The sequence below is a fragment of the Sphingomonas sp. MM-1 genome (assembly GCF_000347675.2).
Taxonomy (GTDB): domain Bacteria; phylum Pseudomonadota; class Alphaproteobacteria; order Sphingomonadales; family Sphingomonadaceae; genus Sphingomonas_E; species Sphingomonas_E fennica.
The window spans coordinates 114,785-170,891 of sequence record NC_020561.1; the positions used below are offsets into that span (position 1 = coordinate 114,785).

The 56,107-nt window shown below is 66.6% G+C and carries 57 protein-coding genes and 2 tRNA genes (1 of these 59 only partly in view); 35 read left to right on the forward strand and 24 right to left on the reverse strand.

Features of this window, described 5'->3' with window-relative positions; all coding sequences use genetic code 11:
* From G432_RS00575 to G432_RS00590, 4 genes are all read right to left on the reverse strand, one after another.
* Nucleotides 1–897 carry the 5' portion of a quinone oxidoreductase family protein gene (locus tag G432_RS00575; protein ID WP_015456859.1) on the reverse strand. It extends 78 nt beyond the left edge of the window, so 897 of the gene's 975 nt are visible here — the first part of the coding sequence; the start codon lies at nt 895–897; its stop codon lies off the left edge, out of view.
* Nucleotides 898–911: 14 nt separating this feature from the next.
* Entirely contained in the window at nt 912–1,217 is a 306-nt protein-coding gene (locus tag G432_RS00580; RefSeq protein ID WP_015456860.1) for a YciI family protein, read from the reverse strand.
* A gap of 39 nt (nt 1,218–1,256) precedes the next feature.
* Nucleotides 1,257–1,562 carry a DUF1330 domain-containing protein gene (locus G432_RS00585; protein ID WP_015456861.1) on the reverse strand — a complete coding sequence of 102 codons (306 nt, stop codon included), beginning with the start codon at nt 1,560–1,562 and terminating at the stop codon, nt 1,257–1,259.
* Nucleotides 1,563–1,643: 81 nt separating this feature from the next.
* Complete coding sequence (locus G432_RS00590; protein WP_084673609.1) at nt 1,644–2,546, reverse strand: TonB-dependent receptor domain-containing protein; 903 nt, start codon at nt 2,544–2,546, stop codon at nt 1,644–1,646.
* Nucleotides 2,547–2,609: 63 nt separating this feature from the next.
* Between G432_RS00590 and istA the strand changes: the two genes are divergently transcribed.
* The 6 genes from istA (at nt 2,610) to G432_RS23070 (ending at nt 7,174) form a co-directional block, all read left to right on the forward strand.
* On the forward strand, nt 2,610–4,127 hold the full coding sequence (gene istA / locus G432_RS00595; protein WP_015449228.1) for an IS21 family transposase: 1,518 nt from the start codon (nt 2,610–2,612) through the stop codon (nt 4,125–4,127).
* Nucleotides 4,114–4,842: an IS21-like element helper ATPase IstB gene (gene istB, locus G432_RS00600; protein WP_015449229.1), complete on the forward strand. Its 729-nt coding sequence runs from the start codon at nt 4,114–4,116 to the stop codon at nt 4,840–4,842. The genes istA and istB overlap by 14 nt, the downstream gene beginning before the upstream one ends.
* A 286-nt stretch (nt 4,843–5,128) precedes the next feature.
* Nucleotides 5,129–5,638: a DUF5681 domain-containing protein gene (locus G432_RS23980; protein ID WP_015456863.1), complete on the forward strand. Its 510-nt coding sequence runs from the start codon at nt 5,129–5,131 to the stop codon at nt 5,636–5,638.
* A gap of 87 nt (nt 5,639–5,725) precedes the next feature.
* Nucleotides 5,726–5,923: a hypothetical protein gene (locus tag G432_RS00610; protein WP_015456864.1), complete on the forward strand. Its 198-nt coding sequence runs from the start codon at nt 5,726–5,728 to the stop codon at nt 5,921–5,923.
* Nucleotides 5,924–5,955: 32 nt separating this feature from the next.
* Nucleotides 5,956–6,150 carry a hypothetical protein gene (locus tag G432_RS23065; RefSeq protein ID WP_144061958.1) on the forward strand — a complete coding sequence of 65 codons (195 nt, stop codon included), beginning with the start codon at nt 5,956–5,958 and terminating at the stop codon, nt 6,148–6,150.
* A gap of 283 nt (nt 6,151–6,433) precedes the next feature.
* A complete protein-coding gene (locus G432_RS23070; RefSeq protein WP_144061959.1) occupies nt 6,434–7,174 on the forward strand; it encodes a hypothetical protein in 741 nt (246 codons plus the stop codon).
* A gap of 77 nt (nt 7,175–7,251) precedes the next feature.
* On the opposite strand, the gene G432_RS00620 is transcribed toward G432_RS23070, so the two are convergent.
* Nucleotides 7,252–7,341: transfer RNA gene (locus G432_RS00620), tRNA-Ser, on the reverse strand.
* Between the two features lie 309 nt (nt 7,342–7,650).
* On the opposite strand from G432_RS00620, the gene G432_RS00625 reads away from it, so the two are divergent.
* The 9 genes from G432_RS00625 to G432_RS00665 all read left to right on the forward strand — a co-directional run bounded on the left by G432_RS00625 (nt 7,651) and on the right by G432_RS00665 (nt 15,812).
* Complete coding sequence (locus tag G432_RS00625; RefSeq protein WP_041864741.1) at nt 7,651–8,721, forward strand: lytic murein transglycosylase; 1,071 nt, start codon at nt 7,651–7,653, stop codon at nt 8,719–8,721.
* Nucleotides 8,705–9,193: a septal ring lytic transglycosylase RlpA family protein gene (locus G432_RS00630; RefSeq protein ID WP_015456867.1), complete on the forward strand. Its 489-nt coding sequence runs from the start codon at nt 8,705–8,707 to the stop codon at nt 9,191–9,193. The genes G432_RS00625 and G432_RS00630 overlap by 17 nt, the downstream gene beginning before the upstream one ends.
* An 88-nt stretch (nt 9,194–9,281) precedes the next feature.
* Nucleotides 9,282–10,457 (forward strand): D-alanyl-D-alanine carboxypeptidase family protein, encoded by a 1,176-nt coding sequence (locus G432_RS00635; RefSeq protein ID WP_015456868.1) that lies wholly within the window; start codon nt 9,282–9,284, stop codon nt 10,455–10,457.
* Between the two features lie 11 nt (nt 10,458–10,468).
* Nucleotides 10,469–11,092, forward strand: coding sequence for a dTMP kinase (gene tmk, locus G432_RS00640; protein ID WP_015456869.1), 624 nt, complete (start codon nt 10,469–10,471; stop codon nt 11,090–11,092).
* Nucleotides 11,089–12,066, forward strand: coding sequence for an AAA family ATPase (locus G432_RS00645; protein ID WP_015456870.1), 978 nt, complete (start codon nt 11,089–11,091; stop codon nt 12,064–12,066). Before tmk ends, G432_RS00645 begins: the two co-directional genes overlap by 4 nt.
* Nucleotides 12,067–12,156: 90 nt before the next feature.
* Nucleotides 12,157–13,677: a methionine--tRNA ligase gene (gene metG / locus G432_RS00650; protein WP_015456871.1), complete on the forward strand. Its 1,521-nt coding sequence runs from the start codon at nt 12,157–12,159 to the stop codon at nt 13,675–13,677.
* Nucleotides 13,677–14,453, forward strand: a complete 777-nt coding sequence (locus tag G432_RS00655) for a TatD family hydrolase (RefSeq protein ID WP_015456872.1) — start codon at nt 13,677–13,679, stop codon at nt 14,451–14,453. Before metG ends, G432_RS00655 begins: the two co-directional genes overlap by 1 nt.
* A 10-nt stretch (nt 14,454–14,463) precedes the next feature.
* The gene (locus tag G432_RS00660; RefSeq protein WP_015456873.1) at nt 14,464–15,228 is read left to right on the forward strand and encodes an MBL fold metallo-hydrolase; all 765 of its coding nucleotides are present in this window, start codon (nt 14,464–14,466) and stop codon (nt 15,226–15,228) included.
* On the forward strand, nt 15,225–15,812 hold the full coding sequence (locus tag G432_RS00665; RefSeq protein WP_015456874.1) for a TIGR02281 family clan AA aspartic protease: 588 nt from the start codon (nt 15,225–15,227) through the stop codon (nt 15,810–15,812). Before G432_RS00660 ends, G432_RS00665 begins: the two co-directional genes overlap by 4 nt.
* A 7-nt stretch (nt 15,813–15,819) precedes the next feature.
* Here the strand turns inward: G432_RS00665 and G432_RS00670 are convergent, their stop codons facing one another.
* From G432_RS00670 to G432_RS00690, 5 genes are all read right to left on the reverse strand, one after another.
* Nucleotides 15,820–16,476 (reverse strand): DUF6975 family protein, encoded by a 657-nt coding sequence (locus tag G432_RS00670; protein WP_015456875.1) that lies wholly within the window; start codon nt 16,474–16,476, stop codon nt 15,820–15,822.
* 192 nt (nt 16,477–16,668) lie between these two features.
* The gene (gene rpoD / locus G432_RS00675; RefSeq protein WP_015456876.1) at nt 16,669–18,693 is read right to left on the reverse strand and encodes an RNA polymerase sigma factor RpoD; all 2,025 of its coding nucleotides are present in this window, start codon (nt 18,691–18,693) and stop codon (nt 16,669–16,671) included.
* A 10-nt stretch (nt 18,694–18,703) separates the two neighbouring features.
* Complete coding sequence (gene dnaG, locus G432_RS00680) at nt 18,704–20,590, reverse strand: DNA primase (protein ID WP_015456877.1); 1,887 nt, start codon at nt 20,588–20,590, stop codon at nt 18,704–18,706.
* Entirely contained in the window at nt 20,587–20,901 is a 315-nt protein-coding gene (locus G432_RS00685; RefSeq protein WP_015456878.1) for a GIY-YIG nuclease family protein, read from the reverse strand. Before G432_RS00685 ends, dnaG begins: the two co-directional genes overlap by 4 nt.
* Before the next feature lie 129 nt (nt 20,902–21,030).
* A complete protein-coding gene (locus tag G432_RS00690; protein ID WP_015456879.1) occupies nt 21,031–21,483 on the reverse strand; it encodes a GatB/YqeY domain-containing protein in 453 nt (150 codons plus the stop codon).
* Between the two features lie 135 nt (nt 21,484–21,618).
* On the opposite strand from G432_RS00690, the gene carA reads away from it, so the two are divergent.
* The 5 genes from carA to G432_RS00715 all read left to right on the forward strand — a co-directional run bounded on the left by carA (nt 21,619) and on the right by G432_RS00715 (nt 27,712).
* Complete coding sequence (carA, locus tag G432_RS00695) at nt 21,619–22,788, forward strand: glutamine-hydrolyzing carbamoyl-phosphate synthase small subunit (protein ID WP_015456881.1); 1,170 nt, start codon at nt 21,619–21,621, stop codon at nt 22,786–22,788.
* On the forward strand, nt 22,785–23,147 hold the full coding sequence (locus G432_RS00700; protein WP_015456882.1) for a ribonuclease E inhibitor RraB: 363 nt from the start codon (nt 22,785–22,787) through the stop codon (nt 23,145–23,147). The genes carA and G432_RS00700 overlap by 4 nt, the downstream gene beginning before the upstream one ends.
* Nucleotides 23,147–26,479 carry a carbamoyl-phosphate synthase large subunit gene (gene carB, locus G432_RS00705; RefSeq protein ID WP_015456883.1) on the forward strand — a complete coding sequence of 1,111 codons (3,333 nt, stop codon included), beginning with the start codon at nt 23,147–23,149 and terminating at the stop codon, nt 26,477–26,479. Before G432_RS00700 ends, carB begins: the two co-directional genes overlap by 1 nt.
* A gap of 80 nt (nt 26,480–26,559) precedes the next feature.
* Nucleotides 26,560–27,036, forward strand: a complete 477-nt coding sequence (gene greA / locus G432_RS00710; protein ID WP_015456884.1) for a transcription elongation factor GreA — start codon at nt 26,560–26,562, stop codon at nt 27,034–27,036.
* A gap of 13 nt (nt 27,037–27,049) precedes the next feature.
* Nucleotides 27,050–27,712: a rhomboid family intramembrane serine protease gene (locus G432_RS00715; RefSeq protein WP_015456885.1), complete on the forward strand. Its 663-nt coding sequence runs from the start codon at nt 27,050–27,052 to the stop codon at nt 27,710–27,712.
* Between the two features lie 5 nt (nt 27,713–27,717).
* Here the strand turns inward: G432_RS00715 and G432_RS00720 are convergent, their stop codons facing one another.
* The 10 genes from G432_RS00720 to G432_RS00765 form a co-directional block, all read right to left on the reverse strand.
* Nucleotides 27,718–28,944, reverse strand: a complete 1,227-nt coding sequence (locus G432_RS00720) for a dihydroorotase (RefSeq protein ID WP_015456886.1) — start codon at nt 28,942–28,944, stop codon at nt 27,718–27,720.
* A complete protein-coding gene (locus tag G432_RS00725) occupies nt 28,935–29,894 on the reverse strand; it encodes an aspartate carbamoyltransferase catalytic subunit (RefSeq protein WP_015456887.1) in 960 nt (319 codons plus the stop codon). The genes G432_RS00720 and G432_RS00725 overlap by 10 nt, the downstream gene beginning before the upstream one ends.
* 55 nt (nt 29,895–29,949) lie before the next feature.
* Nucleotides 29,950–32,052, reverse strand: coding sequence for a transglycosylase domain-containing protein (locus tag G432_RS00730; protein ID WP_015456888.1), 2,103 nt, complete (start codon nt 32,050–32,052; stop codon nt 29,950–29,952).
* A 69-nt stretch (nt 32,053–32,121) separates the two neighbouring features.
* Nucleotides 32,122–33,939 carry a DUF885 domain-containing protein gene (locus tag G432_RS00735; protein ID WP_015456889.1) on the reverse strand — a complete coding sequence of 606 codons (1,818 nt, stop codon included), beginning with the start codon at nt 33,937–33,939 and terminating at the stop codon, nt 32,122–32,124.
* Between the two features lie 116 nt (nt 33,940–34,055).
* A complete protein-coding gene (locus G432_RS00740; protein WP_015456890.1) occupies nt 34,056–34,520 on the reverse strand; it encodes a nuclear transport factor 2 family protein in 465 nt (154 codons plus the stop codon).
* A 35-nt stretch (nt 34,521–34,555) separates the two neighbouring features.
* Complete coding sequence (locus G432_RS00745; RefSeq protein ID WP_015456891.1) at nt 34,556–35,557, reverse strand: quinone oxidoreductase family protein; 1,002 nt, start codon at nt 35,555–35,557, stop codon at nt 34,556–34,558.
* 118 nt (nt 35,558–35,675) lie between these two features.
* Nucleotides 35,676–36,647: an alpha/beta hydrolase gene (locus G432_RS00750; RefSeq protein WP_015456892.1), complete on the reverse strand. Its 972-nt coding sequence runs from the start codon at nt 36,645–36,647 to the stop codon at nt 35,676–35,678.
* 16 nt (nt 36,648–36,663) lie between these two features.
* Nucleotides 36,664–38,271, reverse strand: coding sequence for an acyl-CoA carboxylase subunit beta (locus G432_RS00755; protein ID WP_041865032.1), 1,608 nt, complete (start codon nt 38,269–38,271; stop codon nt 36,664–36,666).
* Nucleotides 38,271–38,693, reverse strand: coding sequence for an acetyl-CoA carboxylase biotin carboxyl carrier protein subunit (locus tag G432_RS00760; RefSeq protein ID WP_015456894.1), 423 nt, complete (start codon nt 38,691–38,693; stop codon nt 38,271–38,273). Before G432_RS00760 ends, G432_RS00755 begins: the two co-directional genes overlap by 1 nt.
* Nucleotides 38,693–40,168, reverse strand: coding sequence for an acetyl-CoA carboxylase biotin carboxylase subunit (locus tag G432_RS00765; protein WP_015456895.1), 1,476 nt, complete (start codon nt 40,166–40,168; stop codon nt 38,693–38,695). Before G432_RS00765 ends, G432_RS00760 begins: the two co-directional genes overlap by 1 nt.
* Before the next feature lie 137 nt (nt 40,169–40,305).
* On the opposite strand from G432_RS00765, the gene G432_RS00770 reads away from it, so the two are divergent.
* Entirely contained in the window at nt 40,306–41,490 is a 1,185-nt protein-coding gene (locus G432_RS00770; RefSeq protein ID WP_015456896.1) for an acyl-CoA dehydrogenase family protein, read from the forward strand.
* Nucleotides 41,490–42,338: an SDR family oxidoreductase gene (locus G432_RS00775; protein WP_015456897.1), complete on the forward strand. Its 849-nt coding sequence runs from the start codon at nt 41,490–41,492 to the stop codon at nt 42,336–42,338. Before G432_RS00770 ends, G432_RS00775 begins: the two co-directional genes overlap by 1 nt.
* 375 nt (nt 42,339–42,713) lie before the next feature.
* Here the strand turns inward: G432_RS00775 and G432_RS00780 are convergent, their stop codons facing one another.
* Nucleotides 42,714–43,187 carry an Lrp/AsnC family transcriptional regulator gene (locus G432_RS00780; RefSeq protein ID WP_015456898.1) on the reverse strand — a complete coding sequence of 158 codons (474 nt, stop codon included), beginning with the start codon at nt 43,185–43,187 and terminating at the stop codon, nt 42,714–42,716.
* A gap of 595 nt (nt 43,188–43,782) precedes the next feature.
* On the opposite strand from G432_RS00780, the gene G432_RS00785 reads away from it, so the two are divergent.
* Genes G432_RS00785 through G432_RS00795 form a run of 3 tightly spaced genes read left to right on the forward strand, consistent with a single transcriptional unit; the run spans nt 43,783 to nt 46,693 of the window.
* Entirely contained in the window at nt 43,783–44,655 is an 873-nt protein-coding gene (locus G432_RS00785) for a helix-turn-helix transcriptional regulator (protein WP_015456899.1), read from the forward strand.
* Nucleotides 44,656–44,702: 47 nt separating this feature from the next.
* The gene (locus G432_RS00790; RefSeq protein ID WP_015456900.1) at nt 44,703–45,950 is read left to right on the forward strand and encodes an MFS transporter; all 1,248 of its coding nucleotides are present in this window, start codon (nt 44,703–44,705) and stop codon (nt 45,948–45,950) included.
* Entirely contained in the window at nt 45,947–46,693 is a 747-nt protein-coding gene (locus G432_RS00795; RefSeq protein ID WP_015456901.1) for an SDR family NAD(P)-dependent oxidoreductase, read from the forward strand. The genes G432_RS00790 and G432_RS00795 overlap by 4 nt, the downstream gene beginning before the upstream one ends.
* Here G432_RS00795 and G432_RS00800 read toward each other — a convergent pair.
* A complete protein-coding gene (locus G432_RS00800; RefSeq protein WP_015456902.1) occupies nt 46,678–47,265 on the reverse strand; it encodes an EthD domain-containing protein in 588 nt (195 codons plus the stop codon). The two genes, G432_RS00795 and G432_RS00800, sit on opposite strands and share 16 nt — an antisense overlap.
* Before the next feature lie 133 nt (nt 47,266–47,398).
* Nucleotides 47,399–47,812, reverse strand: coding sequence for an RrF2 family transcriptional regulator (locus tag G432_RS00805; protein WP_015456903.1), 414 nt, complete (start codon nt 47,810–47,812; stop codon nt 47,399–47,401).
* Between the two features lie 119 nt (nt 47,813–47,931).
* Between G432_RS00805 and G432_RS00810 the strand changes: the two genes are divergently transcribed.
* From G432_RS00810 to G432_RS23985, 3 genes are all read left to right on the forward strand, one after another.
* Nucleotides 47,932–48,008, forward strand: a tRNA-His gene (locus G432_RS00810).
* Between the two features lie 100 nt (nt 48,009–48,108).
* Entirely contained in the window at nt 48,109–49,158 is a 1,050-nt protein-coding gene (locus G432_RS00815) for a Leu/Phe/Val dehydrogenase (protein WP_015456904.1), read from the forward strand.
* 239 nt (nt 49,159–49,397) lie between these two features.
* Nucleotides 49,398–50,210: a nidogen-like domain-containing protein gene (locus G432_RS23985; RefSeq protein WP_015456905.1), complete on the forward strand. Its 813-nt coding sequence runs from the start codon at nt 49,398–49,400 to the stop codon at nt 50,208–50,210.
* A gap of 57 nt (nt 50,211–50,267) precedes the next feature.
* Here G432_RS23985 and G432_RS00825 read toward each other — a convergent pair whose 3' ends face one another.
* Nucleotides 50,268–51,194, reverse strand: coding sequence for a DMT family transporter (locus G432_RS00825; protein WP_015456906.1), 927 nt, complete (start codon nt 51,192–51,194; stop codon nt 50,268–50,270).
* 124 nt (nt 51,195–51,318) lie between these two features.
* Between G432_RS00825 and ccmC the strand changes: the two genes are divergently transcribed.
* Genes ccmC through G432_RS00855 form a run of 7 tightly spaced genes read left to right on the forward strand, consistent with a single transcriptional unit; the run spans nt 51,319 to nt 56,103 of the window.
* Nucleotides 51,319–52,035 carry a heme ABC transporter permease CcmC gene (gene ccmC / locus G432_RS00830; protein WP_015456907.1) on the forward strand — a complete coding sequence of 239 codons (717 nt, stop codon included), beginning with the start codon at nt 51,319–51,321 and terminating at the stop codon, nt 52,033–52,035.
* Entirely contained in the window at nt 52,032–52,163 is a 132-nt protein-coding gene (ccmD, locus tag G432_RS23075) for a heme exporter protein CcmD (RefSeq protein WP_144061961.1), read from the forward strand. Before ccmC ends, ccmD begins: the two co-directional genes overlap by 4 nt.
* Entirely contained in the window at nt 52,160–52,612 is a 453-nt protein-coding gene (gene ccmE / locus G432_RS00835; RefSeq protein WP_015456908.1) for a cytochrome c maturation protein CcmE, read from the forward strand. The genes ccmD and ccmE overlap by 4 nt, the downstream gene beginning before the upstream one ends.
* Nucleotides 52,609–54,534 (forward strand): heme lyase CcmF/NrfE family subunit, encoded by a 1,926-nt coding sequence (locus G432_RS00840; RefSeq protein ID WP_015456909.1) that lies wholly within the window; start codon nt 52,609–52,611, stop codon nt 54,532–54,534. The genes ccmE and G432_RS00840 overlap by 4 nt, the downstream gene beginning before the upstream one ends.
* On the forward strand, nt 54,531–55,070 hold the full coding sequence (locus G432_RS00845) for a DsbE family thiol:disulfide interchange protein (protein ID WP_015456910.1): 540 nt from the start codon (nt 54,531–54,533) through the stop codon (nt 55,068–55,070). The genes G432_RS00840 and G432_RS00845 overlap by 4 nt, the downstream gene beginning before the upstream one ends.
* Nucleotides 55,067–55,474 (forward strand): cytochrome c-type biogenesis protein, encoded by a 408-nt coding sequence (locus G432_RS00850; protein WP_015456911.1) that lies wholly within the window; start codon nt 55,067–55,069, stop codon nt 55,472–55,474. Before G432_RS00845 ends, G432_RS00850 begins: the two co-directional genes overlap by 4 nt.
* Nucleotides 55,474–56,103 (forward strand): cytochrome c biogenesis factor-like protein, encoded by a 630-nt coding sequence (locus tag G432_RS00855; RefSeq protein WP_015456912.1) that lies wholly within the window; start codon nt 55,474–55,476, stop codon nt 56,101–56,103. Before G432_RS00850 ends, G432_RS00855 begins: the two co-directional genes overlap by 1 nt.
* Nucleotides 56,104–56,107 lie beyond the last annotated feature (4 nt).

Genomic DNA, 56,107 nt, shown 5'->3' on the forward strand with positions numbered 1-56,107 from the left:
GTAGCGCTGGCCGATCGTCACCTTCACGCGGCCGCTGCGCAGCATATCCCATAGCCGGGCGACGCCGGCGGCGCGCTCGTCGGGCCGGGCATAATAATGGTAGAGCATCGGCCGCGAATTATAGAGCGAGCCCTTCATCGCCAGCACGCCCAGGTTGACGCCGCCCACCGGCGCATCGGCATTGCCATAATTGACGATGAGCCCGCGCAGCCCGCAACTGTCGAGCGACGCTTCCCACGTCGCCATGCCGACGCCGTCGAATACCACGCGCACGCCCGCGCCGCCGGTGAGTTCCCGAACGCGGGCGGCCGTGTCCTCGGTGCGGTAGAGGATGACATGATCGCAGCCGGCGGCCCGCGCCTCGGCGGCCTTGTCCTCGCTGCCGACGGTGCCGATCACGGTGGCGCCGATCGCCTTCAGCCACTGCACCAGTATCAGGCCGACGCCGCCGGCAGCGGCATGCACCAATACCGGCCAGCCGGCCTCCACCTTCGCGCAGCGTTCCGCCAGGAATTCGGCGGTGCAGCCCTTCAGCAGCACGGCCGCCGCCGTCTCGTCATCGATATCGTCGGGAATGGCGAACAGCGATGCGGCGGCGATGTTGCGTTCGGTGGCATAGGCGCCGCGTTCCGGCCCGAAATAGGCCACGCGATCGCCGGGGGCGAAGTTGGCAACGCCATCGCCCACGGCTTCCACCACGCCCGCCGCCTCGACGCCGAGCGTCGCCGGCAGATCGACCGGATAGATGCCGCGCCGGTGATAGGTGTCGATGAAGTTCAGGCCCACGGCCGTATGGCGGACGCGGGCTTCGCCCGCGCCCGGCGGAGGCAGGGGCTGATCGTGCCAGATGATCGCTTCCGGGCCGCCCGTGGCGTCGATGCGTGCGATGCGTGCCATCTCGCTCCTCCCGCCTACCAGGTCTTGCCGCCGACCCATTCGCCGGCTGCCGCACCGAAGGCGTGGATCTCGATATCGGACCAGATATCCGCCCGATAATAGGGATCCTGCTCCAGCAGGGCGCGGGCTTCGGCTTCGCTTTCCGCCTTTACGATCAGCAGCGATCCGGTGAAGTTGCCCGCCGCGTCGCGCAACGGTCCGGCCACGGCCAGCCTGTCCAGCCCGGCCTCGACATGGGCGAGATGCTCCTTCAGCTTCTCCATCCGCGTGGGCGTGGCGCCGGGCCGATCATGGGTGATGATGGCATAGAATTTCGACATTGTCCGATCCTCGTCTGTCGGGGAGTGGGGAAGGGTGGTTCAGCCGCCGATCGCGGGTGCCTCGATCAACAGCACCTGGCAGTGGGCCACTCCCTGGCGCAGCGCGCGCGCCTCGCCATATTCGGGGGAGTTCCAGAAGTTGAGCGCGGCTTCCCGGCTGGGCCATTCCGAGATCACGACCGATCCGCCGTCGCCGAAATCGCCTTCGAGCAGCACCGCGCCCGGTGTCCGCATCAGATATTTCCCGCCGAATTTCTCGACGAGCGACGCGGCCCTGGCGGCATAGCCGGCCAGGAAAGCCTCGCGATCGGCAATGGTGGCGGTGACGATCAGATAAGCGGGCACTGTGAACTCCGATGATCGAGGAACGTAAAAGGCGGCAGGCGGACGGCCGCAAGGCCGCCCGCCGCCGCGATCGGGCAAGGATCAGAAGGATTTGCTGATCGTGAGGCCATATTCCGCCTTGCGCGCAGGCGTGATGCCGAACGCGCGGGCATAATCGCCGGTTGGCGTGCGCGGTGCCGGGAAATCCAGATAGCGCAGGATGCCGGCAGGCGAATCGTCGCCCAGCATGTTCTTGCCGTATAGCGTGATCCTGAGGCCATCATCGTCGTGCACGCCCACCTGCAGGTTCAGCTTGGTGGAATTGCCGCTTTCCGCCAGGTTCAGGACCTGATCGAAATAGCTGCTGCGGTAGATCACATCGAGGCCGGAGAAGAAGGTCCAGCCATCGGTCACGTCATGCTGGAAACGCAGGCCCACCGAGCCGGTATGCTTGGAAACCAGCGGCGGGCGATTGCCGGCAATGGATGCGGCGTTCCGGCATCCCGGCAGGTCCAGGTTCACGGCACTGCCCGTCTTGCAGGCCGATCCCATCAGTTCCAGCGCCCGTTCGGCCTCGATCCCCTTGCGGATTTCGCTGTCGAGGAAGGTGTAGTTGAACTGCAGCTTCAGCGTGCGGCCGATGATGGGCAGGCCGCCTTCCACCTCGATACCGCGAATACGGGTGCGGCCGATGTTGACGCTGTAGGAATCGACAATGTTGTTCGCCACATAGGTGTTGGTGAGCACCTGATTCTTATAATCCTGCCAGAAGGCGGAGACGTTCAGATAATCGAACCCGAATTTCGACGTTTTCAGGCCGATTTCGTAATTGATCAGCTTTTCCTCGTCATAGGTCGATTCCGGCGCCCGCACCGGGTTGAACCCACCCGGCGAATTGCCCTGCGAATATTGGGCGTAGAAGGAAAGATCGTCCGCCGCCTTCCAGTTGACTGTGGAGCGGCGTGCAAAATTGACCCCCTTAGCGGGGTGATCGGCGTCTAAAATTGACCCCCATCATTCCAGAGTGTGAGGCGTCGCGGCTTGGGCTTCCAGGCGGCGAGGACGGGGATGTTGATTGTGGAGACTATTGCCAAGATACGCAGGGAGCACAGGGACGGTAAGCCGATCAAAGAGATTGCGCGTGATTTACGGTTGTCGCGCAACACGGTGCGCAAGGCGATCCGTGCTCCGGAGGCGGATTTCAGCTACGAGAGGAAGGAGCAGCATCGTCCGCAGACCGGTCCATTTCGCGAACGGTTAGATGAGTTGCTGGCGGAGAACGAAGAGCGCCCCCGGCGCGAGCGACTGCGGCTGACGCGGATTCATGATCTGCTGGAACGTGAGGGGTTCACCGGCTCCTACGATGCGGTGCGGCGCTATGCGGCCCGCTGGAAGCAGGAGCGCCACGCCGGTGGCAGCGGGGATATGAGCAAGGTGTTCATCCCGCTCATGTTCCGGCCTGGCGAGGCCTACCAGTTTGATTGGAGCCACGAGGACGTGGAGATCGCCGGCAAGCCGATGCGGGTTAAGGTGGCGCATATGCGGCTATGCTGGTCGCGGGCGCCCTTTGTGCGGGCTTATCCGCGTGAGACCCAGGAGATGGTGTTTGACGCCCATGCCAGGGGCTTTGCTTTTCTCGGCGGGGTGCCGACGCGCGGCATCTACGACAACATGAAGACCGCGGTGACGACGGTGTTCACTGGCAAGGAGCGGGTGTTCAACCGGCGCTTCCTGATCATGACGGATCATTATGGCGTTGAGCCGGTGGCCTGTAGCCCGGCGGCAGGCTGGGAGAAGGGACAGGTCGAGAACCAGGTCCAGACCGGCAGGGAACGGCTGTTCAAGCCACGTCTGCGGTTTGCCAGCATGGAAGAGTTGAACGCATGGCTGGAGGCCGAGTGTCGCCGATGGGCCGAGCGCTATGCCCATCCGGATATGGAAGATATGACCATCGCCCAGGCACTGGAGATGGAACGACCCTCCCTACAGCCGCTCACCACGCCTTTTGACGGCTTCTTCGAGAGCGAACATGTGGCGAGCTCGACCTGCCTCGTCAGCTTCGATCGCAACCGTTACTCGGTCATGGCCGTTGCTGCCCGGCATGCGGTGCAACTGCGCGCCTATGCCGACCGGGTCGTCATCCGTTGTGCCGGCAAGGTGGTCGCCGAGCATGCCCGCCTGTTCGGCCGCAATCAGACGAAGTTCGATCCCTGGCACTATCTGCCGGTCCTGATCCGCAAGCCAGGCGCATTGCGCAACGGCGCTCCCTTCCAGGACTGGGATCTTCCGCCGGCCCTGGCCCAGCTGCGCCGCAAGCTGGGCAAAAGCGATGACGCAGACCGACGCTTTGTACGGGTACTGGCAGCGGTGCCCGAGGATGGCCTGGAGGCAGTCGAAGCTGCCGTGCGCGAAGCCATGGCGGCGGGCACGGCCAATGACGAGGTCATTCTCAACATCCTGTCGCGCCGACGCGAACCACAGCCTGTGCAGGCGATCAATGTTGTCGTCGATCTCAGGCTCAAGCATCCGCCCATTGCCGATTGCGCGCGCTACGATACGGTGCGAGGCCTCAATGCAGCGGCATGAGATGTTGGCAGCCCTCAAGGGGCTGGGCCTGAAGGGCATGATCGCCGCGTTCGACGATGCCGTCACCAATGGCATCCGCCGTGACCGGACCGCCATGGAGATGCTTGGCGATCTGCTACGCGCCGAAACGGCCCACCGTGAAGCCGCCTCGATCCGGTATCGCATGACTGCGGCCAGGCTGCCGGCCATCAAGGATCTCGACGGCTTTGTCTTCGCCGACACACCGATCAACGAGAGCCTGGTGCGTTCGCTCCATGCCGGCTCGTTCCTGCCGGAACGGCGCAATATCGTGCTGGTTGGTGGCACCGGCACCGGCAAGACGCATCTCGCGCTCGCCATCACCGCTGCGGTGGTCCGCGCCGGGGCCAGGGGCCGGTTCTTCAATACCGTCGATCTGGTCAATCGTCTGGAGGAAGAAACCCGGCAGGCCAAGGCCGGCAGCCTGGCCGCCCAGATGGCCCGCCTGGACGTCGTGGTTCTGGACGAGCTCGGGTATCTGCCGTTCGCCCGGTCAGGAGGCCAGATGCTGTTCCATCTGATCAGCAAACTCTACGAAAAGACCTCGGTGATCATCACCACCAATCTCGCCTTCGGCGAATGGCCTAGCGTCTTCCAGGATGCCAAAATGACGACGGCGCTGCTGGACCGTGTCACGCATCATTGCGACATCATCGAAACCGGCAACGACAGCTGGCGGTTCAAAAACCGAAGCTAAGAGACGGGAAAAACCCCTTCCCCCGGACCCCCATCCCCGGCGGTTACCCCGGTGGGTCCACAGGTACCTCCCGCGGACGCCGCCGCCAGCGCTCCTGACGGCGCGCGTCGGCGTCCGCGGGTCCCTCCTATGGACTACCGGGATAACCGCCGGAACTCACGAAAAAGGGGGTCAATGTTGGGCGCCGATAGGGGGTCAACTTTGCGCGCCGGTTGACAGTCAAACGAGGCCTTCGCCATCCCGGTCTGACCCGGCGCTGTTCTAAACAATCACTGGATTAGTTCAGATGGATCGACACATCGCGCCTTGGGAGCAGGGTTTCCAGACCGTCACCGCCCCGCCGCCTGCGCCGCCGATTGCGAAGCTGCCGCCCGACCCGCCCGGTAATCCGGCATGGGTGAAAGGGGTGTCCGGAAACCCAGCCGGTCGCCCGCCCGGCCGTCCTGACAAGCGCCTGCTCGCCACCGAGGAAATGCTGACCGAGATGCGGGCCATTGTGTCCGTGCTGGTCGGCAAGGCGCTGGAGGGCGACACGAACGCGGCGAGCATCGTTCTCGCCAAAGTGCTGCCCTCGGTGAAGGCGCAGGCCGAAAAGGTCCAGTTCGATCTCGATACCGATGCGCCGATCAGCGATCAGGTGGCGAGCGTGCTGGACGCGCTGGCAGGCGGGCTACTCGCACCTGACGTGGCACGCCTCATCATCGACAGCATTGCGCGCCTGGCGGACGTTCGGGCGACCGAGGAACTGGCCGCCCGCATCGAAGCCTTGGAGGCGGCGAGCGATGCCCGAGGCTAACGCGCAATTTGTTGCACTTCGGTTGGAAAGGCCGGCGATGCGATCGGCCTGCCCGGCAGATGACACTATACCCCGACGGAGAATGACATGACTGACAACAACGAATCCCTGAAGGCCGCTGAACCCGGTTCGCACCCGAAGGCGGAGAAGTATGGGATGCCCATCGAATATGCCGACCGCATCGTGCAGCGCCACTTCGGCGTCACGGACGAGCAGGCAGCTTTGGAAGCCGGGAAGGTCGCGGCGGACATTGAGGTGAGCAAGGTGCTCGCCAAGAAGGACTAACAGTGTCGGGCCTCCGAGCACTTCAGCGGCGAGTGGCGAAGTTGGAGACCGCTCGGAAGCCGCGACCGTCGCCCATCGTCATCATGTGCGGCAGCTTCGATGCGTTCGCGGATGCCACATATGCGGAGGTCATGGCAGGCACGCTGGCAGGGGACTTCCTGCTGATCCTCGACCACCTGCGAGAATGGGATGAGCAGGGCGTATGGGCGCTGGCATATGCTCGCTGACGGTGACCGCCAACAGCAGCATAGGGTTGCGCGGGGCTTAGTCGCCTTCACCCGCGCCGAGGACCAGCGGACGGTCCCTCGTTAATCGAACATCCGCAGCAGCGGGGGTAGGCGACACTCCTTCCGCCCTGACGCTGTCAGCGCCTCGCGCCTCCGTGCGCGGGGCGCTGCTGCGGAACCATTCTGTTACCTTCTTGTGGCATCAGCGAAAAGCCTGATTGCCGCGCTAATGGTCATCTGTTAGCCCATCGCAATAGCGCGCTCGGATCGATCGGAGAATACGATGTTCGGAAAACTCTTCGGCAAGAAGAAGGAAATTGTCGAAGACGAGAGTGCGGCGAAAGCTGCGCTCATGGATGCAGCGATTGAGGAAGCTCGAGCTACTAATCCAGTCGCCCATCTTAAGATTGGAGCCGAGGAACTTGTGCAGAGGCTGCTCAGTGGGATGAAGAGTGAACGCGGAGTTCATGTCGAGTCGCTGTTAGCTGTCCTGGGGTCTCTCGCTGGCTACAGTTGCGTTGATAGCGTTCTGAAGCAGGCTAACGCACTGGGCCGGAGCACCCGAGAATGTGGCATTGTCGATGTAGAGACGTCTGACGGCGGTCGCTATTATCTTGGAGACCCAATCAACGCGCTTCTTGGCCAAACCGATCGATCCCTTTGGGCCTTGGTTGCGGGCATGGTCAATCATCTCGGAAGTCAGGACTATCCAGACTTCGCTGAAATCGCGGGGCATGTCGCAGGAACACTAGGAGGACCGGATTTCGGAGTGCCGCGCGTCCCCGAAAATCATCGGCCAGGCGATTTACCGATCAATTATGTTCGTGACTTGTGGCCTGCCGTTTTACCGCACATTGAGCACCGCGTTCCACTGCTTCAAGAGCGCGTTACACTGTTTGGTTTTGCGGCGCAGAATGTGATCCAAATGGGCAAGGATGTGATCCAACCTTCACTCGCCGGAAAGTTGGTGATGGAATGCGCTGTGCCGATGTCAAGGCTTGATCCAGCTAAGGTCTGGGCATAACCGCATTTGATGCCATTGTTACTCAGAGGGGCGATACTCTCGCTTGCTGAGTTTTCTGTGCCATATGGCTTAAAGGATGGCGGAAGAGGTGGGATTCGAACCCACGGACGGGTTGCCCCGTCGCTGGTTTTCAAGACCAGTTCCTTAAACCACTCGGACACTCTTCCATACCGATTCAGCAGCGCGGCTAGAAATCTGCTAGATGGCGGCGCTGCCGCTCCCTGTAGCTATTTCCTGACCTACCGCTAAGCGATTCTAACCACACCCCTTTTTCGCCGTCCACATTGCCGAGCGTCTAAACCTCCAACAGCTTTCAAGACCGCTGCCATCAACCACTCGGCCGCCTATCCGGCGGCGCGCTTATCTCCGCAAGGGGCGTTGCGTGCAAGCGTCGCGATATGTTTCCCGAAAAGTCGGACAAAGGGGATTCACCTGTCCGCCAGCCTGTGGCACGAAGGGCGGGTAAGGGGTTCTTTATGCGTGCTTCGTTCAGGGCTTTGGCCGCTACCGCCTGCATTCTGGCGGCATCCGTCCTCGGATCGATGGAGGCGGGCGCCCAGCAGGCGGATGCGGCTTCGTCCGCCGATGATGCCGGTTTCCGCGCTTTTCTGGCGAGCATCCGGCCGCGGGCGCTGGCGGCGGGCGTGCGGCCTTCGACCTTCGACAGCGCCGTGGCCGGGCTGACCTTCAACCCGCGCGTCATCCAGCTCGATCGGGCGCAGCCCGGCGGCAACCCCAATGCGCCGGCGTCGGCCATCCCCAGCTTCGCGCCTTACAAGGCCCGCCATGTCGATGCCGATCGCATCAATCGCGGACGCAAGCGCTATCAGGATCTCCGCCCGCGCCTTGCCCGGATCGAGCGGGAGACGGGCGTGCCCGAATCGATCATGATGGCGATCTACGGCCATGAAACCGGCTACGGCACCTATACCGGCGACTTCGATCTGATCCGTTCGCTGGCGAGCCTCGCCTATGACGGCCGCCGGCGGGAGCTTTTCACGGCCGAGCTGATCGCCACGCTGCAATTGCTCGATCGCGGCATTCCGCGGTCCCGGCTGAAGGGAAGCTGGGCGGGCGCCACCGGCTATCCCCAGTTCCTGCCCAGCATGTACCAGCGGCTCGGCGTGGACGGCGACGGCGACGGGCGCGTCGATATCTGGACGAGCGAGGCCGACGCGCTCGCCTCGATCGGCAATTATCTGGTGAAGGCAGGATGGCGGCCCAACGTGCCGTGGGGCGTCGCGGTGCGGGTGCCGCCATCGCTGGATCGCACGGCGCTTCGCCCGCTCACGAAATCGCCGCGCTGCCCGCGCGTCTTCGATCGGCACAGCCGCTGGCTGACGATGCGCGAATGGCGGGCACTGGGCGTGACGGTGGTCGGCTCCCCCGCGCCGGCCGAGGGCGAACTCGTGACGCTGCTGGAGCCGGACGGCCCCAACGCCACCGCCTATCTGCTTTCGGGCAATTACCGGGTGATCCTCGATTATAATTGCTCGAACTTCTATGCCCTTTCGGTCGGATTGCTTGCCGATGAAGTGGCGCGCTGAGCTCGCCGTCCTCGCGGCGGCGGGCCTGCTGTCCGCCTGCGCATCGACCCGGCCGGTGAGCGACGGGGCCGTCAAGATCGGCAAGCCCTATGTCGTGGGTGGCCGCACCTATGTGCCGCGCGACGATCGCAATTACGACCAGACGGGCCTCGCCTCATGGTATGGCCCCGGCCATCACGGCCGGACGACCGCCAATGGCGAGCGTTTCGACATGAACGCGATATCCGCCGCCCATCCGACCCTGCCCATGCCTTCCTATGCGGAGGTGACGGCACTCGCTACCGGCCGCACCATCCTGGTCCGCATCAACGATCGCGGGCCTTTCGCGCCCGGCCGGATCATCGATCTGTCGCGCGGCGCGGCACGGGCGCTGGGCGTGGAGAAGGACGGCGTCGTCCGCGTCCGCGTCCGCAGGGTCTACCCGTCCGACAAGCGCCGCGCCTCGCTCGGCGCCCAGCGCAGCGCCTATTGATGGTAGCTGGCGGATGCCGCCCGGCGCGGCTATCAGGGGTGCCGATACGTCTTTCCCTTCCCAGAGCCTCTTGCCCGGAATGAACGCGATGAAGTCTCCGATCCTGCTCGCCGTCCTCGCCTCGACCATCCTGGCCTCCGCCGCGCCGGCGGCCGCGCCGCCGTTCGAAACCGAGGCGCCGGTCGCCTATATGAAGGATCTGTCGTCGGGCGCGGTGCTCTATGCCAAGGATGCGGATCGCCGCATGCCGCCGGCATCGATGGCGAAGATGATGACGGTCTATGTCGCCTTCGATCTCATCAAGAAGGGCGAGCTGAAGCTCGACCAGATGGTGACGGTGCGGCCCGAGACCTGGAAGCAGTGGCACGGCCCGGCCGCCGGATCGACCATGTTCCTTTCGCCCGGCGAGCAGGTGAGCGTGCAGAACCTGCTCCACGGCATCGTCACCCTTTCCGGCAACGACGCCTGCGTCGTGCTGGCGGAAGGGATCGCCGGAACGGAGCCCGCCTTTGTCGCCCTGATGAACGAGCGCGCCAAGGAACTGGGCCTGGACAATTCGCACTTCGGCACGTCCAACGGCTGGCCGGACAATGGCGTCACCTATGTGACCGCGCATGACCTGGCGGAGCTTGCGGCGCGGACGATCCAGGATTTCCCGGATCTCTATAAGGCGTTCTACAGCCAGACGTCGTTCACCTGGGGCAAGACCATGGGTTCCGGCGCGGACATCACCCAGCAGAATCGCGATCCGCTGCTGGGCCGCGTGCAAGGGGCGGACGGCCTCAAGACCGGCCATACCGAGGAAGCCGGCTACGGCTTCACCGGATCGGCGGAGCAGAATGGCCGTCGCCTGGTGATGGTGGTGGCCGGGCTCACCAGCTCCAACCAGCGGGTATCGCAATCGGTGGCCTTCATGGAATGGGGTTTCCGCGCGTGGAAGGCGGTGCCGCTCGTCGCCAAGGGCAAGAAGGTGCAGGATGCGGAGGTGCAGCTGGGCGATGCGCGCACCGTCGGCCTCGTCGCCCCGCGCGATCTCGCCGTCACGCTGCCGGCGGGCGTGGCCGGCAACATGAAGGTGAGCGTCGTCTATAACGGCCCGATCAAGGCGCCGATCAAGGCCGGCCAGCATATCGCCGATCTGGTGGTGCAGACGGGGGATACGCCGCCGCAGCTCATGCCGCTGGTGGCGGAAAAGGCGGTGGACGAGGCCGGCTTCTTCGCCCGCATCGCCGCCGGCTTCCGCTGGCTGTTCGGCCTCGCCTGATTTCGCCCACCGTGGCGCGCGGGCGTTTCATCAGCCTCGAGGGCGGGGAGGGGGTCGGCAAGTCGACGCAGTTGCGCGCGCTCGCCGCGGCCCTCCGCGCGCGCGGCCATGACGTCATCGAGACGCGGGAGCCCGGCGGCAGCGCGGGGGCGGAGGCGATCCGATCGCTGCTGCTCGACGGCGATGCCGGGCGCTGGACGGCGGGCGCCGAGGCGCTGCTGTTCGCCGCCGCCCGCGCCGATCATGTCGCCAAGACGATCCTGCCCGCGGTTGAACGCGGCGCATGGGTGCTGAGCGATCGTTTCCTCGATAGCTCGCTCGCCTATCAGGGCGGGGCGGACGGCATCGGCGAGGCGGCGATCCGCCAGCTCCACCAGGTCGGCAGCGACGGGCTGATGCCGGACCGCACCCTGCTGCTCGCCTTGCCGGCGGAGGAAGCCGCCGCGCGCGCGGCGGCCCGCGATCGCGATGGCGCGGATCGCTTCGGCGGCCGGGATGCGGCCTATCATGCGCGTGTCGCGGCCGCCTTCGCCGCGCTGGCGGCGGGCGATCCCGCGCGCTTCCGCATCGTCGATGCCACGGGCACGACCGATGACGTCACCGCCCGGCTGCTGGCCGCGCTGGAGGGATTGTGACGCCGCTTGGCCATGGCGATCAGGTCGCCGCTTTCCGGGATGCGATGGCGCAGGGCCGGATGCACCATGCCTGGCTGCTCGCGGGGCCGCAGGGCGTGGGCAAGGCGATGTTCGCCGCCGCCGCGGCCGCGCGCTATCTGGCGGAAGGCACCGATCGGCCGCCGGCCGCCCCCGGCCTCGACGTGGCGGAGGATCACCCGACCGCCCGGCTGATCGCGGCGGGCAGCCATCCCGATCATCGCGTGCTCCAGCGCCTGCCCCGCGACAAGACCGGCGATCTCGCCCGCAACATCACCATCGATCAGGTGCGCGCGCTCCAGCCCTTCTTCGCGGTCACGCCCAGCATGTCACCGCGCCGTGCGGTTATCATCGATGCGATCGACGATCTGGAGCGCCCGGCCGCCAATGCGCTCCTCAAGAATCTGGAGGAGCCGCCCGCCGATACGCTGTTCCTGCTCATCAGCCACGCGCCGGGCCGCCTGCTGCCCACCATCCGATCGCGCTGCCGCCTGATCCGTTTCGGTCCGCTGGACGACGATGTCATGACCGTGGCGATCCGCCGGATGCTGCCGGACATCGCCGAGGATGAGGTCGCGGCGCTGGTCGCCGACGGCGGCGGCGCGCCGGGCCGCGCGCTGCGTTATGCCGGGCTCGATCTCGCCGGGATGGATCGCGCGCTGGTTCAACTGGCCCGGCATGGCGATCCTTCCGGGGCGGAACGGATCGTGCTGGCCAAGTCCCTCGCGCTCAAGGCCGCGCAGCCGCGCTACGAGCTTTTCCTGGAAAGGCTGCCCGCCTTCATCGCCGGCGAGGCGAAGCAGCGGAGCGGCGATGCGCTGGTGACCGCCATCGCGCTCTGGGAAAAAGCGCGTCTTCTGGCCGAAGGGGCGGTGCGGCTGTCGCTCGATCCCCAGACCACGGTGTTCGAACTGGCGACGATGGCTGCCGGCCTTGCCCCGGCGCACGGGCACTGAAGCCGGGGAGGGCGCCTTCCCGCCATTTTCCATTCCCGCCATCGCAACAATATGGTGATTTCCGTGGCCCGTTCGCGCTAAAGCGCCGGCATGGCCGAACCTTTCTACATCACCACCGCGATCTCCTACCCCAATGGCCGCCCGCATATCGGGCATGCCTATGAAGTGATCGCCACCGATGCGATCGCCCGCTTCCGCCGCATGGAAGGGCGCGACGTATTCTTCCTGACCGGCACGGACGAACATGGCCTGAAGATGGATCAGGCCGCCCGCGCCCGCGGCATTTCCCCGCGCGAGCTTGCGGACGAAATGTCATCCTATTTTCGTGAGATGACGGGCGTTCTTAATATCTCGAACGACCGTTTCATCCGCACGTCGGAGCCCGCGCATTACGAGGCCAGCCAGGCGCTCTGGCGGGCGATGGCGGCCAATGGCGATATCTATCCCGGCCGCTATGAAGGCTGGTATTCGGTCCGCGACGAGGCCTTTTACGACGAGAAGGAGCTGGTGGCCGGCGAGGACGGCCAGAAGCTGTCGCCGCAGGGCACGCCGGTGGAATGGACCGTCGAGGAAAGCTGGTTCTTCCGTCTTTCCGCTTATGCCGATCGATTGCTCGCGCATTATGAGGCGAACCCCGATTTCATCCGCCCGGAAGGCCGCCGCAACGAGGTGGTGAGCTTCGTGAAGGGCGGGCTTTCCGACCTGTCGATCTCGCGCACCAGCTTCGATTGGGGCGTGCCGGTGCCGGATGCGCCGGGCCATGTGATGTATGTGTGGGTGGATGCGCTCACCAATTACCTTACCGGCGTGGGTTATCCCGAGGATACAGATACTTACAGGAAATATTGGCCAGCTGATCTTCACATCATCGGCAAGGATATCGTCCGCTTCCACGCGGTTTACTGGCCGGCTTTCCTGATGTCCGCCAATCTGCCGCTTCCCAGCCAGGTGTTCGGCCACGGCTTCCTGCTCAACCGGGGCGAGAAGATGTCGAAGTCGCTCGGCAACGTCGTCGATCCGATGGAGATGGCGCGCACCTATGGCGTCGACCAGCTTCGCTACTTCCTGCTGCGGGAAGTCAGCTTCGGCCAGGACGGCTCCTACAGCCATGACGCGATCGTCACCCGGTCCAATGCAGATCTCGCCAACGGCCTCGGCAACCTCGCCCAGCGCTGCCTGTCGATGATCGCCAAGAATTGCGGCGGCGTGGTGCCGGGCGAAGGCGCGCCCGCGCCGGTGCTGGACGCGGCGGCGCTGCTGGCGCGGGTGGAGGAGGCGATGGCCGGCCTCGCCATCCACCGCGCGCTGGAGGTCATCTGGGAAGGCGTGGCGGAAGCGAACCGCTATTTCGCCGACAGCGCCCCCTGGGCCGTGCGCAAGACGGACCCGGCGGCCGCCGATGCCATCCTCCATGCCACGGCGGAGGCGATCCGCGTGCTCGCCATCCTCGTTCGCTGGGCGATCCCGGAAAGCGCGGACAAGCTGCTCGATCAGCTTGCCCAGCCCGCCGATGCCCGCGATTTCGCGGCGCTTGCCGCCCCGATCGCCCCCGGCACGGCGCTGCCGGCGCCGCAGGGCGTGTTCCCGCGCTGGGTGGAACAGGAAGGCTGATGTTCGTCGATAGCCATTGCCACCTCAATTATGCGGGCCTGGTCGAGGATCAGGCGAGCGTGCTGGCGCGGGCGCGGGATGCGGGCGTCGCGACGATGCTGAACATCTCCACTCGCGAGCGCGAATGGGGCGACATCATCGCCACGGCGGAGCGGGAGGCGGATGTGTGGGCGTCGGTCGGCATCCACCCGCATGAGGCCGATGCCCATCCGGCGGTCGATACCGCCCGGCTGGTGGCGATGGCTGCCCATCCGCGCGTGATCGGCATCGGTGAAACCGGCCTCGATTATTATTATGATCATTCCGATCGCGATCGGCAGCGGGCCAGCTTCCGCGCCCATATCGCCGCCGCTCGCGAGACGGGCCTGCCGCTGATCGTCCACACCCGCGATGCGGAGGAGGACAGCGCCGCCATCCTGGCGGAGGAGATGGCGAAAGGCGCCTTTCCCGGGGTAATCCACTGCTTTACCGCCAGCGCCGATTTCGCCTGGATCGCGCTCGATCTCGGCCTCTATATCTCGATCTCCGGCATCGCGACCTTCAAGAATGCCAAGGACTTGCAGGCCACTGCCAAGACGATACCCGAAGATCGCCTGCTGATCGAAACCGACGCGCCCTTCCTCGCGCCGGTGCCGCATCGCGGCCGCACGTGCGAGCCCGCCTTCGTCGCCGATACCGCCCGCTTCCTCGCCGATCTGCGCGGGGTGAGCATCGAGGAGCTGGGCCGCGCCACCTCGGCCAATTTCTTCGCCCTTTTCGGCAAGGCCAGGGCATGAGGTCGCGACGGTGAAGGTGCATATCCTCGGCTGCGGAACCTCTTCCGGCGTGCCGAGGATCGGCAATGACTGGGGGGATTGCGACCCCGCAGAGCCGCGCAACCGTCGCCGCCGGGCGTCCATCCTGGTCGAAAGCGCCACCAAGCGTATTCTGGTCGATACCGGCCCCGATCTGCGCGATCAACTGCTCGATGCCGATATCGCCGATGTCGATGCGGTGATCTGGACCCACGATCATGCCGATCACTGCCACGGGATCGACGATCTGCGGCAGCTTTTCCACGCACGGGGCGCCCCGGTCGTCGCTTATGCCCGGCCCTGGACGCTGGCGGGGCTGCGCCTGCGCTTCGCTTATGCGTTCGAGGGCAAGGACGGTTACCCGCCGATCGTGGCCGGCCATGACCTGCCGGATCGGCTGATGATCGGCGACATCGCGGTGAATTGCGTCGATCAGCCCCACGGCACGATCACGTCCGTCGGCCTCCGCTTCTCATCCGATGATAAGACTATCGGCTATGCAACTGATTTTCATGCGATGACGGAGGCGATGGCCGATCTTTATCGCGGGCTGGACCTGTGGATCGTCGATGCCCTGCGCCGCCGGCCGCATCCCACCCATATGCATCTGGGCGATACGCTGGCATGGATCGATCGGCTGTCGGTCGGGCAGGGAGTGCTGACGCATATGGATCAGTCGATGGACTATGCCGGCTTGCTGGCCGAATTGCCGCCCAAGGTGGTGCCGGGTCACGATGGCCTGGTGGTCGCGCCGTGAACGGCGATCAGGCCCTCCAGATGGTGGCCGCCGCCATGTGCCTCGTCCTCGTCGGCAGCGCGTTCGTCGCCCGGCGGGTGCCGCTGGGGCAGGCGGCGAAGATGGCGCTCGGCTGGCTGGCCATCTTCGCGCTCCTGCTCCTCGCTTTCTCGTTCAAGGATGACATCGGCGATCGGCTGCGCTTCGCCATCCACCCCGATCGCGGCACCGTCGTCGGCGAAACGCTGCGTATTCCCATGGGGGATGACGGCCATTTCTGGGTGCGCGGCAGCGTCAACGGCGTGGAGACCCGCTTCCTCGTCGATAGCGGCGCCACCACCACGGCGCTTTCGGCCGCCACCGCCAGCGCCGCCGGCATCGATCCCGCCGACGATCCGTTCGGAACCCCCGTCGCCACCGCCAACGGCACCGTCATGGCCCGCCGGGTGCGCATCGCCGATCTCCGCATCGGCCCGATCCGCCGCGCGGACGTGCGCGCCACCACGGCGGCCGAGTTCGCGGACATGAACGTCCTCGGCATGAACTTCCTCAACTCGCTGTCCGGCTGGGGCGTCGAGGGCCGCACGCTGGTGCTGAAGCCCTGAGCCGACGTTACCGGCGCGCCTGTTCCCGCGATTCCAGGAGGTCCCACAGCCCGCGCTGCTGGTGATAGAGCTGCCCCGCGCCAAAGCCCACCGCGCGCTCCAATGCCGGGGGGATGCGGCCCGCGAAATCGCCGATCGCGGCGCGCGTCGGCAGGCGGGCCGGCTCGATCGCGATGCCGAGCCGCGTGGCCGCGAGGTCCAGTATCTCGCGTATCGCCACCCAGTCGAGCAGCAGGGCCAGCGCCGCGCCCAGCGCGCAGCCCCGGCGTTCGGAGGTGGCAAGCATTTCGAGGGCATGGCGCTGGGCGAGCAGCGCGGCCTCGCATTCCGCCTGGCCGGGCGTGCTCGGCAGCGGCGGGGCCGCCACCACCAGCCGGGTGAGCAGCCCGCGTTCCTCGGCGAAGGCGGCGGCCGAATCGCCGATCCAGCCGGCCAGGTCGTCCGGCGATCGTTCGACGGCAAGGTCGATCACGCCGGGATGGCGGCCGTGCAGCAGGCAGAGATGGTGGATGACGTCGGCCAGGTTGCGGATGGCATCCGCCCCCTCGCGCAGCTCGGCGGAGGCGACATAGGGGTGCCCGCCGCTGCCCTCGACCGCGGCATTGGCCAGTAGCGACGTCGCCAGGCGGCTCGGTCCCATGGGGTCGGTTGCGGGCAGGGGCATCGCTTACTCCTGAAAACACGGATGATCCGTGTATTCCTCGATGCCCCCGCATCTATATCAAAGCCCGTAAAGGCGAGGTTTATGACGGATTAGTTATTCGGATATAAGGGTTAACCGGATCCGAAACGAAAATCGCCGCCCTGGGGCACCCCCAAGGCGGCGATCCGGTGCCTCGAAACCGCCGTCGGCGGCTTACTGGTCGAGGAAGCTGCGCATCTTGCGGCTGCGCGACGGATGCTTCAGCTTCCTGAGCGCCTTCGCCTCGATCTGGCGGATGCGCTCGCGGGTCACGCTGAACTGCTGGCCCACTTCCTCAAGCGTGTGATCGGTGTTCATGCCGATGCCGAAGCGCATGCGCAGCACGCGCTCCTCGCGGGGGGTGAGGCTGGCGAGAACGCGCGTCACCGTTTCCTTCAGATTGGCCTGGATGGCGGCGTCCACCGGGATGATCGCGTTCTTGTCCTCGATGAAGTCGCCTAGATGGCTGTCCTCCTCGTCACCGATCGGCGTTTCGAGGGAGATCGGCTCCTTGGCGATCTTCATCACCTTGCGCACCTTTTCGAGCGGCATCGAAAGCCGCTCGGCCAGTTCCTCCGGCGTCGGCTCGCGGCCGATCTCGTGCAGGATCTGGCGGCTGGTGCGGACCAGCTTGTTGATCGTCTCGATCATGTGGACCGGGATGCGGATCGTCCGCGCCTGGTCCGCGATCGAACGGGTGATCGCCTGCCGGATCCACCAGGTCGCATAGGTGGAGAATTTGTAGCCGCGGCGATATTCGAACTTATCGACCGCCTTCATCAGGCCGATATTGCCTTCCTGAATAAGATCAAGGAATTGCAGGCCGCGATTGGTATATTTCTTGGCGATCGAGATGACGAGGCGGAGATTGGCTTCCACCATCTCCTTCTTGGCGATCCGCGCCTCGCGCTCGCCCTTCTGCACCATGTTGACGATGCGGCGGAATTCGGGAAGCGACATGCCGGTCGCCTGGCCGATCTCGGCGATCTCGGCGCGGATGCGCTCCACCGGCGCGGCCTCGGCCGCCGCGAAGGCCGCCCATTTCTTGTCGAGCCCGGCAACCCGATCCAGCCAGCCTTCCTCGGTCTCGTGGCCGACATAGGCGTCCAGGAACGACTTGCGCTGCACCTTGTGGCGCTCGGCCAGGCGCAGCATCTGCCCGCCCAGCGCCATCAGCCGGCGGTTGAACGAATAAAGCTGGTCGACGAGATATTCGATCTTGGCGCCGTGGAACTGGACGCTTTCCACCTCGGCGGTCAGGTCCTCGCGCAGGCTCTGATATTTCTTCTCTTCCGCGGCCGGCAGCTCGCCGCCCGCGCCCATCGCCTCCAGGCGGGCGACCTGCATCTTGTGGAATTTCTTGTAGAGCTCGGTGATGGTTGCGAACTTCTCAAGCGCCATCGGCTTGAGCTGCTCCTCCATCTGGGCGAGGCTCAGCGTATTATCGTCGTCATCGTCTTCCGTGGGCCGCGGCGTGCGGCGCTCGGTCATCGAATCCTCGTCGTCGTCGGCGGAAGCCTCCTCGGGCTCGTCCTCCTCCTTGAAGGACGGGCCGGTGCTCTGCTCGCTGATCTCGCCGTCCTCGTCCTCGGCGCTTTCCACCTGCTCGGCGGTCGGCCCCTTGGAGAGCATGGCATCGAGATCGAGGATCTCGCGCAGCTGCATCGTGCCTTCGTTGAGCGCGGTCGACCAGTCGATGATGGCGTTGAAGGTGATCGGGCTTTCGCACAGCCCCAGGATCATGGTGTCGCGGCCTGCCTCGATGCGCTTGGCGATGGCGATCTCGCCCTCGCGCGACAGCAGCTCCACCGCGCCCATCTCGCGCAGATACATGCGGACGGGATCGTCCGTGCGATCGACCGTTTCCTTCTTGGCGACCTGGGTGAGGACGGGGGCGCCATCGCCCTCGTCGACGCCGACGACCTCGTCGTCGCTGTCCTCCTGCTGATCGTCCTCGCCGCTTTCCTCATTCTCGACGATGTTGACGCCCATTTCGGAAAGGGCGGACATCACATCCTCGATCTGCTCGGAGGACATCTGGTCCTGCGGCAGCGCCTCGTTGAGCTGGTCGTAGGTGATGTAGCCGCGCTTCTTGGCGCGGGCGATCAGCTTCTTCAGCGACGCCTCGTTGAGGTCGATCAGCGGCGCATCGCCGCCCTCGCTCTTCTCCGCCGTTTCCGCCATGTTCGTCTTCGCCATTCGACCAACCCTAATTACTATCCGCGCCGCTTTCGCCGGCCGCCAAACTGGCCAGCGCCTGATCCGCCGCATCGCGCGCCGCCCTAAGGCGACGCTGCTCGGCAAAGCCGGCCTCGTCGGGCGAGGCCATCAACCTCGCCGTCACCGCCGCCAGAGCCGCGTCGAGTTCGGGCCGTGCCGCCAACGCCTCGATCGCCGCCGCGAGATCGCGTCGAGCGCGCCCCGCATCGGCATTGCCGCGAAGGAAGGAAAAGGCAAGTCCGTTCGGCGCACGAAGCGCTTCCATCGCTCCAGCCAGACCCACTTGTCCCAATATGGTTCCCAATGTGTCCGAATCAAGCGTTTCCGCAGCAAAAGCCGCATCGAGCATCGCATCGCGAATCCGGGCGAGCTTTTCGTCGGCGATCGGCAGCGCCGCGATCGTCTCGGCATGATGGGCGATGATCTGGGGGTGGCGCAGCATCCCGGCAAGCACCGCGCGGCTTTCGAGCGGCCCCAACCCGCCATTGCCGATCGATCGGGTGACGGCCGAAGGCGGGGCTTCGGGCGGTTTTCCGCGAAACGGGCCACGGCGTCCGCCGCGCCCCGCCTGTCCGCCCCGCCAGCCGCCGCCCGGCTGAAAGCGCGGGGCAGGGGAGGCGCGTTCGTAAAGCGCATCGAAGCGCCGGCGGAAATCGGCGAGATATTGGCCGCGCACGTCGCCATGGCGAATCGTCGCGGCGTGGTCGGCAAGCCGTTTGCGCAGTCCGGCCCGGGCTTCGGGCGTATCGAGCGGGGCTGCGGCAAGCTCATATTTCCACAACCGCTCGACCAGCGGTTCGGCTCCCTCCAATAGGGTTTCCAGCGCCGTCCGGCCGCCATTTCGCACCAGATCGTCGGGATCCTGGCCGGGGGGCAGGGTGGCGAAGCGCAGGGTTCGGCCCGGCTCGATCATCGGCAGCGCCCGCAGCGCGGCCCGGATCGCGGCCTTTTGCCCGGCGGCGTCGCCGTCGAAGCACAGGATCGGCGTTTCGGCGAGCCGCCACAGCCGCTCGATCTGCCCCTCGGTCAGCGCGGTGCCGAGCGGGGCGACCGCCTCGCCGATGCCCGCCTGGGCCAGGGCGATCACGTCCATATAGCCTTCGACCACGATTACCCGCCCGGCCTTGCGGGTCGCGGCGGCGGCCTTGTCCAGGTTGAACAGCGTCCGCCCCTTGTCGAACAGCGGGGTTTCCGGGGAATTCAGATATTTGGGTTCGCCCTGGCCGATGATCCGGCCGCCGAACGCGATCGCCCGGCCGCGCGCATCGCGGATCGGGATCATCAGCCGGCCGCGGAACCTGTCATAAGGCTCCTTGTCCTCCACCGATATCAGGAGGCCGGCCTCGACCAGCTTGTCGTCGCCGAAGCGGGAAAGCGCCGCCTTCAGCTTCCCTCGCGAATCCGGCGCGAAGCCGATGCCGAACGCGGCCTGCGCGGCCGCATCCACGCCGCGCTTGCGCAGATAGTCCCGCGCCTCGGCCCCGGCGATGCCGTGCAGTTGCTCGACGAACCAGGCCGCAGCCTCCGCCATCGCCTCATGCAGGCCGGATGCCCGCTCGGCCTTCTCCGCCGCGCGCGGATCGGCGGCGGGCACGTCCATCCCGGCGGCGGCGGCCAGCTCCTTCACCGCGTCCATGAAGGGCAGGCCCTTATGCTCGGTCAGGAAACGGATGGCATCGCCATGCGCACCGCAGCCGAAGCAGTGATAGAAGGCCTTGTCGTCGTTGACGTAGAAGCTCGGCGTCTTTTCGTTGTGGAAGGGGCAGCAGGCCCGGAATTCCCGGCCCGCGCGCTCCAGCTTCACCGATTTCCCGACCAGCGCGGAAAGCAGCGTGCGCGATCGCAGCTCATCGAGGAATTGCGGCGAAAGGCTCAACGTTCCCCCTCCCTGCCAAGAGGAGGGCGTGCAGCGGGAGGCCGGGCGAAGTGGGACACCGCCTGCCAATCGCCCTGGAACGGCGCCTCCTTCTTGGCCCGCGACCAGGATTTGATCCGCCGTTCGCTGTCGAGCGTTTCAAGCCGCGTCTGAAAATGGTCCAACCACATCAATGTCACGGGGCGGCGCCGACTCGCGAAGTCGCAATGGCCGCCGCGCTGATGTTCCGCCAGCCGCCGATCCAGATCGTCCGTGTGCCCGGTATAGTAGCTGCCGTCATTGCACCGCAGGACATAGACCCAGAACGCCATCCCCTTTCCCCATTCGCATTGCCCACCCGTTCGTCCCGAGCGAAGTCGAGGGACGTGCCGCGGCCGACGGCGTTTGCGTGTCTCGACTGCGCTCGACACGAACGGAAGGAAGAGAATGCCCGCGCGGCCTTAAGCAAGCGCTCCCTTCACCAGCCCGCTGGCCTTGCTCATGTCGAGCTGGCCGGCGAAGCGCTCCTTCACCGCGGCCATCACCCGGCCCATATCCTTCACCGACGTCGCGCCAAGCTCCGCGACGATGCCGGCGATCGCGGCCTTGGCCTCGTCCTCGTCCATCTGCGCGGGCAGGAAGCCCTCGATCACGGCGAGCTCGCCCTTTTCCGCCTGGGCCAACTCCGTGCGGCCGCCTTTCTCGAACATCTCGATCGATTCGCGGCGCTGCTTCGCCATCTTCTGCAGCACCTCGGTCACCAGCACATCGTCGTCGGCGGGCGCGGTGCCCGTCCGCGCTTCAATATCGCGATTCTTGATGGCGGCCTGGATCAGGCGGATAGCTGCGGTCTTCTCGGCGTCGCGCGCCTTCATCGCGGACACCAGGCCCGCCTTTATGTCGTCACGAATCATGGAGCCTCGGGAGATGGTCCGGGAAAGCGATCAGCATAGCGTCCGTTGCAGAATTTTAATAGATTGACCCTGCCCGACCACCCTCCTAGGAACCCCGCCGTTTACCCGCCGCCCCAGCAACAGGAGAGCCTCCAAATGGCCGAGACCGATCACGCGCGCCCAGAAGGTGCCACTGGCGTATTGGTTCTGGCCGATGGAGCCGTGATCTGGGGCCGGGGGTTCGGTGCCGAGGGCGACGCCGTGGGCGAGGTGTGCTTCCACACCTCGATGACCGGCTATCAGGAAATCATGACCGATCCGTCCTTCGCCGGGCAGATCATCAATTTCGCCTTCCCCCATATCGGCAATGTCGGCGCCAATCATGAGGATGTGGAGGCGACCAACCCCCACGCGCTCGGCCTGATCGTGCGCGAGGACGTGACCGCGCCGTCCAATTTCCGTTCGATCCAGAATTTCGATGCCTGGCTGAAGTCGAACGGCCGCATCGGGCTTGCCGGGGTCGATACCCGCGCGCTCACCCGCGCCATCCGCATCCAGGGCGCCCCCAACGGCGTGATCGCCCACAATGCGAAGGGCGAATTCGATATCCCCGCGCTGCTGGCCAAGGCACGGGGGTGGCCGGGGCTGGAGGGCATGGACCTCGCCAGGGAGGTTTCCTCCACCCAGAGCTACAAGTGGGATGACGGCCTCTGGACGCTGGGCCAGGGCTATGCGACCCATTCCGCCAACCCCGCTGGCCCGCATGTCGTGGCGATCGATTACGGGCTGAAGCGGAACATCCTGCGCAACCTGGTCAATGCCGGCGCCCGCGTCACGGTGGTGCCGGCGACGGCTACCTTCGACGAGGTGATGGCCCACAAGCCCGATGGCGTGTTCCTCTCCAACGGCCCCGGCGATCCCGCCGCGACCGGCGAATATGCCGTGCCGGTGATCCGGGAGCTGCTGAAGATCGGCAAGCCCATCTTCGGCATCTGCCTCGGCCACCAGCTCCTCGGCCTCGCCATCGGCGCCACGACCTACAAGATGCACCAGGGCCATCGCGGCGCGAACCATCCGGTCAAGCGTTCGGACGACGGCCGGGTCGAGATCACCAGCATGAACCACGGCTTCGCGGTGGATGCGGAGACGCTGCCGGCGAACGCGCGGACCACGCATATCTCTCTGTTCGACGGCTCGCTCGCCGGACTGGAGCTTACCGACGCGCCCGCGTTCAGCGTACAATATCATCCCGAAGCCAGCCCCGGCCCGCAGGACAGCCATTATCTGTTCGAGAAGTTCGTCGCATCGTTGGAGAAGGCGGCGTGAAACTGCCGCCGGTCGATCCGGCGCGGCTGAACGAGGAATGGCGGGCGGATCAGGACGTATTGGCGAATCTTCGCGAAAATGGCGACCGGCCCGATATTCCAAGGGCGGTGGACGTCAGCTTTCGCGGGCCTCCCGATGCTCTTGACGATCTGGCGGATGCCGCGGAGGAGCTGGGGTTCGAGGTGATCGAAACCGAGCCATCGGACGATGGAGAGCCTTGGCTTTTCCTCCAGCGCGTGCAGACCGCCGACGCGGACGCCATCAAAGCCCTTACGATTACTTGCCTGCAGATCGAAGCGATGTTCGGCCTCGAATATGATGGCTGGGGATGTGTCGCTCAAACCGGATTGACCCACTGATGCCCAAACGCACCGACATTAAATCCATCCTCATCATCGGCGCGGGTCCGATCGTCATCGGGCAGGCGTGCGAGTTCGATTATTCGGGCACGCAGGCGTGCAAGGCGCTGCGCGAGGAAGGATATCGCATCATCCTCGTCAATTCGAACCCGGCGACGATCATGACCGATCCGGACATGGCCGACGCCACCTATGTCGAGCCGATCACGCCCGCCGTCGTCGCCAAGATCATCGAGAAGGAGCGGCCGGACGCCGTGCTGCCCACCATGGGCGGCCAGACGGCGCTCAACACCGCGCTCGCGCTGTTCAACGACGGCACGCTGGAGAAGTTCGGCTGCGTCATGATCGGCGCCGATGCCGAGGCGATCGACAAAGCCGAGGACCGGCAGAAATTCCGGGAAGCGATGGACAAGATCGGGCTGGAAAGCGCCCGTTCCGCCGTGGCGCACACCGTGGACGAGGCGCTGGCCGCGCTGGAGCATACCGGCCTGCCGGCGATCATCCGCCCCAGCTTCACCATGGGCGGCACCGGCGGCGGCGTCGCCTATAATCGCGAGGAGTTCATCCAGATCGTCACCGGCGGCCTCGATGCCTCGCCCACCACCGAGGTGCTGATCGAGGAATCGCTGCTCGGCTGGAAGGAATATGAGATGGAGGTCGTCCGGGATCGGAACGACAATGCCATCATCATCTGCTCGATCGAGAATGTCGATCCGATGGGTGTCCATACGGGCGATTCCATCACCGTCGCGCCAGCGCTGACGCTGACCGACAAGGAATATCAGATCATGCGCAACGCCAGCATCGCGGTGCTGCGCGAGATCGGGGTGGAGACCGGCGGCTCCAACGTCCAGTTCGCGGTCAACCCCAAGGACGGCCGCCTGGTGGTCATCGAGATGAACCCGCGCGTCTCGCGGTCCTCGGCGCTGGCCTCCAAGGCCACGGGCTTCCCGATCGCCAAGGTCGCCGCCAAGCTGGCGGTGGGCTATACGCTCGACGAGATCGACAACGACATCACCGGCGCCACGCCGGCCTCGTTCGAGCCGACGATCGACTATGTCGTCACCAAGATCCCGCGCTTCGCGTTCGAAAAGTTCAAGGGCGCCGAGCCTTTGCTGTCCACCGCCATGAAATCGGTGGGCGAGGTGATGGCGATCGGCCGCAACATCCACGAATCGATGCAGAAGGCGCTGCGCGGCCTGGAAACCGGCCTGTCCGGCTTCAACTTCGTCGAGGCGCTAGCAGGCGCCGAACGCGCGGTGATCGAGGCGGAACTCGCCCGGCCGACGCCGGATCGCCTGCTCGTCGCCGCCCAGGCGCTGCGCGAGGGCTTCTCGGTCGATGAGGTTCACCGCATCGCCAAATATGATCCCTGGTTCCTGGAACGGCTGGCCGAGATCGTCGCCGCCGAGAAGCAGGTGATGGAAGAAGGCCTGCCGCGCGACGCGCAAGGGCTGCGCCGCCTGAAGGCCATGGGCTTTTCGGACAAGCGGCTCGCTTATCTCGCGCTCCAGTCCGCCCATCTGCGCGGCATGGAAAGCGCCCATGCGCGGGGCGGCGGCATCGTTCATGATGCGGTGACGGCGCTGACCGGCGGCGTCACCGAAAAGGACGTTCGCGCGCTGCGCCACCGGCTGGGCGTTCGCCCCGTCTTCAAGCGCATCGATACCTGCGCGGCGGAGTTCGAGGCGAAGACGCCTTATATGTATTCGACTTACGAGGCCCCGTCCTTCGGCGCGCCCGAATGCGAAAGCCAGCCTTCGGACCGGAAAAAGGTCGTGATCCTCGGCGGGGGGCCCAACCGCATCGGGCAGGGCATCGAGTTCGATTATTGCTGCGTCCACGCCTGCTTCGCGCTGGATGAGGCCGGCTATGAAACGATCATGGTCAACTGCAACCCGGAAACGGTTTCGACCGACTATGACACGTCCGACCGCCTGTATTTCGAGCCGCTGACCGCCGAGGACGTGCTGGAAATCCTGCATGTCGAGATGTCGAACGGCACGCTGGAAGGCGTGATCGTCCAGTTCGGCGGGCAGACGCCGCTGAAGCTCGCCCAGGAGCTGGAAGAGGCGGGCATCCCGATCCTCGGCACCAGCCCCGATGCGATCGACCTTGCCGAGGATCGCGAGCGTTTCGCCGATCTGGTCGGCCGCCTCGGCCTGAAGCAGCCGCGCAACGGCATCGCCCGCAGCCGGGAGGAGGCGCTGGCCGTGGCCGAGCGCGTTGGCTATCCGGTGCTGATGCGTCCGTCCTATGTGCTTGGCGGCCGGGCGATGGAAGTGGTGGAAAATCCCGCCCAGCTCGAAACCTACATCAATACGGCCGTCCAGGTCTCCGGATCGTCGCCGGTGCTGATCGACCAGTATCTGCGCGACGCGATCGAGGTGGATGTCGATGCGATCGGCGACGGCACCGATGTCGTCGTCACGGGCGTGATGCAGCATATCGAGGAGGCCGGCGTCCATTCGGGCGACAGCGCCTGTTCGCTGCCGCCCTACAGCCTGAGCGCGGAGATCGTCGCGGAAATAGAACGGCAGACCGACGCGCTCGCCAGGGCGCTCGAGGTGCGGGGCCTCATGAACGTGCAATTCGCGGTCAAGGACGGCGATGTCTATCTGATCGAGGTCAACCCCCGCGCCAGCCGCACCGTGCCCTTCGTTGCCAAGGCGATCGGCGCGCCCATCGCCAAGATCGCCGCGCGCGTGATGGCGGGCGAGAAGCTCGCCGACCTGCCGAAGATCGACCGCCATATCGATCATATCGCGGTGAAGGAGGCGGTATTCCCCTTCGCGCGCTTCCCCGGCGTCGACCCCGTCCTCTCGCCGGAGATGAAGTCCACGGGCGAAGTCATGGGAATCGATAAGGATTTTGCCACCGCCTTCTTCAAGGCACAGCTTGGTGCGGGCACTGTCCTGCCGGCATCCGGCACGGTGTTCGTCTCGGTCAAGGATAGCGACAAGGCGGTCGTCGTCCCCGCCGTCCAGGGCCTGTTGAAGCTGGGCTTCAAGGTCATCGCCACTTCCGGGACCGCGGCCTATCTCAATGGCCTGGGCATGGATGTGGAAGCGGTGAACAAGGTGCAGCAGGGCCGGCCGCACATCGTCGACCGGATCAAGGATGGCGGCGTCCAGCTGATCTTCAACACCACCGAAGGGTGGCAGTCGCTGCAGGATTCGCAGTCGATCCGCGCTTCCGCGCTGCTCGGCAAGGTGCCTTATTTCACCACGGCGGCCGCCAGCGTCGCGGCGGTGGAAGCCATCGCTGCACTGCAAGAACGAGACCTTGAAGTGCAGCCGCTCCAATCATATTATTCCACTTCGCACGACTGATCCCCACATCGTCGATGGAAGTGCGGGCGGCACCGGTTGGAACCGCCCGGGGACAAGATTTTACTGAAGGGGTTTCGCTGATGGCGACCGTCGAAAAGCTGCCGATGCTGGCGGAAGGCTACCGGATGCTGGAAGAGGAGGTCGCGCGCCTCAAGCTGGAGCGGCCGCAGGTCATCGACGCGATCGAGGAAGCGCGCGCGCATGGCGATCTTTCGGAAAATGCCGAATATCATGCCGCCAAGGAGCGCCAGGGCCAGATCGAGGCGATGATCGCCGATATCGAGGACCGGCTGAGCCGCGCGCAGGTGATCGATCCGACGACGCTTTCGGGGGACAAGGTGGTGTTCGGCGCCACCGTCCACCTGCTCGACGAGGATGAGAAGCCGATCAAGTATCAGATCGTCGGCCAGACCGAGGCGGATGCCAAGTCGGGCAGGATCTCATACAACTCGCCGCTCGGCCGCGCGCTCATCGGCCGCAAGGTGGATGACGAGGTGGAGGTGACGGTGCCTTCCGGCGATCGCTACTATCTGGTCTCCAAGATCGAGTTCATCTGAGGAGCGGCGGCGGATGCAATTGCCGCCCGCCCGCGCAACGCTGGCCATATTGGGCGTGACGATCGCGTCCTGGCTGCTCGTCTCGTGGAGCGGCCTGGGCGATATCGCCGCTTATGCGGGCGGGTTCATCCCCGCCCGTTTTTCGATCGGCGGGGTGGCGCCCACGCTCGAGATGTCGGTCCGGGGCATTCCCTTCGCCCCGCGCTGGCTGACGCCGCTCACCGCCACGCTGCTGCACGGCGGTTTCATCCACATCGCCTTCAACATGCTGATCCTCGGGCTGTGTGGGCGCTTCGTGGAAGCCGCCATCGGCGCGCGCGGGATCGTGATCCTTTATGTCGTCGGCGCCTATGTCGCCGCGTTCGGCCATTTTCTCGCCGGCCCTACCGAGCCCTGGCCGATGATCGGCGCCAGCGGCGCGGTCTCGGCGGTGATCGGCGCCTATGCGCTCCTCTATGGCGAGAAACGCCGGACCTTCGCCAATCGCCGGCTCAACCAGCTTGCCAACGCCCTATGGCTCGCGGCTGCCTGGGTGCTGCTGCAACTGATGGTCGGCCTCGCCTCCTGGGGCGGATCGGGCGGGGGCGGCATCGCGATCGCCGCCCATATCGGCGGTTTCTTCGCCGGCCTCGCTCTCGCCCAGCCGCTGCTGCTGCTCCGCTACCGCCGGGCCTGACCGCCTCAGCGGAGCGGCCGGCCGCCCTTGATCGTCATCAGCACCTTGCCCTGAACCGGCAGCCCGTCGAACGGCGTGTTGCCGGCCTTGGCGGCCATTCGGTCGGCATCGATCCGCCACGGAGCATCGGGATCGATCAGGATCAGGTCCGCCTCGGCGCCCGTCTCCAGCTGCCCGCCCGGCAGGCCCAGCAGCCGCGCGGGATTGGCCGAAAGCAACTCGAACAGGCGGGGCAGGCCGATCACCTCGTCGCGCACCAGCGTGAGGGACAGCGTCAGCAGCGTCTCCGCCCCGGCCATGCCGGGTTCGGCATCGACGAAGGGCAGGCGCTTGGCTTCCGGCCCCTGCGGATCGTGCGCGGAACAGAGGATGTCCACGGTGCCGTCGCGCACCGCCTCGATCGCCGCCAGCCGGTCCCGCTCCTCGCGCAAGGGGGGTGAAAGCCGGGCGAAGGTGCGGAACTGGCCGATGGCGGTGTCGGAAAGCAGCAGGTGCGCCGGCGTGATGCCGCAGGTCACGCGCACGCCGCGCTGGCGGGCGGCGCGGATAAGGTCGAACCCGCGCGCCGTCGTCACCTGATGGAAATGGATGCGCGCGCCGGTTTCCTCGGCCAGCATCAGATCGCGCGCGATCGCCATCGCCTCGGCCATGGCCGGGGCGGAGGGCAGGCCCAGCCGCGTCGCGGTTTCGCCCGATGTCGCCACCGCGCCGGTGGCCAGCCAGCCATCCTCGGCATGCACGATCACCGGCATGTCGAGCGACGCGGCATAGCCGAGCAGCCGCAGCATCACGCCCGAATCGGCGATCCAGCCGCGCCCGGTGGCGACCGCGCAGGCGCCCGCCGCCTTCATCAGGCCGATCTCGGCCAGTTCCTCGCCCGCCAGCGCGCGGGTGGCCGCCGCTATCGGGTGGATCCACACGTCCGGCTTGCCGGCCGCGGCCGCGCGCTGCACCAGCGCCGCATCGTCCAGCGGCGGGGACTGGTCCGGCATCAGGGCGGCGCGGGTGATGCCGCCGGCGGTGAAGGCCGGCAGGTCGATGGCGAAGGTGCCGAGGTCGACGATGCCCGGCGCCAGCAGCGCGCCCCTGGCATCGATGGTCTCCACGCCCGCCGCTTCGATCTCGCCGATGGCGGCGATGCTGCGGTCGCGCACCAGCACGCCGCCCGGCCGGGTGGTGCCGTCCGCCTCGATCAGGCGGCCGTTGACGATGGCGATCGGTTTCAGTTCCATCCCGGAACTCCCCGGCGCGCGCGCGTCAGCACGTCAAGGCAGGCCATGCGCACCGCCACTCCCATCTCGACCTGTTCGGTGATCGCCGATCGCACGGGATCGTCCGCCACCGACGATGAAATCTCCACGCCCCGGTTCATCGGCCCCGGATGCATCACCAGCGCATCCGGCGCGGCGCGCTCCAGCCGCTCCGGCGTCAGCCCGTAGAGCGCATGATATTCGCGCGGCGAGGGGACGAAGCCGCCCGCCATCCGCTCGCGCTGCAGCCGCAGCATCATCACCACGTCCGCGCCATCCAGCCCGGCATCGAAATCGGTGAAGGCGGTCACGCCCATCCGCTCGATCGCGGGCGGCAGCAGGGTGGAAGGGCCGACCACGCGCACTTCGGCATTGAGCGCGGTCAGCGCCAATATGTTGGACCGGGCGACCCGGCTGTGCAGCACATCGCCGCAGATGGCGACGCGCAAGCCATCGATCCGTCCCTTGCGGCGGCGGATGGTCAGCGCGTCGAGCAGCGCCTGGGTGGGGTGCTCGTGCCGCCCGTCGCCGGCGTTCAGCACCGGGCAGTCCACCTTGTCCGCGATGAGCTGCACCGCGCCGGATGCCTCGTGGCGGATCACGATCACGTCCGCGCGCATGGCGTTCAGCGTCATGGCGGTGTCGATCAGCGTCTCGCCCTTCTTCACGCTGGATGCGGCGACCTGCATGTTCACTACGTCCGCGCCAAGCCGCTTGCCGGCGATCTCGAAGGACAGCAGGGTCCGCGTCGAATTCTCGAAGAAGGCGTTGATCAGCGTCAGCCCCGCCAGCCGGTCGTCATGCTTGGCCGTGCCGCGATTGAGCGCGATCCACTGCTCGGCCTCGTCGAGCAGGAAAGCGATCTCCCAGGGTTGCAGGCCATAGATGCCCGTCAGGTGACGGTGCGGAAAAGGGTGCGGATCGGTCGGCATCGCCGTTTCGTCTAGAGGCGGCGCGCCGGAAGCTCAAGGCCGGAGGCGGCGGGCCTCACTGCCCGTTCGGCACCGGTTCGGGCACGGGCGGCGGCGGGGCTATCGCCGGGCCGGGGCCGCGCCGTTCCTCGGGCGGGCGATTATTGCCGGGATTGGCCGAGATGGTGAGCCCGTCCGGTCCCACCCGCAGCCCTACGTCGACATCGCCGATCGCGCCGTTCACGGCGATGGAGAGATTGTCGACCTGGTTTTCGATCAGGTCGCCGATCGGATCGGGCTCGGCCGCCGGTGCCGGCTCGCGCTCCACCACCGGCGGCGCGGCGCCATCGACGACGCGGCTCATGAAATCGCGCCAGATCCGTGCAGGCAAGCCGCCGCCCGCGATGCCGCCCAGCGGACTGTTATCGTCATTGCCCACCCACACGGCGGCCACCAGATCGCCGGAAAAGCCCACGAAGATGGCGTCGCGATTATCCTGGCTGGTGCCCGTCTTGCCGAAGGCGTCGATCGCCAAGGTCGCGGAACGGCCGGTGCCCTCGCGCACGGCCGCGCCCAGCAGGTCGAGCAGCATCGCCCGCGTTTCGCCGTCGAAGGCGCGGGGCCGGTCCCAGAAGGCGTCATACCAGCTCCGCTCCTTGTCGGGCAGGGCGTGCGCCTTCACCGGATAGGCGTTGGCGGCGATGGCGGCATAAGCGGAGGTGAGCTCCAGCAGGGTCACGCCCGATGTCCCCAGCGCCAGCGTCGCATCGTCGGCGGCGAGCGGGCTGGTGATGCCGAGGTCGCGGGCGGCGCGGATCACATTGTCCATGCCCACCTCGCTCGCGATCCTGACGGCGGCGACGTTGCTCGATCGGGCGAAAGCCTCGCGCAGGGTGATCTTGCCGCGATAGCGCCCGTCATTATTCTTGGGCGACCAGCCGGCGATGGTGATCGGCTCGTCCTCCACCAGGCTGTCCGGCGTCAGGCCGTGGCGGATCGCGGCGAGATAGACGAACAGCTTGAAGGTGGAGCCGGGCTGCCGCCGCGCCTGCGTGGCCCGGTTGAACGGGCTGTCCGCATAATTCTTGCCGCCGATCATGGCGACGACGCTGCCGTCCGGCCGCATGGCCACCAGCGCGACCTGCGCCTTGCCCAGCCCGGCGCGGCGCACCGCCGCCTCCGCCGCGCGCTGGATGCGGCTGTCGAGCGTGGTCTTCACCTCCTGCTCGGCATAGACGGCGCCGGCATTGTCGCGGGCCGCGGGCAGCGCCCAATCCGCGAAATAGGTGCCGCTCGGCAGCATCTTGAGCGGCCGCAGGTTGAGCGAGGCCGGCGGGACGCCGGCGGCCTCCGCGGGCGTAAGGAAGCCCGCGTCCGCCATGGCGGCCACCACCACGCGCTGGCGTTCGCGCGCGCCCTTCAGGTTCACGGCTGGGGAGAGGCGGGACGGCGCCTTCAGCAGCCCGGCCAGCATCGCCGCCTGCGCGACGTTCAGCTTTTCCGGCTGGCGGTTGAAATAATGGAGGGCGGCCGCGCGCAGGCCATAGACATTGTCGCCGAAATAGACGTTCGAAAGATAGCGCGACAGGATCTCGTCCTTGGAAAGCCGCGCTTCCAGCCAGAAGGCGATCAGCACCTCGCGCAGCTTGCGGGCGGCGGTGCGATCGGAATCGAGGAAGGCGACCTTGGCGAGCTGCTGGGTGATGGTGCTGCCGCCCTCGCGCACGCCGCCCGCCACGGTGTTGCGCCAGGCCGCGCGGGCGATGCCGCGCGGATCGATCCCCCAATGGCTGTAGAAGCGCCGGTCCTCGATCGCCATGAAGGCCTGCGGCACATGCGGCGGCAGATCGGCCACCACCACGGGCCGGTCGATGATCGCGCCCTTGCGGGCGATCGGCTTGCCGTCGCTGGAAAGCAGGGTGATGCTGGGCGGCGCGATCGGCTTCAGCGATCGCGACAGCGGCGCGGTTATCGCCAGCCAGCCGACCAGCAGGACGAAGATCAGCGCGCCGGCCTGGGCCACCCGTTTCCAGAAGCGCCAGCGCTTCCAGAAGGCGCGGGGGGCCGCCGCCCCACGCTGTGGCGGCTTTCTGTCCGTAGTCCGGGGGGATGCCGGCGCGCGGCGATCCTCCTCGGGTTCGGTCCATTCCAGGTCGTAAGGGTCGTCGTCGCGCATCATCGCCAGGTCATGCTGTTATACCCAGCTAACACGGGCGATGATGCGCGTCGAGATGCCCGATCGGTCGGGTCAGGCCTTGCGGGCGGCGATCCGCTCGTTCACGCGGGCTTCCAGGATGGTGAGCGGCATGGCGCCATCCAGCAGCACATCGTGGAACCAGGCGAGGTCGAACCTGTCGCCAAGTTCTGCCTCCGCGCGCTTGCGCAGTTCCACCCACTTGTTGTGGCCCACCTTGTAGCTGCAGGCCTGTCCCGGCCACACGCAATAACGCTCCACCTCGCGCAGCGAACGCGGGCGCGGGAAGCCGGTGTTGGCGACCATGTAGTCGGTCGCCTGCTCGCGGGTCCAGCGCTTGGCGTGGATGCCGGTATCGATCACCAGCCGCACCGCGCGGAACAGCAGGGACTGGAGGCTGCCGGCGATGCCGAGGCGATCGTCGCCATAGGCACCCAGTTCCTCTGCCACGCCTTCGGCATAGAGCGCCCAGCCTTCGCCATAAGCGGAGAAGAAGGTCTGGCGGCGCAGGATGGGGATGCCCTGGGTTTCCTGCGCCAGGCTGCCCTGCAGATGGTGGCCGGGCACGGCTTCGTGGAAGGTCAGCGCCGGCAGGCCGTATTTCGGCCAGTCATGCGTGTCCTTGAGGTTGATGTAGTAGATGGCGTCGCGCGATCCATCGAGCGCGGCCGGATTGTAATAGCCGTTAGGCGCGCCATCCTGGATGAACACCGGCACGCGGCGCACCTCGATCGGCGCCTTGGGCAGGGTGGAGAAGGCGCGGGGCAGCAGCGCCGTCATCTTGTGGATGTCGGCATTCAGGCTGGCGAGCAGCGCGGCGCGGCCTTCGTCGGTGTTGGGATAAAGCTGCTTCGGATCGGCGTTGAGCGCGGTCAGCCGTTCGCCGACGGTGCCCTGCGTCATCCCTTCGGCCTTCAGGATCGTATCGATCCGCGCGGTCAGCTCCGCCACCTGCTCCAGCCCGATCTGGTGAATCTCCTCGGGCGACAGGGTGGTCGTGGTGCTGTTGGCGAGTGCATCGGCATAGAAGGCCGCGCCTTCGGGCAGGCGCCACACGCCTGCGTCGCTGCTGGCGGTGGCGCGAAGCTGCTTCACCAGCGCGATCTGGCGATCGAGCGCGGGGAATATCTTGCCGGAAACGATCTTCGCGGCCTGGGCCGCCCAGTCGCCGGCAATGCCCTTCTCCTTGGTCCGACGCGCGATCGACTGGACCAGCACCGTCTCCGCCGCCGGCTTGCCGCGCAGCGCCTCGAGCTGGGCGATGGTCAGGTCCAGCGAGAAATCCGGGGCGACCGCGCCATAAGCCGCTTCGGCCCGCTGGCGCTCGCTGTCCTGATCGAGCACGGTCGCGAAGGCGTCGAGGCGGGCGAGATAGGCATCGGCATCGGCCTTGTTCTCGATACCATGCTGGGAATCGAGGAAATCGGGCACGCCCTGATAGGCGCCGCCGAGCTGGCTGATCGCATAAGGCGACCAGATGCCGTCCACCGATCCGAAGGGATATTTGCCCAGGCCCTTGATGTCCTGGGCCAGCATATATTCGGTGACGTCATAATTGACGTGGCCGAGCGAGGAGAGCGCCGCGCGGTCGACGCGGGCGAGCCGCGCCGCCTGATCCTTGGCGCGCACGAGCCGCTTGGCCCGCCCGCTGGTGGAATAATCGCTGAGCTTGCTCTTCAGCGCCGCGCGCTGGCCCTTGTCCAGCCCCTGGCTGGTCGCGGCTTCGGGGCTGTCCTCCAGGCTCTCGTAGAAGAAGCTGTCGAGCAGCGCGTTGAGCGCGCCATCGGCATCGGTTTTGGCGAAGAGCGGCGCGGGCAGGGCGGCGCCGAGCACCAGCGCGCCGGACGAGACCAGGAAGGAACGGCGATCCATATGGGATTGTCTCCGAAACAAGCGTGATGGCGGCGAAACTGCATGTTTTGCAGGTCAAGGCCAAGCCGTTCGTCGCCAGCTTTATGTCGTTCGTCGAAAGCGGGTTTTCGGGGGCCTCAACCGACCCGCGCGCTGGTGACCGCCGCCGGCCCGCGCGAGATGGCGCATGTGTAGACGCGCGCCTTCACCCGCCAGCCGTCAACGGTGCGGACGAGATCGTCCTCATACTGCCCCCACATCGAATATTGCTCGCCGGCATAATCGCCCTGGCCGAGATGCTCGGCATAATAATGGACCTTGGCGTGCGCATGATCGCCATCCACGCGCACCCGGAAATTGCCGACATTGTGATGGGTGGCCCCGCAATTGGAATCCGGGCCGAGATTGGCGTGCATCGATGCGATCAGGCTGGCGCGATCGGGGCTGATCACGCCGGGGCCGAGCGCCTGGGTGTAATCCCCGGTCGCGTCCTCGGTGAACACCTCGTGCATGTCGTCGAAGGTCTTGGCGTCGACGATCTCGCAATAGCGGACATAGACCTGTTCGATCGCATCCTTGTCGATCAGATATTGCAGCGACATGGGGCAGCCTTTCGAATGTAGGGAGGGGAAGGCGCTCAGCGGCCGAGCGCTTCGTTCACCACGAGCACGATCTTGCCGCGCACATGGCCCGCCTGGATCTTCCGATGCGCCTCGCCGGCCTGATCGAGCGGCATCAGCGTGATTTCCGGCGCGTGGATACTGCCCTCCGCCAGCGCTGCCACCAGCGCCGCAAGCTGGCGCGGCTGGTTGGCGTGGCTGGAAATCGTCGGCACGACGCGCACGCCGCGCGCCTCGGCACGGGCGGGATCGATGGTCGGCTCGTCGGCGATCAAGGTGGCGATCGGCGCGATCACGCCGCCCTTCCGGGTGAACTCCACCGCCTCCAGCAGCGATCCCTGGCCGACCGTGTCGACCACGAGGTCCACGCCCTCCGGCGCCCAGGCGCGCACCGCATCGGCGACATCGCCCTGGCGATAATCGATCGCCAGCTCCGCCCCCAGGCCACGGACATAATCCATATTGGCAGGCCCGCAGGTGGCGGCGACGCGGGCGCCGGCCATGCGGGCAAGCTGGATGGCATAGCTGCCGGTGCCGCCCGCGCCGCCATTGACCAGCACGATGGAGCCCGCCTCGGTGCCTCCGACATCGAACACCGCTTCCCAGGCGGTGATGGCGGCGGTCGGCATCGCCGCGGCATCGACCAGCGCGACATGATCGGGCAGCTTCACGCATCGTTCTTCGATGGAGGCGACGAACTGGGCGTAGGAGCCGCGCTCGCCGATGCCCTGGTTGGATGCGGTGACGACCCGGTCGCCCACCTTCAGGCCGGTGACGCCTTCGCCCACCTCCGCGACGATGCCGGCCGCGTCGAAGCCGACGACGAAGGGGAACTGATATTGGAAATAGCGGGAAAGCCAGCCCTCACGGGCCTTCCAGTCGGCGGGGTTGACGCCGGCATAGGCCACCTCGACCACGACATTGCCGGGCGCGGCGCGGGGGCGTTCGATCGTGGCGATGTGGAGCACCTCCGGCCCGCCGAACTCGTCGAGCACCATCGCCTGCATCAGATCGCCCATTCCGTCTCTCCCATATTGCCGATTTTCGGCCTGGAGTGACTAATCGGTGGGCAGGTGGGGCATCCGCAAGCGCAAACTGCTTCCAGATTGCGCCAAATGCGCCAAAATGCGTAGAGACTCAGCCGATGGCGCGGCGGAGCGCCTCCAGGCTGGCGCTGTTGAAGCCGCGCGAGACAGCGGCATCGGGCGCGAAGCCGTTGAAGCCGTGATAGGCGCCGGGGGCCACGACCAGCTCGGTCGGCACGCCGGCGGCGATCAGCCGCCGGCCATAATCGAGATTCTCGCCGACGAAGAGGTCGAGCGCGGCGGTGCCGAGGAAGGTGGGCGGCAGGCCGGAAAGATCCTCCACCCGCGCCGGCACCGCATTGCGCGGCGGCTCGCCGGTGCCGGCGGGATGGCCGAGCAGGGCGGACCAGCCAAAGGCGTTGGAGGCGGCCGTCCACACGAAATCGCCGGCATAGGGCAGGGCAGGCACGGTCGATCCCGTCCGGTCGTCGATCATGGGATAGATCAGATGCTGGTGCCGGATGCGGTATTCGCCCCGATCGCGCGCGACCAGCGCCAGCGATGCGGCATGGCCGCCGCCCGCGCTTTCGCCGCCGATCGCGATGCGCTGGTGATCCACGCCCAGCCGGTTGGCATTGGCGTGCAGCCAGCCGAGCGCGGCATAGCAATCCTCGACCGCGCCGGGCCAGCGCGTTTCCGGGGCGAGGCGATAGTCGACCGAGAGCAGGATGCAGCCGATCGCGGCCGCCAGCGATCGGTTGGAAAGCTCGCTCATCGCCGCATCGCCCAGCACATAGCCGCCGCCATGGATGTGGAGATAGGCGCCGCTCTGCCCGGTCCGGCCGGGGGGCGTGTAGAGCAGGCAGGATACGTCCGGCTCGCCATCGCGTCCCGGCACGGTGATGCGCTCCACCGCAACGCCCGCCGCCGGCCCCTGCGGCGGGGGAACGTCCACGCCGAAGCCTTGCGCGCGCATGACCGGTAGCAGGTCTTCGTTCAGGTCGAAGGTCGGAAACGCATCGAGCGCGGCCCGGAGCTCGGGATCGACGAGATGCAGGCTGGCGGAATGCGTCTCGACAGTCATGGTCTTCTCCCGATCGCTACAGGCGGAAGACCCCATAATGCGGGTCTTCGATCGGCGCGTTCAGCGCCGCGCTGATGGCTATCCCGAGCGCGTTGCGCGTGTCCACCGGATCGAGCAAGCCGTCGTCCCAAATTTCGGACGTGGCGTAATAAGCGCTTTGTTCGCGCTTATAGCCTTCGATCACTGGATCGCGGATCGCGTCGATCTGCTCCGCCGTCAGCGTATCGCCGTTGCGGGCGAGCTGGCGCAGCTTGATGTCGGTCAGCACGTTGGCGGCCTGCTCCGCGCCCATCACCGATGTCTGCCCCTGTGGCCAGCTGAAGAGGAAGCGGCTGTCGAAGGCGCGGCCGGACATGCCGTAGACGCCGGCCCCGAACGCGCCGTTGCAGTTGACGGTGAACTTGGGCACCGACGCGCCCGAAACCGCCATGATCATCTTGGCGCCATCCTTGGAGATGCCGCGCCGTTCATATTCGCGGCCGACCATGAAGCCGGTGATGTTCTGCAGGAAGATCAGCGGGGTGCGGTTCTTGTCGCAGAGCTGGATGAAGTGCGCGCCCTTCAGCGAGCTGTCGTTGAACAGCACGCCGTTATTGGCGAGGATGCCGACCTGATAGCCCCAGATGCGGGCAAAGCCGCAGACCAGCGTCTCGCCGTAACGCGGCTGATATTCGTGGAAGCGGCTGCCGTCGACGATGCGGGCGATCACCTCGCGCATGTCGAAGGTGGTGCGGCTGTCCTGCGGCAATATGCCGTAGAGTTCCTGCGGGTCGTAATATGGCGGCTCGGGCTCGGCCCAGTCGACCTGCGCCTTTTCCGCGCGGGTGAAGCGGCCGACGATCTCGCGCGCGATGGCGATGGCGTGCCGTTCGGACGAGGCGGGATAGTCCGCCGTGCCGGACACGCTGGTATGCATGTCGGCGCCGCCCAGTTCCTCCACCGTCACTTCCTCGCCGGTCGCGGCCTTCACCAGTGGCGGGCCGCCCAGGAAGATCGCGCCGGTGCCCCGGACGATGACGTTGTAATCGCTGAGCGCGGGGATATAGGCCCCGCCCGCCGTGCAATGGCCCATGACGACGGCCACCTGCGGCACACCCATCTTGGAAAGGATGGACTGGTTCCGGAAGATGCGCCCGGCATGATAGCGATCGGCGAAGAATTCGGCCTGCAAGGGTAGGAAGCCGCCCGCCGAATCGCACAGATGCACCACCGGCAGCCGGTTCTCGATCGCGATATCCAGCGTGCGGACGATCTTCTTCACCGACAGCGGATACCAGGCACCGCCCTTTACGGAGGCGTCGTCGGCGTGGATCACCACCTCGCGGCCGGAAACCACGCCGATGCCGGAAAGCTGGCCGGCACCGGGCACATCGCCGTCATAGGCCATGTTGGCGGCCAGCGTCGAAAGCTCCAGGAACGGGGTGCCGGGGTCCAGCAGCGCCTCCAGCCGATCGCGCAGGAACATCTTGCCCTGCCGGTCCAGCCGGTCGCGGTCGCGCTGGGGGCGGACATTGCGGACGGCCTCCTGCTTCTCCCGCAGTTCCGCCACCATTCGCAGATTGTGCGCGCGATTGGCCTGGTAGGTCGTCCCGGACGTGTCGATCCGGCTGTGGATGCGGCGCATCATAGGGCGATTGCTTCCAGGGTTATGAGCGCGGCATCGCGTTCGAAGGTCTGGCCGATGGCGCGATGCACCGTCATCACCACGCCGTCGCGCGGGGCCTTGATGGCGGTTTCCAGCTTCATGCTTTCGATCACCATCATGATCTCGCCCTCGGCGACGCTGTCGCCGTCCGTCACCGCCACCTGGATCACCGATCCGGGCATGGGCGCGCGGGCCACGTCATCGCCGCCGCTGGCGCTTTCCTCCTCGAAATGGGTGATGGGGTCCTGCCAGACCAGCTCGTGCGCGGCGCCATCGACATGGACCCAGATATGGTCCCCGTCCCTCGCCACGATCGCCTCTTCCGGCGGCGGTGCTTTCAGGTCCGCCGGGGCCAGCGCCGCCGGATGGGCGACGCCGTCGATCAGGAAAAATCCGGGCATCAGTTCCGCCACCCCCCGATAGCCGCGTGCATCGCCGGGATCTCGGCCGCCTCGCGCACCAGTTCGGGCACGTGCCGGGCGGCGATCGCGACCAGCCGGGCCAGCGTCGCCTCGTCGGCCACGGGCTCCGCCGCCAGTTCGGTCCTTTCGCCGATCAGGCCGGTATGGATGTCGCCCGCGATCACGGCCGGATCGCCCATCAACCGGCGGAGATAGCCGATATTGGTCTTGAGCCCGAGCAGCACCAGGCCGGCCAGCGCCCTGTCGGCACGGGCGATCGCCTCGGCGCGATCCTCGCCATGGACGATCAGCTTGCCGATCATCGGATCGAACGCCGCCGATATCCGCCCGCCTTCGCTGACCCCGCCGTCGAAGCGGGCGCCGGCCGGCGCCGCCAGCCGCAGCACCGGGCCGGTCGTGGGTGCGAAATCGCGGGCGCTGTCCTCCGCGCAGATGCGCAGCTCGATCGCATGGCCGGAGCGCGTGACCGCGGTCTGATCGAAGGCCAGTGGCTGGCCGGCGGCGATGCGGAGCTGCTGCTCCACCAGGTCGATGCCGGTGATCGCTTCCGTCACCGGATGTTCCACCTGGAGGCGGGTGTTCATCTCCAGAAAGTAGAATTCGCCCTGGCCGTAGATGAACTCCACCGTTCCGGCGTTGCGATAGCCTGCCGCCCGCGCGATGCCCGCCGCCGTCTCGCAGATCCGCTCGCGCTCCTGCGGCGTGAGCGCGGGGGAGGGGGCTTCCTCCACGATCTTCTGGAAACGGCGCTGCAGCGAGCATTCGCGTTCGAACAGGTGGACGACATTGCCATGCGCGTCGCCCAGCACCTGCACCTCGATATGGCGGGGGCGTTCGATATAGCGTTCGACGAACAGCCGCCCGTCGCCGAAATAGCGTTCGCCCTCGCTGCGGCCGCGCGCGATCTCCTGCTCCAGCACCGCCATGTCGCGCACGATGCGCATGCCCTTGCCGCCGCCGCCGGCCGAAGGCTTTATCAGGATCGGCGCGCCGAGCGCGCGGGCGCGTTCCACGAAGGTCGCGGGATCATCGTCCTCGATGGCCGAGGGTGCGACAGGGAAGCCATGCCGTTCGACGAAGGCGCGCGCGCGCACCTTGTCCCCCATCAGCTCGATCGTGTCCGGTTCCGGCCCGACGAAGATCATGCCGGCCGCCGCCACGGCGCGCGCGAAGCCCGCATTCTCCGAAAGGAAGCCATAACCCGGATGGATCGCCCCGGCGCCCATGTCGCGCGCCGCCGCGATGATCTGCGGAATATCGAGGAAAGCGGCGACCGGCGTCGGCCCTTCGATCCAGCGCACGTCGTCGGCCAGCGCGAGCGCGGGCGATCCCTCGTCCACGCGGTGCGCCACCAGCAGCGCGCGCAGGCCCAGCGCCTTCACCGTGCGCGCCAGGCGCGCGGCGATCTCGCCGCGATTGGCGATCAGCACCGATTCGAATGGAAAGGCGGTCATCCCGCTCTGATCCTCCCCAACGTACGCAACTCCCGGCTTTCCGGCTTCGGCCCGCCCGGCCTTGATTGACATAATAGTGAATGGCGTTCATTTTAACGTCAAGGCCCTCGATGAAGGAAGGGCGAAGGGAGCTGGATTTGGGGACGAACATCTTCCCGGGCGGGTTTGCTCTGACGTCGGAGCAGCAGGAGATATTGGATACGGCCAGCGCCTTCGCGCGCGATCGCTTCGCCCCGCTTCAGCAGCGGATGGACGATGAGGAATGGTGGCCGCCGGAAGCGATGCCGGAGCTTGGCCGCATGGGCTTCCTGGGCGTCACCGCGCCCGCCCGCTTCGGCGGCGCGGACAGCGATTTCTTCACCTCGGGCCTGATCGCGCAAGGATTGGCGCGGTGGAACCATTCGATCGCGCTGAGCTATGTCGCGCATGAGAATCTCTGCCTCAACAATATCGCCCGCAATGCATCGGAGGAGGTGAAGGCGCGTTACCTGCCGGGCCTGTGCGACGGGTCCGCGATCGGCGCGCTGGGCCTTACCGAGCCGGGCGCAGGCTCCGACGCGCTCGGCTCCATGGCTACCACGGCGCGCCGCGAGGGTGGCAAATATCTGCTCAACGGCCGCAAGCTCTATATCACCAACGGGCCCGTGGCGGACGTGATCCTCGTCTATGCGCGGACCGACAAGGAAGCCGGCACCAAGGGCATTTCGGCCTTCATCGTGGAAAAGGGCTTCAAGGGCTTCAAGGTCGCCCAGAAGCTGGACAAGATGGGCTTCCGCGGATCGACCACCGCGGAACTGGTGTTCGACGATTGCGAGGTGCCGGCGGAAAATCTCGTCGGCGTGGAAAATCGCGGCGTCGGCATCGTCATGAGCGGCCTCGATCTCGAACGCGCCGTGGTGGCGATGCTCAATGTCGGCATGGCCGAGCGCGCGCTCGATCTCGCCATCGATTATGCCAGGACGCGCACCCAGTTCGGCCGGCCGATCGGGGAATTCCAGCTCGTCCAGGGCAAGCTGGCCGAGATGTATGTGGGCGTCGAGACGATGAAGGCGCTCTGCTACCGCACGCTCGCCGAATGCAACGCGATCGGCGAGGATGGCGGCGGCCGGGGCGAGATCCACAAGCTGACGGCGGCGGCGATCCTCCATGCGGCGGAAACCTGCACGCGCGTCATCTCCGATTCGGTCCAGATCCACGGCGGCGTCGGCTATATGCGCGAGGCGGAGATCAACCGGCTCTACCGCGCCTCCAAGCTGCTGGAGATCGGCGCGGGCACCAGCGAGATCCGCAAGCTCATCATCGCCGGCGAACTGCTGCGCTGATGACCGAGGTTTATGGGCGCAGCGACGAGGAACTGGCGACGATCCCGATCGCGCTGGCGCCGGGCCTGTTCGCGGGCAAGGTGGTGGTGGTATCCGGCGCGGGCAGCGGCATCGGCCGGGCGGTGGCGCACTGGTTCGCGAGGCTGGGGGCTAAACTGGTGCTGTGCGGCCGCAAGGCGGAAAAGCTGGAGGCGACGGCCGCCGGCCTTTCCCGCTATGCCGCCGAAACCCTGGTCCATCCGCTGTCGATCCGCGATCCCGAGGCGGTTGCCGCCATGTTCGATGCCGCGTGGGCGCATTTCGGCCGGGTCGATATCCTCGTCAACAATGCCGGTGGCCAGTTCCCGCAGGCGGCGATCGATTTCTCGCCCAAGGGCTGGGCGGCGGTGATCGACACCAACCTCAACGGCACCTGGTACATGATGCAGGCGGCCGCCCGGAAATGGCGCGATGCCGGCCTGCCGGGATCGATCGTCAACGTCGCCACCGTCATCTGGCGGGGCATGCCCGGCGTCGCCCATACCTGCGCGGCGCGCGCGGGCGTGATCTACGGCTCCAAGACGGTCGCGATCGAATGGGCGCCGCTCAACATCCGGGTGAACTGCGTGTCCCCCGGCATCATCGCCACCGAGGGCATGGCCGTCTATTCGGATGAGGCGCGGGCCGAGATGCCGAACACCAACCTGATGCGGCGCTTCGGCCAGGTCGAGGATATCGCCAATGCCGTCTGCTATCTCGCCGGCGATGCCGGCGGCTTCATCACCGGCGAGGTGCTGACGATCGATGGCGGCAACCAGCTCTGGGGCGATCAGTGGACCATCCCCAAGCCGGATTTCTTCAGGGTCTGAGCGCCTGGGCGGGCGAGGCGGGTTGGGGAATGGCGCCACCATTCCCTGATCGTCATGCAGGATCTGTTTCGGCCTTCATCGCGCGCCTCTCCGGCCGGAGAAATGAACTCTGAAAGCCCCCTTCGTCATTCCCGCGAAGGCGGGAATCCATTGTGTCGGGCGCCATCGACTCCATCGAGCCAACCGCATCCTTGGATTCCCGCCTTCGCGGGAATGACGGGGAGGGAGGCTGGCGAAATGGCGCTCCCCCAACATAACAGGAGCGCGCTGCGCGCGCCCGGCTGGGGAGGGAGGCTAGCGAAATGGCGCCCCCCAACCGATGCTCCGGTCGTCAGGCAGGCCCGCGCGGCGTTGGCCGGAATGTGCCCGCGCCGCTTAGAACGGAGCCCATTCCGATACATATTTCATCACCTTGAGCGCGACCGACGGGAATATCTGGTCGACGCCGCGCACCTTGGCGATCACGCCGGTCAATAGCTGGTCCAGTTCGTGAACATCGCGTGCGACCAGCTGGACCTCGAGGTCGTGGATGCCGATCGCCACGGCCACGGTGATAACCTGTTCCATCTCCGCCAGCTCGGCCGCCACGTCGGCGGCGGGACGGCCGCGCACCTGGATGCCGACGGCGGACACGCAATTATAGCCGAGCGCCGCCAGATCGCGCATCGCGACCACGCGCACGATGTCATTATCCTCCAGCCGCCTGAGATGCGCGCGGACGGTGGCTTCCTTCACGCCCACTTCGGTCGCGAGATCGCGGGTGGCGATCCGGCCGTTGCAACGAAGCGCGGCGATGATCTTCTCGTCCAGGCCGTCAATATCGAACGGCGCCCCTGCCTTCTTCACCATCGCCGGATCAGACGTCGATGAAGCGCGATATATGAGACGGCCGCGATGGCCTGAATAATCCTGATCCATGGCCGTTCCCGCCATAGTTTTCACCGAAGACGGCGCCCTTATCTTCGCTCAAGCGATCCCCCTGCAATCGAAATTCATCTTGCCTGTTGATCGTCGCGACGGAAGTTCGGAGAATCCATTGAAGAATTCTCATTCCGGCTTCCCCATTCCATCGAAACGACCGGATCACCTTAGCGGATCGGAACGCCGATACCCGTTACTACGCACGAGCACGGACGAACCTCATCACCTTTGCGGCCCATATCCCCTCCACGTCTCGATTGGTCGTCCCCGGCGCGCGAGAAAGCTTTTGCCATCCGGCCAAATGCGCAATTGTTCGTTCGCTATATTCCGCATTGCGACATGTTGTAGCGGCATGGATGCGGCGACGCGGATATTGCGGGGCGGAGCGGCGCGCCGCAAAGGTTGATTGCGGCCCAACAGATGATAGTCTTGCCAGCAAGATCGCTCAGCGGACGGCGCCCGGATAATCGGGCAGGGCCAGAAAGGCCGGTCGCCGCGTTCGTTCGTGGAGGATAGCTGGGTCATGCACGAGGATCAGGCCGGAGCAATCGAACAGCATTTCGCCGTCGGCGATTTCCGGCTCGATGTGCTTTCGCAGCCCGATACCGGCCCCTTCACCCGCACCCATCTCGTCGACTATCCTTCGATCGCCTATCTGCCGACCGGGCAGGGGGAGGATCCCGTGCGCGGCTGCTTTGGCGAGCCGCGATCGCACCGTTCCTTCGTGCCCTTCGGCGCGGCGGTACTGGTGCCCGCCAACCTTGCCGTCCACGTCCAGTCCACCGGCTATGCGGAACGGCGGCTGCTGATCTGCCGTTTCGACCCGGATATTTTCGAAAGCCTGACCGGGCTTGGCGCCAATGCCAGCGGTGACGAGCTTGCCGCCTGCATCGACGTTCGCGACGCGGCGGTGCTGGCCACGCTGGAACGGCTTTCCATCGCGGTCAGCCGGCCGTCCACGGCGCGCGAGATGCTGGTGCGCGGGCTCGGCATGGTCCTGCTGGCGGAGCTGACCCGCCATTTCGAGCTGGTGCGCGAGCGCGGCTTCCACAGGGCCGGCACGCTCGCGCCCTGGCAGCTCAAGCGGATCGACCAGCGGCTGGCCGACGAAAGCAAGCCCGTGCCCAGCGTGTCCGAGCTTGCATCGCTGTGCGGCATCGGCCGCCGCCATCTGATGCGCGCCTTCAAGGCGACGCGCGGATCGACGGTGATGGAGCATGTCGAGCGGACGCTCTTCGCCCGCGCCGCGCGGATGCTGGGGGAAACCACCATTCCGGTGAAGTCGCTCGCCGTCTCGCTCGGCTATGAACGGCAGGGCAGCTTTTCTGCAGCCTTCCGCCGCCGTTTCGGCGAAACCCCCCGGGACTATCGCGCGCGCGCCTCGGCCGGGCGCTGACCGGCCGATGGCATCGCGGCCCCCGCGCCCTCGTCCGTGATCCGCCGATGAAGCCTCACCGGGCGGAGGGAACTCCGCAACGCCTGCGCGCGGCCGATATCGGCCTGATCGCGATGCTCGCCTTCGTGGTGATGTTCGAAGGCTTCGACATCAGCCTGACCAGCGTGGTCCTGCCTTTCGTCGGCAAGGCTTATGGCGTGGATGCGGAGGGGCTGGGCCGATCGCTTTCGGTGATCGGGCTGGGCGCGATCGCGGCCTGGTTCGTGATCCGGCTGAGCGACCGCTTCGGCCGGCGGCCGGTGCTGCTGCTTTCGGCCGGGGCCTTCTCGATCGGATCGCTCGCAACGATCCTGATGCCGACGATCGAAAGCTATACGCTGGTGCAGGCGCTCACCCGCATCGCCTTGGTCTCCCAGATCGCCACGGCCTATCTGATCGTGTCGGAAAGCCTGCCGCCCGCGCTGCGCGGCCGCGCGGCCGGCCTGCTCGGGGCTTGCGGCAGCTTCGGTGCGGCGCTGCCGGCGGCCCTGCTGGCGACGGCGCTCGATACGTCCTTGTCATGGCGGGGGCTGTTCCTCGTCGGTGGGGCGCCGCTGCTCATCCTGCCTCTGTTGTGGTTCCGGCTTGGCGAAACGCCGGCTTTCACAGCGCGCAAGGCTGCGCCGTCCAATGCGCTGGAAGAGCTGCGGATGCTGGTCGCGCCCGGCCTCAGGCGCCGCTTCGTGGCGATGAGCCTCTTATGGCTGATCGTCAATTTCAGCGCCGTCGTATCGACCTTCTTCTTCACTTTCTATGTGCTCAACGAACGCGGCTGGACGGCGGCGGATTTGGCGCTGATCGCGCCCTTCGGCCTGGGATCGGCCTTCTTCGGCTATCTTGCCGCCGGCTTCCTGATGGACGGCATCGGCCGGCGGGCGACGGCGGCCCTGTTCTTCGTGGCGAACGGCCTTCTCGTCATGATCTGCTACGCCGCCACCGGCTGGCTGGCGATCGCGGCCTGCTATGTCGGCATCCAGGCGATGCTGGGCACATGGACGATATGCTTCACCCTCAATGCCGAGCTGTTTCCCACCCATGTCCGGGCAGCGGCCAATGGCTGGTGCCATAACCTTATCGGGCGTTGGGGAATGGTGGGCACCCCGCTGCTGATCGGTTGGCTTTCCCGCCTGTGGGGGTCCGTTGGCACGACCTGCTTCTGGCTGGGGCTGAGCTGCTTCGCGGCTCTCCCGGTCATCCTGTTCGCGCTGCCCGAAACGCGGGGGCGCAATCTTTCAACCGAGGAGAGTGACGCATGAATCGCATGGTGGGCAAGGTCGCCCTGGTTACCGGCGCCGCATCGGGCATCGGCCGCGCAAGCGCGGTGCGGCTGGCCAGCGAAGGCGCGATCGTGATCTGCGCCGATCGCAATATGGCGGGGGCGGAAGAGACCGCATCCGGCCTTTCCGGGGCCAGTGCCGTTCAGTTCGACGCTGCATCCGCCGCCTCGTGCCGCGATCTCGTCGCGCATGTCGTCGCCAGGCACGGCAAGCTCGACGTGCTGTGCAACATCGCCGGCATCGGCGGCTTCGGCCACGCGGCGGAGATCAGCGATGAAAGCTGGGATCAGCTTGTCGCGATCAACCTGTCATCGATCTTCCACCTCACCAAGGCGGCCTTGCCCCATCTGGAGAAGACCCAGGGCAATATCGTTAACATGGCGTCCGCTTCGGGGCTCGTGGGCGCGGCCTATGCCTCGGCCTATTCGGCCACCAAGGCCGGCGTCGTCGGCTATACCCGCACGGTCGCGATCGAATATGCCGCGCGGCAGGTCCGCGTGAACGCCATCTGCCCCGGTGGGGTGGATACGCCGCTGATCGCGGGCGGCATGGGCGATATCGAGGGCGTGGATTTCGCCCTTATCCTGCGAATGTCGCCGAAGATGGCGCCGCTTGCCCAGCCGGAGGACGTGGCAGCCGCCGTCGCCTTCCTCGCATCCGACGACGCCCGTTTCATCACCGGCATCATGCTGCCGGTTGATGGCGGTCAGACGGCGGGCTGATGCGATATCGGCAACGCTCCTTCGGCCACCACCTGCAGGCTGGCAAGGAGCGTCCAGCCCGATGGCAGGGAGGGGGCGGCGGCTGCCGTGCCCTCCCGAATCAACAGGGCGTCGCAGGGCGCGCGTGACGCAGCGTCGAACGGCGTCAGGAAATCGAGCGTCAGGGCCTCCGCACCGGCCGATGCGGCGACCGCCGCGATCAACCTGGCATTGTCATGCCCGCCGAGGAACTGGACGGTGCGTGGGCCGAGCGGCACGAGGCGGCCTGTCGGCGCGGGTTCGGCCAGGGCGGGGCGGATGTTGGGCGAATCCGCGAAATTGCGCTCGTCCGCCCGCATCCTTTCCCCGGCCTCGCCGGCCAGCAGCGTGGCGATGGCCGCGGGATCGGCCGTCCAGAATTCGGAAATGCAATCGAAGCCGGGTTCCTGCCCGTCGACGATATGATTGCGGACATAGCCGGCGAAATGGAAATAGCTGTCCGCCAGCGGGGCGTGGCGGGTCTCGTAATAATTGCGGAAATCAGGCCGCGCGATGCCGGCCAGGCGGGGCAGGAAGCCGATCGATTTCATCATGCCGCGATGCTGGCCCCGAACCCGGCCGAGGGAAAGGAGCGGGCGGGAGCCGGTGGCGCTTTCGCCACCCGATGGCGCGATTTCCGGGCGATCGGGATCGATCGCTCGGCAGGAAATCGCGATTAAATCGAAATTAAACCGCCATCTTCTCCGAAAGCGATACGCGGTCGAGGATGTTGGCCGTTTCGTCGCGGACGGAAAGCATCACCGCGCGCAGCCGGCAGGTCGCTTCATCCACGCAATTTTCGCACGGATGGTAGGCCAGCCGGGCGGCGCAGGGCACCAGCGCCAGCGATCCGCGCGTCAGCCGCACGATCTCGCCATAGGTGATCTCCTCGGGCGGCCGCGCCAGCCAGTAGCCGCCTTCCTTGCCGCGCAGCGTCTCCACCAGCCCGGCCCGCTTCATTTCCGAAAGGATCACGGTGAGGAATTTCGCCGGGATGTTCTGCGCCTCCGCGATCTCCGGAAGCTGCACCGGACCCTCGCCATAACGATCCCCCAGATGGAGGAGCGCGCGTATTGCATATCGGGTTCGTTGAGAAAGCACGGCGCGTTCTTTGGCGCTGCCCGTGGCGGAGTGCAAGCATTGCGAAAAGGGCGTGCAACCTTTCCTTGACGATGTGGCATAACCGCCCCTATGGAGCCGCCCACCGACGCAATGTCGTGGCGATCGTAGCTCAATCGGTTAGAGCGCCGGTTTGTGGTACCGGAGGTTGCGGGTTCGATCCCCGTCGATCGCCCCATCACCTTATGGCTTGGGAAGCCGGGTGATTTTGGGGATGATTTTCTCGACCAGAAACTTTATTGCAGCGATGCGAAATAAAATTTCTAGAGGTCGAGTCGATGACAGCGCCGTGGGATTTCCCCGATTATGACGACCATGAGGGCGTCCACCTGTTCCGTGATCAGGCATCGGGCCTGACGGCGATCATCGCGATTCACTCGACCGCGCTCGGCCCGGCGGCCGGCGGCACGCGCTTCTGGCATTATCCGAATCGGGCCGACGCCATCACCGATGCGCTGCGCCTGTCGCGGGGGATGAGCTACAAGAACGCCATGGCCGGCCTGCCCATGGGCGGCGGCAAGGGCGTGATCCTCGCCGATCGCAATCGCACCAAGACGCCGGAAATGCTGGCGGCTTTCGGCCGCGCGGTCGAATCGCTCGGCGGGCGCTACGTGACGGCCGAGGATGTCGGCATCACCGATGCGGACATGGTCGAGGTGCGCAAGCAGACCACCCATGTCGCGGGCCTGCCGGTGGGCAGCGACGCGGCCGGCGGCGATCCCGGCCCGTTCACCTCGCTGGGGGTTTTCCTGGGCGTGAAGGCGGCGATTCGCCGCGCGCTGAAGCGGGATGACGTGGCCGGCGTGCATGTGGCGATCCAGGGCGTCGGCAGCGTCGGCGGCGGCCTTGCCCGCCGGCTCGCGGCCGAAGGCGCCCGCCTGACGCTGGCGGACGTCGATGCGGCGCGCGCGGAGCGGCTGGCCGAGGAGCTGGGCGCGAAGACGGTGGCCGCCGGCGATATCGCCCGGGTCGAGGCCGATGTGTTCAGCCCCTGCGCACTGGGCGCCATCCTCGATGAAGCGAGCATTCCGCTGCTTTCGGTGCCGGTCGTCGCCGGCGGCGCGAACAACCAGCTCGCCACCAAGGAAGATGGCGCGCGCCTCCATGCGCGGGGCGTCCTCTATGCGCCCGATTATGTCATAAACGGGGGCGGCATCATCAATGTCGGCCTAGAATATCTGGGCGGCGCAGACCGCGCCGAAGTCGAACGGCGAATCGGTCATATCCCCGGCCGGCTCGAACAGATCTGGCAGGAAAGCGCGGAGACGGGCGATCCTTCCGCCGAAGTGGCGGACCGCATCGCAAGGCGCCTGATCGGCCGCCACTGAGCGTTATTCCTTGCAAGCAACTGGCGGGCCGCCGAATTTCGTCGGCCCGTCTTGCATGGGCCGCCGAGGCGCGGGTTTCTTCATTTCGGAATAAGGGACTCGGCCTGCCGGGAAGGTCGCATTTGTCTGGACGATCGATCGCCGTTGATGATAATCATTGCCAGAGCATTAACCACATAATAACGTGTTCAACCGGGGTCGCGCCCAACGGGAGGTGACCTGTGCGTTTTTCAGTATTCATGCTTGGCGTGTCGGCGATGTTCGTCGGGGGCGCCGCCTATGCGGATACGACTGTCGTTCCGGCGTCGTCGCTAACGTCCTCCGGTAATTACTACACCGATAATATCGGCGATATCGTAGTGATGACCGGGGGCGGCAACGCGCCGGGGATCGGCAATCCTAGCGGCCGGAACGACGACGGCTTCAGCGGGCCGATCGATCTCGGCTTCAACTTCACGCTGTATGGCAACACCTACAGTTCGCTCTACATCAACAATAACGGCAATGTCAGCTTTGGCGCCGGCATATCGGCTTATGTGCCGACGGGGCCGACGGGTGCCAATGCGCCGCTGGTTTCGGTGTTCTTCGGGGATGTCGATACGCGCGGCGCGAATAGCGGGGTGGTGCATTACCAGCTCGACACCCCCGGCCAGCTCATCGTCACCTGGGACAATGTCGGCCGCTATAATGGGCGATCCGATCTGCTCAACTCGTTCCAGCTCGTGCTGCGCAGCGACGATTTCGTCATCCCGACGAACGAAGGCCAGATCGGCTTCTTCTACAAGAATATGGGTTGGGACCAGACGGACACCAGCCAGGTCGCGGCCATCGGTTTCGGTGACGGGGCCGGCAATGCCACGATACTGGAAGGCTCGCTTTCCTCCGGCCTGAACCGCGTGGTCCAGAACAAATATATCTGGTTCAACGCGAATCTGGAGCCGGTGCCGTCCGGCGTTCCTGAACCGACGACCTGGGCGATGATGCTCATCGGCTTCGGCGTGGTCGGCGTATCGATGCGCCGCCGCCAGCGGGTGCGCGTCGCCTTCGCCTGATCGCGAGTGCCCGGCGGCATGTCCGCCGGGCACTCGCACCGCAGATTTTTCCGGCTGTCAGACGGGCGGCGTCGCGGCCACCGAATCGCGGCGCAGGCGATGTTCGCGATAGGCGGTGTAGAGGCCGCTGCCGGCGATCATCGCCGCGCCCGCCAGCGTGGCGAGCGAAGGGCCCGTGGCCCAGATCAGCCAGCCCAGGCTGATGGCGATGATGATCTGCAGATAATCGAACGGCGCCACGGTCGATACCGGGGCCGCGCGCAGCGATGCCGTCATCAGCAGCTGGGCGGCCGCGCCGGCCCAGGCGCCGATGGTCAGCAGGCCGAAGGTGGCGGCGTCATGCCCGCTGCCCCAGATCGCCGTGCCGATGCCGCCGACGATCGCGCAGCCGACGAAGAACCAGAATACGATCGCGCCCACCGTCTCGGTGGAGCCGAGCTGGCGCAGCGTCACCGTCACCGCCGATGTGCCGACCGCGCCGCCCAGCGCCACGAGGATGCCGATCGCGGGAAGGCCGGATGCCGCCCCCGGCCGGGTGATCACCACCACGCCGAGGAAGCCGATCGCCACCGCCAGCCAGCGGTGCCGGCCGACATGCTCGTGCAGCAGCAGCGCCGAAAGGATCGTCGCGAAGATCGGGGCGGTGAAGCCGATGGTGGTGGCGTCCGCCAGCGGCAACAGGATCAGCGCCGTGAAATTCAGGGTGATGCCCGACAGCCCGATGATCGATCGCCACACATGCGCGCGCGGCCGGTTCGGGCGGATGGTGGCGAAGCCCGGCCCGATCGCCAGCCATGCCAGCACGATCGGCAGGCCGAAGATCGATCGGTAGAACACCATCTCGATCGCGATCACGCCATGTTCGCCGGCCAGCTTCATCGCCGCCTGCATGATGCCGAACATCACCACCGAACCGATCCGAAGCAGGATGCCGCGCATCGGATGGTCGGCGGGGCGCGGGGCGGAGATCGTGGCGGTCGGCATCGCGGCCGGCCATAGGGGGCCTGGCCGGGCAGGAAAACAGCCAAAAAGAAACGGCGGGCATATTTTGTCGCATGCCGGCCCGCTTCCCCAGCGCGGCGACCTGCTCTAATAGCACGCTCCACGCATGCATATCTTCGCCAATCCCAATCGATTTCTGGGCATCGCCCGTCCGCTGACGCCCTGGCTTGGCTGGGGCGGCGCCGTGCTGACCGCGATCGCGCTCCTTTCCGGCCTCTTTCTCACGCCGCCCGAGCAGTTGCAGGGGGAAAGCGTCAGGATCATGTATGTCCACGTCCCCTCGGCCTGGCTCGGCATGGGCGGCTGGACGGGGATCGCGGTCGCCAGCCTGATGCAGCTCGTCTGGCGGCATCCGCTGGCGGCGGTGGCGGCCCGCGCGGTCGCGCTGCCGGGCGCGTTGTTCACGGCCATCTGCCTCGTCACCGGATCGATCTGGGGCCGGCCGACCTGGGGCACCTGGTGGGAATGGGACGGGCGGTTGACCTCGATGCTGGTGCTGCTGTTCCTCTACATTGCCTATATCGCGCTGGCCGGCGCGACGGCGGATCGGGCGGGCGGCAGCCGGGTGGCGGCGATCTTCGGCCTTGTGGGGGCAATCAACATTCCGATCATCAAATATTCGGTCGACTGGTGGAATACGCTCCACCAGACGGCCAGCATCACGCTCACCAAGAACACGATCGATCCGTCGATCCTGTGGCCGCTGCCGATCGCGCTCATCGGCTTTTCCATGCTGTTCGGCGCGATCGTGCTGATGCGGATGCGCGCCCTGCTTGCCGAGGCGCGGATCGAGGCCCGGCTGAAGCGGATGGCCGACGCATGAACCACTGGCCCTTCATCATCGCCGCCTACGCCATCACCATCGCCGGCCTCGCCGGCCTGACCTTGGCGAGCTATGCCGCCATGCGCCGGGCCGAGGCGCGGGCCGACGCCGTCAGGAAATCGCGATGAAGGCGAAGCATCAGCGCCTCGTGCTGGCGCTCGTCGCGGTCGGCGCGATCATCGGCGCGGCCTTCCTCGCCATGTCTGCGCTCAAGGACACCGCGGCGCTGTTCCGCACGCCGAGCGAGGTGGCGAAGGGGCAGGTGCCGGTCGACAAGCCGATGCGGCTTGCCGGCATGGTCGTGCCGGGATCGATCGCCCGCGATGCCGATGGCGTCACCATTCGCTTCCTGCTGACGGACGAGGGGGCGACCGCGCCGGTGCGCTTCAGGGGCATAACCCCCGATCTGTTCAAGGAAGGATCGGGCGCCGTCGCGGAAGGGCGGCTGGGCGCGGACGGCATCTTCGTGGCGGACAATATCCTGGCCAAGCATGACGAACGCTACATGCCGCCGCAGATGGAAAGCGCGATGAAATCCGAAAAGGACAAGGCCGCCAGGCAGGGAAGGCAGCCATGATCGCGGAGGCCGGTCTCGCCGCGCTCTGGCTCGCGGCGGCGCTCGCGGGGCTGGAATTGCTGCTGGCGGTCCTCGGCCTGCGCGGCCGGGGCGAGCTGATGGCGAGCGTGCGCCCGATCGCGGTGGTGCAGGGCATCCTCGTCGCCATCGCCTTCGCGTGCCTCATCATCCTGTTCGTGCGCGTGGACCTCAGCGTCGCCTTGGTCGTCGCCAACGATCATTCGGCCAAGCCGCTGCTCTATCGCTTCGCCGGCGCCTGGGGGAACCATGAAGGCTCGATGCTGATGTGGGTGACCATATTGGCGCTGGCCGGCGGCGCCGTCGCGCTGTTCGAACGCAATCTCAACGAACGCACGCTGATCGCCACGCTGGGCGCGCAGGCGTTCATCGGCCTCGGCTTCTATGCCTTCCTGCTCTTCGCCTCCAACCCGTTCGAACGGGTGAGCCCGCCGCCGGCCGAGGGCAACGGCCTCAACCCCCTGCTGCAGGATCCCGGCCTCGCCTTCCATCCGCCGACGCTCTACCTCGGCTATGTCGGCCTGTCGGTCGCCTTCTCCTTCGCGGTCGGGGCGCTCGTCACCCGCGACGTCGGCCCCGCCTTCGCCCGCGCGATGCGGCCATGGGTGCTGGCGGCGTGGATCATGCTCACCCTCGGCATCACTGCCGGCAGCTACTGGGCTTATTATGAGCTGGGCTGGGGCGGCTGGTGGTTCTGGGACCCTGTGGAGAACGCCTCGCTGATGCCGTGGCTGGCGGCGACGGCGCTGCTCCATTCGGTGACGGTGCTGGCCACCCGCGACGGCCTGCGCGCCTGGACGGTGATGCTGGCCGTCGTCGCCTTCTCCATGAGCATGGTGGGCACCTTCCTCGTCCGTTCCGGCATCCTCACCTCGGTCCACGCCTTCGCGGTCGATCCGCAGCGCGGCGCCTTCATCCTCGGCCTGCTGGTCATCTATATCGGCGGCGCGCTCACCCTGTTCGGGCTACGCGTGGGCACGGTGAAGGAAGGATCGCAGTTCGAGGCGATCAGCCGGGAAGGGGCGCTGGTCGTCAACAACCTGCTGCTCTCCGCCATCCTCGGCATCGTCCTGGTCGGCACACTCTATCCGCTGATGGCGGAAGCAATGACGGGGGAGAAGCTTTCGGTCGGCCCGCCTTATTTCAACAGTGCCGCCGGGCCGATCGCCCTGCTGCTGATGGTGGTGATGGCCGCCGGCCCGCTGCTCAAATGGCGGCGGGACGACTGGCGGCCGCTGGTCGCCCGCCTCGCCGTGCCGGCGCTGCTGACGGCGCTGGCGCTGCTGGCGCTGGCCATCTGGGCGCCGCCCATCGGCATCTTCCCGCTGCTCGGGCTGGTGCTGGCGGCGGGCGTCGCCGCGGCCAGCGTGGCGCCCTTGTGGAAGCGCAAGCTCCGCCGCACGCCTTTGTTCATCTGGGGGATGGTGATCGCGCATCTCGGGGTGGCCGTGGCGTTGGTCGGCATGGCATCCGAAACCGCCTTCACCAAGGAAACGCTGGTGGCTGCCCGGCCGGGCGAAACGCACCGCGTCGGCCCCTGGGCGGTCCGCTTCGACGGCGTCGAGCCCGTGGCCGGCCCGAACTGGACGGCGGTGGAAGCCACGCTCACCGCCACGCGCGGCACGTCGCCCGCACGCAGGCTCACCACCCAGTCGCGCATGTTCTATGCGCCGCCCACCGAAACCAACGAGGCATCGATCACCACCGTGCTCGATGGCCAGCTTTATGTCGTGCTCGGCAATTCGGACGATCAGGGCCGCTGGCAGCTCCGCTTGTGGTGGAAGCCGTGGGTGACCCTCATCTGGATCGGCGGCGGCCTGATCGCGCTGGGCGGCGCGCTTTCGCTGCTCGGCCGCGTGCTGCGCGAACGCCGCAGCCGCCTGGCGCAGGAGGCCTGGGCATGAAGCTTCGGACCGTGCGGATCATCCTGTGGGCGCCGTTGATCCTGTTCCTGATCTTCGTCGGCGCCTTCGCCACCGGTCTGATCCGGCCGGAAAGCCGGGTGATCCCGTCCAAGATGGTCGGCAAGCCGCTGCCGCAATTCGTGTTGCCCTCGGGCGCGCCGGGCATGCAGGGCCTTTCCACCGCCGATTTCGCGAAGGGCGAGCCGCGCCTGCTCAACGTCTTCGCCAGCTGGTGCGTGCCCTGCGCGGCGGAGGCGCCCCAACTCACCCAATTGGCCGAAGCCGGCGTGAAGATCGATGCGATCGCCATCCGCGATCGGCCGGAGGATGTGGCCGGCTTCCTCGGTCGCTGGGGCAATCCCTATCAGCGGATCGGCAGCGACACGCAGAGCGCCGTCCAGATCGCGATGGGTTCCGCCGGCGTGCCCGAAACCTTCGTCGTCGATGGCAAGGGCATCATCCGCCACCAGCATATCGGCGAGATCCGGCCCGAGGACGTGCCCGCCATCCTGGCGGCGGTGAAGGCCGCGCGATGAGGCGGCTGGCGATCCTTCTGGCCATGGCGATGGCGGCGCCCGCGCTGGCGGATTCGGCGATGCCCCCGGCCGAGCTTGCCTACAGCCAGCTTCCCGACCCCGCGCAGGAGGCCAGGGCCACCGCGCTCATGAAGACGCTGCGCTGCCTCGTCTGCCAGGGCCAGTCGATCGCGGATTCGGATGCGGAGATGGCGGGCGACATGCGCGCGCTCGTCCGCAGCCGCATCGCCGCCGGCGAAACCCCCGATCAGGTGCGCGGCTGGCTGATCGAGCGTTACGGCAATTGGGTGAGCTACGATCCGCCGCTCGATCGGCTGACATGGCCGCTCTGGGTGCTGCCGGCGGTGCTGATCGCAGCGGGCGCGTGGCTTGCCCGCGGCCGGTTCAGGAAAAGGAAGCGCTGATGGGCTGGGCGATCATCGCGGCGATGGCGCTGGCCGTGCTCGGCCTGCTGTGGAAATTCGGCCGACTGCCGCGCGGCGGGCTGGAATTGACGGGCGCGGCCCTGTTCCTCGGATTGGCGGGCTATGCCTGGCAGGGCAGCCCCACGCTGGCCGGCAGCCCCACGCCCCCCCGCGCCGCGACGCGCCAGCCGGATACGGCGACGGCGCAGGAGCGGGCAGCGATGTTCCCGGAAGTGGGCGGCGACGCCAACGTCCTCCAGGCCGCGCAGAACCTGCATGAACAGGGCCTCGATGCCTATGCCATCGCCACGCTCCGCGCCGGGCTCAACCGCAATCCGCGCAGCGCCGATCTCTGGGTGGGGCTGGGCAATGCGCTGGTGGTCTATGCCGATGGCCGCATGTCGCCGGCGGCGAAGCTCGCCTTCGATCGCGCGGCGCAGATCCAGCCCGATCATCCGGGGCCACCCTTCTTCCTCGGCCTCGCCTTCGCCCAGGCCGGCCAGTTCGATCAGGCCGAAGCGATTTGGCGCGGGCTGCTGGCGCGCAGCCCCGAAAACGCGCCCTGGCGCGGCGATATCGAACAGCGCCTCGGTCAGCTCGAGATGATGCGCGCGCAGATGGGGCGTTAAGCCC

Coding starts and splice junctions, on each gene's coding strand:
- G432_RS00580 (WP_015456860.1), bottom strand. CDS start 1,217: ATGTCGAAATTCTATGCCATCATCACCCATGATCGGCCCGGCGCCACG.
- istA (WP_015449228.1), top strand. CDS start 2,610: ATGTTGATTGTGGAGACTATTGCCAAGATACGCAGGGAGCACAGGGAC.
- istB (WP_015449229.1), top strand. CDS start 4,114: ATGCAGCGGCATGAGATGTTGGCAGCCCTCAAGGGGCTGGGCCTGAAG.
- G432_RS23980 (WP_015456863.1), top strand. CDS start 5,129: ATGGATCGACACATCGCGCCTTGGGAGCAGGGTTTCCAGACCGTCACC.
- G432_RS00610 (WP_015456864.1), top strand. CDS start 5,726: ATGACTGACAACAACGAATCCCTGAAGGCCGCTGAACCCGGTTCGCAC.
- G432_RS23070 (WP_144061959.1), top strand. CDS start 6,434: ATGTTCGGAAAACTCTTCGGCAAGAAGAAGGAAATTGTCGAAGACGAG.
- G432_RS00625 (WP_041864741.1), top strand. CDS start 7,651: ATGCGTGCTTCGTTCAGGGCTTTGGCCGCTACCGCCTGCATTCTGGCG.
- G432_RS00630 (WP_015456867.1), top strand. CDS start 8,705: ATGAAGTGGCGCGCTGAGCTCGCCGTCCTCGCGGCGGCGGGCCTGCTG.
- G432_RS00635 (WP_015456868.1), top strand. CDS start 9,282: ATGAAGTCTCCGATCCTGCTCGCCGTCCTCGCCTCGACCATCCTGGCC.
- metG (WP_015456871.1), top strand. CDS start 12,157: ATGGCCGAACCTTTCTACATCACCACCGCGATCTCCTACCCCAATGGC.
- G432_RS00655 (WP_015456872.1), top strand. CDS start 13,677: ATGTTCGTCGATAGCCATTGCCACCTCAATTATGCGGGCCTGGTCGAG.
- G432_RS00670 (WP_015456875.1), bottom strand. CDS start 16,476: ATGCCCCTGCCCGCAACCGACCCCATGGGACCGAGCCGCCTGGCGACG.
- rpoD (WP_015456876.1), bottom strand. CDS start 18,693: ATGGCGAAGACGAACATGGCGGAAACGGCGGAGAAGAGCGAGGGCGGC.
- G432_RS00685 (WP_015456878.1), bottom strand. CDS start 20,901: ATGGCGTTCTGGGTCTATGTCCTGCGGTGCAATGACGGCAGCTACTAT.
- G432_RS00690 (WP_015456879.1), bottom strand. CDS start 21,483: ATGATTCGTGACGACATAAAGGCGGGCCTGGTGTCCGCGATGAAGGCG.
- carA (WP_015456881.1), top strand. CDS start 21,619: ATGGCCGAGACCGATCACGCGCGCCCAGAAGGTGCCACTGGCGTATTG.
- carB (WP_015456883.1), top strand. CDS start 23,147: ATGCCCAAACGCACCGACATTAAATCCATCCTCATCATCGGCGCGGGT.
- greA (WP_015456884.1), top strand. CDS start 26,560: ATGGCGACCGTCGAAAAGCTGCCGATGCTGGCGGAAGGCTACCGGATG.
- G432_RS00715 (WP_015456885.1), top strand. CDS start 27,050: ATGCAATTGCCGCCCGCCCGCGCAACGCTGGCCATATTGGGCGTGACG.
- G432_RS00720 (WP_015456886.1), bottom strand. CDS start 28,944: ATGGAACTGAAACCGATCGCCATCGTCAACGGCCGCCTGATCGAGGCG.
- G432_RS00725 (WP_015456887.1), bottom strand. CDS start 29,894: ATGCCGACCGATCCGCACCCTTTTCCGCACCGTCACCTGACGGGCATC.
- G432_RS00730 (WP_015456888.1), bottom strand. CDS start 32,052: ATGATGCGCGACGACGACCCTTACGACCTGGAATGGACCGAACCCGAG.
- G432_RS00735 (WP_015456889.1), bottom strand. CDS start 33,939: ATGGATCGCCGTTCCTTCCTGGTCTCGTCCGGCGCGCTGGTGCTCGGC.
- G432_RS00740 (WP_015456890.1), bottom strand. CDS start 34,520: ATGTCGCTGCAATATCTGATCGACAAGGATGCGATCGAACAGGTCTAT.
- G432_RS00745 (WP_015456891.1), bottom strand. CDS start 35,557: ATGGGCGATCTGATGCAGGCGATGGTGCTCGACGAGTTCGGCGGGCCG.
- G432_RS00750 (WP_015456892.1), bottom strand. CDS start 36,647: ATGACTGTCGAGACGCATTCCGCCAGCCTGCATCTCGTCGATCCCGAG.
- G432_RS00755 (WP_041865032.1), bottom strand. CDS start 38,271: ATGCGCCGCATCCACAGCCGGATCGACACGTCCGGGACGACCTACCAG.
- G432_RS00760 (WP_015456894.1), bottom strand. CDS start 38,693: ATGCCCGGATTTTTCCTGATCGACGGCGTCGCCCATCCGGCGGCGCTG.
- G432_RS00765 (WP_015456895.1), bottom strand. CDS start 40,168: ATGACCGCCTTTCCATTCGAATCGGTGCTGATCGCCAATCGCGGCGAG.
- G432_RS00775 (WP_015456897.1), top strand. CDS start 41,490: ATGACCGAGGTTTATGGGCGCAGCGACGAGGAACTGGCGACGATCCCG.
- G432_RS00780 (WP_015456898.1), bottom strand. CDS start 43,187: ATGGTGAAGAAGGCAGGGGCGCCGTTCGATATTGACGGCCTGGACGAG.
- G432_RS00785 (WP_015456899.1), top strand. CDS start 43,783: ATGCACGAGGATCAGGCCGGAGCAATCGAACAGCATTTCGCCGTCGGC.
- G432_RS00790 (WP_015456900.1), top strand. CDS start 44,703: ATGAAGCCTCACCGGGCGGAGGGAACTCCGCAACGCCTGCGCGCGGCC.
- G432_RS00795 (WP_015456901.1), top strand. CDS start 45,947: ATGAATCGCATGGTGGGCAAGGTCGCCCTGGTTACCGGCGCCGCATCG.
- G432_RS00800 (WP_015456902.1), bottom strand. CDS start 47,265: ATGATGAAATCGATCGGCTTCCTGCCCCGCCTGGCCGGCATCGCGCGG.
- G432_RS00815 (WP_015456904.1), top strand. CDS start 48,109: ATGACAGCGCCGTGGGATTTCCCCGATTATGACGACCATGAGGGCGTC.
- G432_RS23985 (WP_015456905.1), top strand. CDS start 49,398: ATGCTTGGCGTGTCGGCGATGTTCGTCGGGGGCGCCGCCTATGCGGAT.
- G432_RS00825 (WP_015456906.1), bottom strand. CDS start 51,194: ATGCCGACCGCCACGATCTCCGCCCCGCGCCCCGCCGACCATCCGATG.
- ccmC (WP_015456907.1), top strand. CDS start 51,319: ATGCATATCTTCGCCAATCCCAATCGATTTCTGGGCATCGCCCGTCCG.
- ccmD (WP_144061961.1), top strand. CDS start 52,032: ATGAACCACTGGCCCTTCATCATCGCCGCCTACGCCATCACCATCGCC.
- ccmE (WP_015456908.1), top strand. CDS start 52,160: ATGAAGGCGAAGCATCAGCGCCTCGTGCTGGCGCTCGTCGCGGTCGGC.
- G432_RS00840 (WP_015456909.1), top strand. CDS start 52,609: ATGATCGCGGAGGCCGGTCTCGCCGCGCTCTGGCTCGCGGCGGCGCTC.
- G432_RS00845 (WP_015456910.1), top strand. CDS start 54,531: ATGAAGCTTCGGACCGTGCGGATCATCCTGTGGGCGCCGTTGATCCTG.
- G432_RS00850 (WP_015456911.1), top strand. CDS start 55,067: ATGAGGCGGCTGGCGATCCTTCTGGCCATGGCGATGGCGGCGCCCGCG.
- G432_RS00855 (WP_015456912.1), top strand. CDS start 55,474: ATGGGCTGGGCGATCATCGCGGCGATGGCGCTGGCCGTGCTCGGCCTG.